Source organism: Streptomyces sp. NPDC048352, assembly GCF_040651895.1.
In the GTDB taxonomy this organism is placed as follows: Bacteria; Actinomycetota; Actinomycetes; order Streptomycetales; family Streptomycetaceae; genus Streptomyces.
In genome coordinates, this window is sequence record NZ_JBEZKZ010000012.1 from 1 (window position 1) to 53955 (window position 53955).

The 53955-nt window shown below is 73.8% G+C and carries 60 protein-coding genes (1 of these 60 only partly in view); 35 read left to right on the forward strand and 25 right to left on the reverse strand.

What is annotated here, in order from left to right; translation table 11 throughout:
• Positions 1-59: 59 nt before the first annotated feature.
• Positions 60-2165 (reverse strand): prolyl oligopeptidase family serine peptidase, encoded by a 2106-nt coding sequence (locus AB0D45_RS09140; RefSeq protein WP_362456322.1) that lies wholly within the window; start codon positions 2163-2165, stop codon positions 60-62.
• 142 nt (positions 2166-2307) lie between these two features.
• A complete protein-coding gene (locus AB0D45_RS09145) occupies positions 2308-4089 on the reverse strand; it encodes an N-acetylglutaminylglutamine amidotransferase (RefSeq protein WP_362456325.1) in 1782 nt (593 codons plus the stop codon).
• A gap of 338 nt (positions 4090-4427) precedes the next feature.
• Between AB0D45_RS09145 and AB0D45_RS09150 the strand changes: the two genes are divergently transcribed.
• The 6 genes from AB0D45_RS09150 (at position 4428) to AB0D45_RS09175 (ending at position 10470) form a co-directional block, all read left to right on the forward strand.
• On the forward strand, positions 4428-4823 hold the full coding sequence (locus AB0D45_RS09150; RefSeq protein ID WP_362456327.1) for a hypothetical protein: 396 nt from the start codon (positions 4428-4430) through the stop codon (positions 4821-4823).
• A 56-nt stretch (positions 4824-4879) separates the two neighbouring features.
• Complete coding sequence (locus AB0D45_RS09155; RefSeq protein WP_362456329.1) at positions 4880-6556, forward strand: FAD-dependent oxidoreductase; 1677 nt, start codon at positions 4880-4882, stop codon at positions 6554-6556.
• A 20-nt stretch (positions 6557-6576) separates the two neighbouring features.
• Positions 6577-8013, forward strand: coding sequence for an ATP-binding protein (locus AB0D45_RS09160; protein ID WP_362456568.1), 1437 nt, complete (start codon positions 6577-6579; stop codon positions 8011-8013).
• Positions 8010-8372 (forward strand): UBP-type zinc finger domain-containing protein, encoded by a 363-nt coding sequence (locus AB0D45_RS09165; RefSeq protein ID WP_361610220.1) that lies wholly within the window; start codon positions 8010-8012, stop codon positions 8370-8372. Before AB0D45_RS09160 ends, AB0D45_RS09165 begins: the two co-directional genes overlap by 4 nt.
• Positions 8373-8442: 70 nt before the next feature.
• On the forward strand, positions 8443-9987 hold the full coding sequence (locus AB0D45_RS09170) for an FAD-dependent oxidoreductase (protein WP_362456332.1): 1545 nt from the start codon (positions 8443-8445) through the stop codon (positions 9985-9987).
• Between the two features lie 114 nt (positions 9988-10101).
• Positions 10102-10470 carry an STAS domain-containing protein gene (locus AB0D45_RS09175; RefSeq protein ID WP_362456335.1) on the forward strand — a complete coding sequence of 123 codons (369 nt, stop codon included), beginning with the start codon at positions 10102-10104 and terminating at the stop codon, positions 10468-10470.
• A gap of 52 nt (positions 10471-10522) precedes the next feature.
• On the opposite strand, the gene AB0D45_RS09180 is transcribed toward AB0D45_RS09175, so the two are convergent.
• Both AB0D45_RS09180 and AB0D45_RS09185 read right to left on the reverse strand, forming a co-directional pair.
• Complete coding sequence (locus AB0D45_RS09180) at positions 10523-11539, reverse strand: glycosyltransferase family 9 protein (RefSeq protein WP_362456338.1); 1017 nt, start codon at positions 11537-11539, stop codon at positions 10523-10525.
• The gene (locus AB0D45_RS09185) at positions 11536-12288 is read right to left on the reverse strand and encodes an SDR family oxidoreductase (protein ID WP_362456341.1); all 753 of its coding nucleotides are present in this window, start codon (positions 12286-12288) and stop codon (positions 11536-11538) included. Before AB0D45_RS09185 ends, AB0D45_RS09180 begins: the two co-directional genes overlap by 4 nt.
• A 359-nt stretch (positions 12289-12647) precedes the next feature.
• On the opposite strand from AB0D45_RS09185, the gene AB0D45_RS09190 reads away from it, so the two are divergent.
• Positions 12648-14012: an MFS transporter gene (locus AB0D45_RS09190; RefSeq protein ID WP_362456344.1), complete on the forward strand. Its 1365-nt coding sequence runs from the start codon at positions 12648-12650 to the stop codon at positions 14010-14012.
• Between the two features lie 58 nt (positions 14013-14070).
• On the opposite strand, the gene rfaE2 is transcribed toward AB0D45_RS09190, so the two are convergent.
• The 9 genes from rfaE2 to AB0D45_RS09235 all read right to left on the reverse strand — a co-directional run bounded on the left by rfaE2 (position 14071) and on the right by AB0D45_RS09235 (position 24192).
• On the reverse strand, positions 14071-15468 hold the full coding sequence (gene rfaE2 / locus AB0D45_RS09195; protein WP_362456346.1) for a D-glycero-beta-D-manno-heptose 1-phosphate adenylyltransferase: 1398 nt from the start codon (positions 15466-15468) through the stop codon (positions 14071-14073).
• On the reverse strand, positions 15465-16148 hold the full coding sequence (locus tag AB0D45_RS09200) for an SIS domain-containing protein (protein WP_362456348.1): 684 nt from the start codon (positions 16146-16148) through the stop codon (positions 15465-15467). The genes rfaE2 and AB0D45_RS09200 overlap by 4 nt, the downstream gene beginning before the upstream one ends.
• Positions 16149-16449: 301 nt before the next feature.
• Positions 16450-17721, reverse strand: coding sequence for a glycosyltransferase (locus tag AB0D45_RS09205; RefSeq protein ID WP_362456351.1), 1272 nt, complete (start codon positions 17719-17721; stop codon positions 16450-16452).
• Positions 17718-18680: a glycosyltransferase gene (locus tag AB0D45_RS09210; RefSeq protein ID WP_362456354.1), complete on the reverse strand. Its 963-nt coding sequence runs from the start codon at positions 18678-18680 to the stop codon at positions 17718-17720. Before AB0D45_RS09210 ends, AB0D45_RS09205 begins: the two co-directional genes overlap by 4 nt.
• A 55-nt stretch (positions 18681-18735) precedes the next feature.
• On the reverse strand, positions 18736-19755 hold the full coding sequence (locus AB0D45_RS09215; protein ID WP_362456357.1) for a glycosyltransferase family 9 protein: 1020 nt from the start codon (positions 19753-19755) through the stop codon (positions 18736-18738).
• Positions 19752-20417 (reverse strand): HAD family hydrolase, encoded by a 666-nt coding sequence (locus tag AB0D45_RS09220; RefSeq protein WP_362456360.1) that lies wholly within the window; start codon positions 20415-20417, stop codon positions 19752-19754. The genes AB0D45_RS09215 and AB0D45_RS09220 overlap by 4 nt, the downstream gene beginning before the upstream one ends.
• Positions 20414-21496, reverse strand: coding sequence for a glycosyltransferase (locus AB0D45_RS09225; RefSeq protein WP_362456363.1), 1083 nt, complete (start codon positions 21494-21496; stop codon positions 20414-20416). The genes AB0D45_RS09220 and AB0D45_RS09225 overlap by 4 nt, the downstream gene beginning before the upstream one ends.
• The gene (locus tag AB0D45_RS09230) at positions 21493-23148 is read right to left on the reverse strand and encodes a carbamoyltransferase C-terminal domain-containing protein (protein WP_362456365.1); all 1656 of its coding nucleotides are present in this window, start codon (positions 23146-23148) and stop codon (positions 21493-21495) included. The genes AB0D45_RS09225 and AB0D45_RS09230 overlap by 4 nt, the downstream gene beginning before the upstream one ends.
• 81 nt (positions 23149-23229) lie before the next feature.
• On the reverse strand, positions 23230-24192 hold the full coding sequence (locus AB0D45_RS09235; protein ID WP_361611221.1) for an NAD-dependent epimerase/dehydratase family protein: 963 nt from the start codon (positions 24190-24192) through the stop codon (positions 23230-23232).
• A gap of 600 nt (positions 24193-24792) precedes the next feature.
• Here AB0D45_RS09235 and AB0D45_RS09240 point away from each other — a divergent pair.
• The 4 genes from AB0D45_RS09240 (at position 24793) to AB0D45_RS09255 (ending at position 27044) form a co-directional block, all read left to right on the forward strand.
• Positions 24793-24963: a CsbD family protein gene (locus AB0D45_RS09240; protein WP_361611219.1), complete on the forward strand. Its 171-nt coding sequence runs from the start codon at positions 24793-24795 to the stop codon at positions 24961-24963.
• A 220-nt stretch (positions 24964-25183) separates the two neighbouring features.
• Positions 25184-26428, forward strand: a complete 1245-nt coding sequence (locus AB0D45_RS09245) for a geranylgeranyl reductase family protein (RefSeq protein WP_361607947.1) — start codon at positions 25184-25186, stop codon at positions 26426-26428.
• 133 nt (positions 26429-26561) lie between these two features.
• The gene (locus AB0D45_RS09250; protein ID WP_361607935.1) at positions 26562-26732 is read left to right on the forward strand and encodes a hypothetical protein; all 171 of its coding nucleotides are present in this window, start codon (positions 26562-26564) and stop codon (positions 26730-26732) included.
• Between the two features lie 48 nt (positions 26733-26780).
• Positions 26781-27044 (forward strand): GlsB/YeaQ/YmgE family stress response membrane protein, encoded by a 264-nt coding sequence (locus AB0D45_RS09255; RefSeq protein ID WP_362456369.1) that lies wholly within the window; start codon positions 26781-26783, stop codon positions 27042-27044.
• Between the two features lie 92 nt (positions 27045-27136).
• Here the strand turns inward: AB0D45_RS09255 and AB0D45_RS09260 are convergent, their stop codons facing one another.
• Genes AB0D45_RS09260 through AB0D45_RS09295 form a run of 8 tightly spaced genes read right to left on the reverse strand, consistent with a single transcriptional unit; the run spans position 27137 to position 30975 of the window.
• Entirely contained in the window at positions 27137-27469 is a 333-nt protein-coding gene (locus AB0D45_RS09260; RefSeq protein WP_362456571.1) for a gas vesicle protein K, read from the reverse strand.
• Between the two features lie 59 nt (positions 27470-27528).
• Positions 27529-27741, reverse strand: coding sequence for a gas vesicle protein (locus AB0D45_RS09265; protein WP_362456372.1), 213 nt, complete (start codon positions 27739-27741; stop codon positions 27529-27531).
• 5 nt (positions 27742-27746) lie between these two features.
• Entirely contained in the window at positions 27747-28634 is an 888-nt protein-coding gene (locus AB0D45_RS09270; RefSeq protein ID WP_362456375.1) for a GvpL/GvpF family gas vesicle protein, read from the reverse strand.
• Complete coding sequence (locus tag AB0D45_RS09275; RefSeq protein ID WP_362456378.1) at positions 28631-29062, reverse strand: gas vesicle protein; 432 nt, start codon at positions 29060-29062, stop codon at positions 28631-28633. Before AB0D45_RS09275 ends, AB0D45_RS09270 begins: the two co-directional genes overlap by 4 nt.
• A 21-nt stretch (positions 29063-29083) precedes the next feature.
• Complete coding sequence (locus tag AB0D45_RS09280) at positions 29084-29332, reverse strand: gas vesicle protein GvpG (protein ID WP_361607920.1); 249 nt, start codon at positions 29330-29332, stop codon at positions 29084-29086.
• A 56-nt stretch (positions 29333-29388) separates the two neighbouring features.
• A complete protein-coding gene (locus AB0D45_RS09285; protein ID WP_361607917.1) occupies positions 29389-30099 on the reverse strand; it encodes a GvpL/GvpF family gas vesicle protein in 711 nt (236 codons plus the stop codon).
• A gap of 3 nt (positions 30100-30102) precedes the next feature.
• On the reverse strand, positions 30103-30564 hold the full coding sequence (gene gvpJ, locus AB0D45_RS09290; RefSeq protein WP_361607914.1) for a gas vesicle protein GvpJ: 462 nt from the start codon (positions 30562-30564) through the stop codon (positions 30103-30105).
• A gap of 30 nt (positions 30565-30594) precedes the next feature.
• Entirely contained in the window at positions 30595-30975 is a 381-nt protein-coding gene (locus AB0D45_RS09295; protein WP_361607911.1) for a gas vesicle protein, read from the reverse strand.
• A 235-nt stretch (positions 30976-31210) separates the two neighbouring features.
• Here AB0D45_RS09295 and AB0D45_RS09300 point away from each other — a divergent pair, with 235 nt between their 5' ends.
• The 3 genes from AB0D45_RS09300 (at position 31211) to AB0D45_RS09310 (ending at position 34946) form a co-directional block, all read left to right on the forward strand.
• Positions 31211-32218 (forward strand): histone protein, encoded by a 1008-nt coding sequence (locus AB0D45_RS09300; RefSeq protein ID WP_362456382.1) that lies wholly within the window; start codon positions 31211-31213, stop codon positions 32216-32218.
• Between the two features lie 3 nt (positions 32219-32221).
• Positions 32222-33307: an SRPBCC family protein gene (locus AB0D45_RS09305; protein WP_362456385.1), complete on the forward strand. Its 1086-nt coding sequence runs from the start codon at positions 32222-32224 to the stop codon at positions 33305-33307.
• A 205-nt stretch (positions 33308-33512) separates the two neighbouring features.
• Entirely contained in the window at positions 33513-34946 is a 1434-nt protein-coding gene (locus AB0D45_RS09310) for an amidohydrolase family protein (RefSeq protein ID WP_362456388.1), read from the forward strand.
• Positions 34947-35134: 188 nt separating this feature from the next.
• On the opposite strand, the gene AB0D45_RS09315 is transcribed toward AB0D45_RS09310, so the two are convergent.
• On the reverse strand, positions 35135-35860 hold the full coding sequence (locus AB0D45_RS09315) for an SDR family NAD(P)-dependent oxidoreductase (RefSeq protein WP_362456573.1): 726 nt from the start codon (positions 35858-35860) through the stop codon (positions 35135-35137).
• On the opposite strand from AB0D45_RS09315, the gene AB0D45_RS09320 reads away from it, so the two are divergent.
• The 12 genes from AB0D45_RS09320 to AB0D45_RS09375 all read left to right on the forward strand — a co-directional run bounded on the left by AB0D45_RS09320 (position 35820) and on the right by AB0D45_RS09375 (position 42328).
• Complete coding sequence (locus AB0D45_RS09320; protein ID WP_362456576.1) at positions 35820-36632, forward strand: LysR family transcriptional regulator; 813 nt, start codon at positions 35820-35822, stop codon at positions 36630-36632. The two genes, AB0D45_RS09315 and AB0D45_RS09320, sit on opposite strands and share 41 nt — an antisense overlap.
• Before the next feature lie 202 nt (positions 36633-36834).
• Entirely contained in the window at positions 36835-37143 is a 309-nt protein-coding gene (gene gvpO / locus AB0D45_RS09325; protein WP_361607899.1) for a gas vesicle protein GvpO, read from the forward strand.
• Between the two features lie 59 nt (positions 37144-37202).
• On the forward strand, positions 37203-37637 hold the full coding sequence (locus AB0D45_RS09330) for a gas vesicle structural protein GvpA (protein ID WP_361607896.1): 435 nt from the start codon (positions 37203-37205) through the stop codon (positions 37635-37637).
• On the forward strand, positions 37634-38353 hold the full coding sequence (locus AB0D45_RS09335) for a GvpL/GvpF family gas vesicle protein (RefSeq protein ID WP_361607893.1): 720 nt from the start codon (positions 37634-37636) through the stop codon (positions 38351-38353). Before AB0D45_RS09330 ends, AB0D45_RS09335 begins: the two co-directional genes overlap by 4 nt.
• 2 nt (positions 38354-38355) lie before the next feature.
• Positions 38356-38592 carry a gas vesicle protein GvpG gene (locus AB0D45_RS09340; protein ID WP_362456392.1) on the forward strand — a complete coding sequence of 79 codons (237 nt, stop codon included), beginning with the start codon at positions 38356-38358 and terminating at the stop codon, positions 38590-38592.
• Positions 38589-39251 carry a DNA primase gene (locus AB0D45_RS09345; RefSeq protein ID WP_362456395.1) on the forward strand — a complete coding sequence of 221 codons (663 nt, stop codon included), beginning with the start codon at positions 38589-38591 and terminating at the stop codon, positions 39249-39251. The genes AB0D45_RS09340 and AB0D45_RS09345 overlap by 4 nt, the downstream gene beginning before the upstream one ends.
• A complete protein-coding gene (locus tag AB0D45_RS09350; protein WP_362456398.1) occupies positions 39244-40320 on the forward strand; it encodes an SRPBCC family protein in 1077 nt (358 codons plus the stop codon). Before AB0D45_RS09345 ends, AB0D45_RS09350 begins: the two co-directional genes overlap by 8 nt.
• On the forward strand, positions 40317-40634 hold the full coding sequence (locus tag AB0D45_RS09355) for a gas vesicle protein (protein WP_361611693.1): 318 nt from the start codon (positions 40317-40319) through the stop codon (positions 40632-40634). The genes AB0D45_RS09350 and AB0D45_RS09355 overlap by 4 nt, the downstream gene beginning before the upstream one ends.
• Positions 40631-41452, forward strand: a complete 822-nt coding sequence (locus tag AB0D45_RS09360) for a GvpL/GvpF family gas vesicle protein (RefSeq protein ID WP_362456401.1) — start codon at positions 40631-40633, stop codon at positions 41450-41452. Before AB0D45_RS09355 ends, AB0D45_RS09360 begins: the two co-directional genes overlap by 4 nt.
• Positions 41449-41631 (forward strand): gas vesicle protein, encoded by a 183-nt coding sequence (locus AB0D45_RS09365; RefSeq protein ID WP_361611807.1) that lies wholly within the window; start codon positions 41449-41451, stop codon positions 41629-41631. Before AB0D45_RS09360 ends, AB0D45_RS09365 begins: the two co-directional genes overlap by 4 nt.
• Positions 41628-41900, forward strand: a complete 273-nt coding sequence (locus AB0D45_RS09370) for a gas vesicle protein K (RefSeq protein ID WP_362456404.1) — start codon at positions 41628-41630, stop codon at positions 41898-41900. Before AB0D45_RS09365 ends, AB0D45_RS09370 begins: the two co-directional genes overlap by 4 nt.
• Positions 41901-41941: 41 nt before the next feature.
• Positions 41942-42328 carry a hypothetical protein gene (locus AB0D45_RS09375; protein WP_361611802.1) on the forward strand — a complete coding sequence of 129 codons (387 nt, stop codon included), beginning with the start codon at positions 41942-41944 and terminating at the stop codon, positions 42326-42328.
• Positions 42329-42419: 91 nt separating this feature from the next.
• Here AB0D45_RS09375 and AB0D45_RS09380 read toward each other — a convergent pair whose 3' ends face one another.
• Positions 42420-43724, reverse strand: a complete 1305-nt coding sequence (locus tag AB0D45_RS09380) for an Nramp family divalent metal transporter (protein WP_362456408.1) — start codon at positions 43722-43724, stop codon at positions 42420-42422.
• 309 nt (positions 43725-44033) lie between these two features.
• On the opposite strand from AB0D45_RS09380, the gene AB0D45_RS09385 reads away from it, so the two are divergent.
• Complete coding sequence (locus AB0D45_RS09385; RefSeq protein WP_361611283.1) at positions 44034-44651, forward strand: LysE family transporter; 618 nt, start codon at positions 44034-44036, stop codon at positions 44649-44651.
• A gap of 122 nt (positions 44652-44773) precedes the next feature.
• The gene (locus AB0D45_RS09390) at positions 44774-45664 is read left to right on the forward strand and encodes a ParB/RepB/Spo0J family partition protein (RefSeq protein ID WP_362456411.1); all 891 of its coding nucleotides are present in this window, start codon (positions 44774-44776) and stop codon (positions 45662-45664) included.
• A gap of 75 nt (positions 45665-45739) precedes the next feature.
• Here the strand turns inward: AB0D45_RS09390 and AB0D45_RS09395 are convergent, their stop codons facing one another.
• Positions 45740-46489, reverse strand: a complete 750-nt coding sequence (locus AB0D45_RS09395; protein WP_362456414.1) for a type 1 glutamine amidotransferase — start codon at positions 46487-46489, stop codon at positions 45740-45742.
• Positions 46490-46591: 102 nt separating this feature from the next.
• Between AB0D45_RS09395 and fdxA the strand changes: the two genes are divergently transcribed.
• The 5 genes from fdxA to AB0D45_RS09420 all read left to right on the forward strand — a co-directional run bounded on the left by fdxA (position 46592) and on the right by AB0D45_RS09420 (position 51015).
• Positions 46592-46945 carry a ferredoxin gene (gene fdxA / locus AB0D45_RS09400; RefSeq protein WP_362456417.1) on the forward strand — a complete coding sequence of 118 codons (354 nt, stop codon included), beginning with the start codon at positions 46592-46594 and terminating at the stop codon, positions 46943-46945.
• Positions 46946-46960: 15 nt separating this feature from the next.
• Complete coding sequence (amrS, locus tag AB0D45_RS09405; RefSeq protein ID WP_362456420.1) at positions 46961-48394, forward strand: AmmeMemoRadiSam system radical SAM enzyme; 1434 nt, start codon at positions 46961-46963, stop codon at positions 48392-48394.
• Positions 48395-48412: 18 nt separating this feature from the next.
• Positions 48413-48793 carry a cupin domain-containing protein gene (locus tag AB0D45_RS09410; RefSeq protein ID WP_361609955.1) on the forward strand — a complete coding sequence of 127 codons (381 nt, stop codon included), beginning with the start codon at positions 48413-48415 and terminating at the stop codon, positions 48791-48793.
• Positions 48794-48898: 105 nt separating this feature from the next.
• Positions 48899-50065: an aminotransferase class V-fold PLP-dependent enzyme gene (locus AB0D45_RS09415; RefSeq protein WP_362456423.1), complete on the forward strand. Its 1167-nt coding sequence runs from the start codon at positions 48899-48901 to the stop codon at positions 50063-50065.
• Entirely contained in the window at positions 50062-51015 is a 954-nt protein-coding gene (locus AB0D45_RS09420; RefSeq protein WP_362456426.1) for a zinc-binding alcohol dehydrogenase family protein, read from the forward strand. The genes AB0D45_RS09415 and AB0D45_RS09420 overlap by 4 nt, the downstream gene beginning before the upstream one ends.
• 50 nt (positions 51016-51065) lie before the next feature.
• Here AB0D45_RS09420 and AB0D45_RS09425 read toward each other — a convergent pair whose 3' ends face one another.
• A complete protein-coding gene (locus tag AB0D45_RS09425; protein ID WP_361609952.1) occupies positions 51066-52013 on the reverse strand; it encodes a diiron oxygenase in 948 nt (315 codons plus the stop codon).
• 87 nt (positions 52014-52100) lie between these two features.
• Between AB0D45_RS09425 and AB0D45_RS09430 the strand changes: the two genes are divergently transcribed.
• Positions 52101-53624, forward strand: coding sequence for a ferritin-like domain-containing protein (locus AB0D45_RS09430; protein WP_362456429.1), 1524 nt, complete (start codon positions 52101-52103; stop codon positions 53622-53624).
• Positions 53581-53955 carry the 5' portion of a 2Fe-2S iron-sulfur cluster binding domain-containing protein gene (locus AB0D45_RS09435; protein ID WP_362456432.1) on the forward strand. Its footprint extends 3 nt past the window's final position, so 375 of the gene's 378 nt are visible here — the first part of the coding sequence; the start codon lies at positions 53581-53583; its stop codon lies beyond the right edge, outside the window. Before AB0D45_RS09430 ends, AB0D45_RS09435 begins: the two co-directional genes overlap by 44 nt.

Below are 53955 nucleotides of genomic sequence, written 5' to 3' on the forward strand. Positions count from 1 at the left end.
GTCCGGCCGCGCTGCGCGGCCGGACCCGGCGGGGCGTCGGGCACGTGCGCGGCCGGCCGTCAGGGCGCGGCGTTCCCGAGGTGGCGCTCCAGCCACTGCGCGGCGGCACGGCGGTAGGTGCGGCGGTTGTCCGCCCGCAGGAACTCGTGGCCCTCATTGCGCAGCACCAGCATCTCCGCGGGCAGGCCGCGCTCCCGGGCCGCGCGGACGAACTGCTCCGACTCCGTCGGCGGGACGTTGGTGTCGTGCTCGCCGTGGACCGCCAGGACGGGCGTGCGCAGCTCGTGGACGCGGCTCATGGGGGACAGGGCCCGCAGCAGCTCCCGGTCGTGTTCGGGATGGCCGTACTTGGCGGCCGCGGACTGCGCGATCCACGGTTCGGTGCCGGCGAAGAACGTGGCGAAGTCCGACATCCCGCACACGGCCACCCCGGTGCGGAACAGGTCCGGGTGCCATACCAGCGAGGCCATCGTGAGGTAGCCGCCGTACGAGCGGCCCATGACGCCCAGCCGCAGGGGGTCGGCGTACCCGAGGGAGACCACGTGGGCCGCGCAGTCGGCGACGTCCTCGATCGCCGCGAACCGGCCGGCGCCGAGGTCGGCGTCGACGAAGGACCGTCCCCAGCCGGACGAACCGCGGACGTCGGGGGCGAAGACGTCCAGGCCGCGGCCGAGGAGCTCGTGGTAGAGGGGGTTGAACACCGGGCGTTCCTGTTCCTCCGGTCCCCCGTGGAGGTGGATCACGCACGGGGCCGGCCGGCCCGGATCGCGGTCCGGGGTCCGGTAGTACCAGCCGCCCAGCATCAGCCCGTCGCGGGCGCGGCAGCGCACCGGGGCGGGGCGTACGGGCGGCCGCCCGGGCGGGGCCGCCTCGTCGTCCCGCGCGGTCCAGGGGGTGCGCAATGGGGCGCCGGCCAGTTCCCAGATGCCGGGCCGCCGCTGCGAGCCGGACAGGGCCGCGAACACCGTTCCGCCGCCCACCACGGCCATCCGGGTCACCACCTCGTGGGGCAGGTCGGGGCCGTGGGGCGGTGTGGAGTCGCCCCCGGCGTCGGTGGCGGGCAGGGCGAGGCTCTCCAGCTCGCTGGCGCCGTGGACGTTCCAGGCGAGCAGGCCCCACCGCCCGTGGTCGGGGAGGGCCAGCAGGTCGAGGGCGGTGCCCGGGCGTTCGGCGGCGACGGAGGTGCCCCGGGAGGTGCCGTCCTCGTCCAGCCGGACCGTGAGGAGGGCCGCGAACTCGCGTTCCGCGTCGCTGCGCAGCCACAGGCTGCGGGCGTCCGGGGAGAACCGCCCGATCCAGGGGTCCCCGTCGGCCACGCGCAGGGCGAAGGTGGTGCGTCCCGAGGCGGTGTCCAGTACGAGGGCCTCGCGGTGCCCGCGGGGGCCGCGGCGCACCAGTGCGAGCCTGCCGTCAGCGCTCGTGTCGCAGACCCGCAGGGAGGCGGCTCCGGTTTCGCTGAACAGCAGGACCGGGGCGTTCGTACCGTCCGGGTCGACGAGGTAGGCGGCCAGTCCGCCGCTCGGCGCCGTTCCCCGCCGGGGCGTCCGGGCCGTGCCGCCGCCGAGCAGGGTGGCGGCTCCCCCGCGCTCGGTCCACGCCGCCGCGGGAGCCGCCGCGGCGGCCGCGGACGTCGCCAGTTCCCCGGCCGCGTCCTGCGAGAGGTGGCCGGGGCCGGTGTGCTCGGCCGCCGCACCGGGCGACCAGGCGACCGTGACGGCGAGCGCGGAGCCGTCACGGGACCAGCAGCCGAGGTGCGCGGAGCCGCCCGCCTCCGCGCCGGCGAGCACGCGCCGGTCCGTCCCGTCGGGGCGCACCACGAGGACGCGGGTGTGCTCGCCGCCTCCGGGGGCCGAGGTGTACGCGATCCAGCGCCCGTCGGGGGACCACGACACCTCGGTCACCGGGTCCGGGTCGGCGTCGAGGACGTGCGCCTCGGCGCTGCGGGCGGGCCCGCACCACAGCTGGGGGACGCCGGCCCGGTCGCAGATGAACGCCACGTGCTCGCCCGTGGGGTCCGCGGCGGGGTACCAGCAGCCGTGGGCGGTGAGGAGGGTCGGCGGGTCGGCATGGTGGTCGTCCGGCACGTGGACGGGTGCGGGTGCCGGTACGGGGGTCTGTGGTGCGCCGGCCGGGTGGGCCGTGGCCATCGTGTGATCCAGGGGCATGGCCGCCTCTCTCCGCCTCTCTGCGCCTCTCGGCGCCCTTCTCGGCACTCTCGCGCGCGTTCCCGCTCCCGGCCCGCGGCCCGCGGCCCGCCGCCGGCTTCCCCGGCGGGAGCCGCGGACCGGCGGAGGCCGGGCGCGCGGGTCAGCGGACGCCGTGCAGCTGCAACCAGATCTCCAGCGAAGCCACCTGCCAGAGGGTGCTGGCTCCGCGCCTCGCGCGGTACCGGTCCGGTTCCGCCAGCATCGCGTCCACGTGCCGCTGGTCGAAGATCCCGCGCCGGCGGGCCTCCGGGGCCGTCAGGGCCTCCCGTACGCGGGCCAGCACCGGTTCGGCCATGTTGCGGACGCCGGGGACGGGGAAGTAGCCCTTGGGCCGGTCCACGACCTCGGCGGGCAGGATCTTGCGGCCGATGTCCTTGAGCACGGCCTTGCCGCCCTGTTCCAGTTTGAGCGCGGGCGGGCAGGCGGCGGCGAGTTCGACCAGCTCGTGGTCCAGGAACGGCACCCTCGCCTCCAGGCCCCAGTCCATCGTCATGTTGTCGACCCGCTTGACCGGGTCGTCGGCCATCAGGGCGTGGACGTCCATCCGCAGGGCCGCGTCCAGCGCGGTGTCGGCGCCGGGGGCGGCCATGTGGGCGCGGACGAACTCCGTGGAGGCGTCCCGGGCCGCCGCGGCGCCCGGATGCAGCATGGCGAGGAGCTCCTCGTGCGTCCGGTCGAAGTACGCGTCGGCGTACGCCGCGGCCGCGCCCTGCCGGGTGGCCGCGGCGATCGGTGGGTACCAGTGGTAGCCGGCGAACACCTCGTCCGCCCCCTGGCCGCAGAGCACCACCTTGACGTCCTTGGCGACCTGCTCGGACAGCAGGTGGAACGCCACCGTGTCATGGCTGACCATCGGCTCGTTCATGGCGCCGATCGCCCCGTCCAGTGCGGTCGCGAGCCGGTCGGACGGGATCATGAACTTCTGGTGGTCGGTCCCGAAGGTACGGGAGACGAGGTCGGAGTAGCGGAACTCGTCGCCCTCCTCGCCGTTGACCGACTCGAAGCCCATCGCGAAGGTCGGCACGTCCTCCCGCCCCTCCTCGGCCAGCATGGCCACGATGAGGCTGGAGTCCAGGCCGCCCGAGAGCAGCACGCCGACCGGGACGTCCGCGACCGTGCGCCGCCGCACCGCCGTGCGCAGCGCCTCGTGGACCGCCTCCCGCCACAGCGCCGGGTCCTCGCCGATGTCGGAGTGGCGGGTGTAGGACGGCTGCCAGTAGCAGTGGTCCCGGTGGCTGCCGTCCGGCTCCACGACCCGGAGGGTGGCCGGCGGGATCTTGCGCACTCCGGCCAGTACGGTCCTGGGCGCCGGGACGGTGCCGTGCCAGGTCATGTACTGGTGGAGCGCGACCGGGTCCAGGGACGTGTCGACCCCGCCGCCCGCCAGCAGGGCCGGCAGGGTGGAGGCGAAGCGCAGGCGCTCGCCGTCCTCGGTGACGTAGAGGGGCTTGATGCCCAGGCGGTCGCGGCCCAGGACGACGCGGCCCGTGCGGTGCTCGACGACGGCGAAGGCGAACATGCCGACGAGGCTGTCGACGCACTCGAGGCCCCATTCGGCGTAGGCCCGTACCAGCACCTCGGTGTCGGACTCCGAGAAGAAGCGGTGTCCGAGGCCTTCGAGCCGGCCGCGCACCTCGCGGTGGTTGTAGATGCACCCGTTGAACACGGCCGTGAGGCCCAGCCGGGTGTCGGTCATGGGCTGCGCGCCCCGCTCCGACAGGTCGATGATCTTCAGCCTGCGGTGGCCGAGGGCGACCGCACCCTGCGACCAGGCCCCTCTGCCGTCCGGACCTCGCGGCTCCATCACGTCGGTCATGCGTTCCACGGCCGCGAGGTCGGGCCGGCCGCCGTCGAAGCGCACCTCTCCGCTCAGACCGCACATGGGGCACCCCCCGTTCCGACGCCCCGCAGGGGCGTTCCTCGTAGGACCGCCCTCACTGCCGAGGGCCCTGTCACATCCACCATGGTTCTTCGCTCCCGTGCCCCGCGACCTGGGCCGTTCGGTCCGGCCGCCGGGCGATCGACTCCTGGGGCGCCTGCCCGCGCGTCGGCTCCTTAAGCCCGGGGCCCTCCTTCACGCTCCGGTACGGAGGCTCCCCCGCGCGGACGCCGGTGACGGCGCCGGGACGCAAAGGTGCCTACGCTGGAAGAGGTTCTCCACGGAGGAGAAGCGGGGGCCTGCATGCATGTACGCGACCCGAAGGGCGGGCGAGCAGAGCCATGGCCAAGCAACCGGAACCCTCATCCCATCCGCGGCACGGGGAAGGCCCCAGCCCGCACCCGGGCCGCAAGCAGCACGGCTGGTCGCCGGACGTCGACGAGACCCGGCAGCAGGACAACCCGAGCGCCCACCGTTCCTTCCACCCGGACGAGTACGCCCCCGAGAAGGGGCCGGGCCGCGCGAAGTCCAAGGAGGAAGCGGGCAACCCGCACGGCAAGCCCGTGGAGAGCACCACCCGGCGCGGTGAGGACCAGGGCAAGTCCGGCGACGGCAAGGACGGCATGCACGACACCGGCCCCAAGGGCCGTTCCAGGCGCCCCAGCGGCACCCGGGACGCGTCGGCCGTGACCGGCGTGGACCCGCAGGAGCCCCACGGCGGCGGCAAGGCGCGCTGACCGGCGCGGGCGGCGGACGCCCCGCCGCCCGCCCGGAGCATCCGGGGCGCAGACCCATGGCCCAGGCCGTCGAGACAGCCCGGACCGTCATCCTGACCGTGGACGACGACCCGGGCGTCTCCCGTGCCATCGCCCGTGACCTGCGGCGCCGCTACGGCGGCGGGTACCGGATCGTACGCGCCGAGTCCGGCGAGTCGGCGCTGGAGGCGTTGCACGAGCTGAAACTGCGGGGCGACCCGGTGGCGGTGATCCTCGCCGACTACCGCATGCCGCAGATGAACGGCATCGAGTTCCTCGAACGGGCCCTGCACGTCTACCCGGGCGCGCGGCGGGTGCTGCTGACCGCGTACGCCGACACGAACGCCGCGATCGACGCGATCAACGTGGTCGACCTCGACCACTACCTGCTCAAGCCCTGGGACCCGCCCGAGGAGAAGCTCTACCCGGTCCTGGACGACCTCCTCACGGCGTGGCGCTCCAGCGACCACCGGCCGGTCCCCGCCACCAAGGTGGTCGGCCACCGCTGGTCGGCGCGCTCCTCGCACGTACGGGAGTTCCTGGCCCGCAACCAGGTGCCGTACCGCTGGTACTCCTCCGACGAGCCCGAAGGGCGGCGGCTGCTGGAGGCGGCGGGCGCCGACGGCCGGCGGCTGCCCCTGGTGGTCACGGCGGAGGGCGCCGCGCTCCTCGAACCGGAGCCGGCCGAACTGGCCGCCCGGGTGGGGCTCGCGACGACCCCGGCCGCCGACTTCTACGACCTCGTCGTCATCGGCGGCGGCCCGGCCGGGCTCGGAGCGGCGGTGTACGGGGCCTCCGAGGGGCTGCGCACCGTCCTGGTCGAGCGGTCGGCGACCGGCGGGCAGGCCGGCCAGAGCTCCCGCATCGAGAACTACCTCGGCTTCCCGGACGGCGTCTCCGGCGCGCAGCTCACGGAGCGCGCGCGCCGCCAGGCGGCCCGGTTCGGCGCCGAGATCCTGACGGCCCGCGAGGTGACGGGGCTGGAGGTCAGCGGCCCGGCCCGGGTGGTCCGCTTCTCCGACGGCTCGGCGGTCGCCGCGCACAGCGTCATCCTGGCGACCGGCGTCTCGTACCGGCAGCTGGGGGCGCCGGGCTGCGACGACCTGACCGGCTGCGGGGTGTACTACGGCTCGTCGCTCACCGAGGCCTCCTCCTGCCTGGGGCAGGACGTGTACGTCGTGGGCGGGGCCAACTCGGCCGGGCAGGCGGCGATGTACCTGGCGCGGGGAGCGAGGTCGGTGACCCTGCTGGTACGCGGCCGGTCGCTGACGGCGTCCATGTCGTACTACCTCGTCCAGCAGATCGAGGAGGCGCCGAACATCACGGTGCGGACCCGGACCGTGGTCGGGGCGGCGCACGGTGACGGGCACCTGGAGCAGGTGACGCTGCGGGACGTGGACAGCGGTGCGAGCGAACGCGTCGACTGCCAGTGGATGTTCGTCTTCATCGGCGCGGCCCCGCTGACCGACTGGCTGGACGGCACGGTCCTGCGCGACGAGCACGGCTTCATCCTGGCCGGGCCGGACCTGACGCCGGACGGGCGCCCGCCGGCCGAGTGGGAGCTGGACCGGCCGCCGTACCACCTGGAGACCAACGTTCCCGGCGTGTTCGTGGCGGGCGACGCCCGCGCCCAGTCCGCGAAGCGCGTCGCGTCCGCCGTCGGAGAGGGAGCCATGGCCGTCATGCTCGTCCACCGGTACCTGGAGCAGTCGTGAGCGGGCGGCCCGGGCAGGTGATGCCCTGCGGCCCGCAGGAGGTCGCCTCGCTGTTCCTGTTCGAGAAGCTCTCCCCGGAGCAGCTCGGGCGGCTGTGCGCCGAGGGGCGGGTGGAGCGGTTCGAAGCCGGGCCCGTGTACACCGAGGGCGACCCCGCCACCTGCTTCTACGTGATGATCGAGGGCACCGTCGTGCTGTCCCGCCGGGTCGGCGGCGCCGACGTCGAGGTCAGCCGCACCTCCCAGCGCGGCGTGTACGCGGGCGCCATGCAGGCGTACCTGGGCGAGCGCGTACCGCAGACGTACACCCACTCGATGCGGGTGACGGAGCCGACGCGGTTCTTCGTCCTGCCCGCCCGCTCGTTCGCGGACGTCATGCGGGAGTGGTTCCCGATGGCGGCCCACCTGCTGGAGGGCCTCTTCTTCGGCGCGCAGAACACCCAGCGGGCGATCGGGCAGCGCGAACGGCTGCTGGCGCTCGGCTCGTTGTCCGCCGGTCTCACCCACGAGCTGAACAACCCGGCCGCGGCGGCCGTCCGGGCCACCGCGACACTGCGGGAACGGGTCGGCAAGATGCGCCACAAGCTGGCCCACATCTCCCAGGGCCAGTACGCGCGCGAGGCGATCGCCGACCTCATCGAGATCCAGGAGCGCACCGTCGAACGGGTCGCGAAGGCACCGGCGCTGAGCCCGCTGGAGGCCTCCGACCGGGAGGACGAGCTGGCCGACTGGCTGGAGGACCACGGCTTCCCCGAGGGCTGGCGGATCGCACCGGTCTTCGTACAGGCCGGTCTGGACACGCAATGGCTGGAGCAGGTCGCGGCGGCGGTGGCGCAGGACCTGCTGCCGGCGGCGATCGGCTGGCTCGCCTACACGGTCGAGACCGAGCTCCTGATGGACGAGATCGACGAGTCCACCACCCGCATCTCCCACCTCGTGGACGCGGCGAAGCAGTACGCGCAGCTCGACCGCGCCCCGCACCGGACCGTCGACGTCCACGAACTCCTCGACAGCACCCTGCTGATGCTGTCCGGCAAGATCGGTCCCGGCGTGCGGGTGGTCAAGGAGTACGACCGCTCCGTGCCGGACGTGCCCGCCTATCCGGCGGAGCTCAACCAGGTGTGGACCAACCTCATCGACAACGCCGTGTCCGCCATCGCCGGCACCGGCGGCGAGGGCACGCTGACGGTCCGCACGGCGCGCGAGGGCGACCGGCTGCTGGTGGAGTTCCGCGACACCGGGCACGGGATCCCGCCGGACATCCGCGGCCGCATCTTCGACCCCTTCTTCACCACCAAACCGGTCGGCGAGGGCACCGGCCTCGGCCTGGACATCTCCTGGCGGATCGTGGTCGACAAGCACCACGGCAGCCTGGAGGTCCAGTCCATACCGGGCGACACCCGTTTCCAGGTGCTGCTGCCGCTGACCGCACCGGACACCGCAGAGGAGACCGCATGACCGGCATCGAAGGCACCGACGGCATCGACCCGGGCGCCGCCCCCACCGGCACCGGCTGCGCCGACTGCGACGCGGTGGGCGGCTGGTGGTTCCACCTGCGCCGCTGCGCCCGGTGCGGCCACATCGGCTGCTGCGACTCCTCGCCGGGCCGGCACGCCACCGCCCACTGGAAGTCCACCGGCCACCCCCTGGTGAGGAGCTTCGAGCCGGGCGAGGAGTGGTTCTGGGACTACGCCGCCAACGCCCTGTACGAGTCGGGCCCCGAGCTGGCGCCGCCCCTGGGCCACCCCGCGGACCAGCCCGCCCCGGGCCCGGCGGACCGCGTCCCGCAGGACTGGGCGGCGCGGCTGCACCGCTGACGGCGGGGGACCCGCGCACGCGCCCCGTCCCGGCCCGCATCGATGCCCGCACCACGGGCAGTCGCCGGATATGAACGCACTCGACACCCCGGACCGGTCCTACTGGATGCAGACGGCCGGCTTCCCCGACTTCGCGCCGCTGACGGCCCCCACCGAGGCGGACACGGTGGTGGTGGGCGGCGGCATCGCCGGCATCAGCACGGCCTGGGAACTCGCCCGGGCGGGGCGCGGCGTCGTCCTGCTGGAGGCGGACCGCCTCGCGAGCGGGGTGACGGGCCACACTACCGGCAAGCTCACCGCCCTGCACACCGCCGTCTACGACACGCTGCGCTCCCGGCACGGCGAGGACGCCGCCCGCCTGTACGCGGCGTCCCAGAGCGCCGCGCTGCGCCACGTCCTCACGGTGGCCGAGGGCCTCGGCGTCGACTGCGGGCTCGAACGCCGTCCGGCCCTCACCTACTGCGAGCGGCCCGACGGGGTCGAGGGCCTGCGCGCCGAGGCCGAGGCCGCCCGGGCGGCGGGGCTCGAGGCCTCCTTCGTCACCGAGACCGGGCTGCCGTACCCCGTGGCGGGTGCGGTCAGGGTCGAGAACCAGGCGCAGTTCCATCCCCTCGCCTACCTGCGGGCCCTGGTCGACGACCTGGTCGCGCACGGCGGCCGGGTGTACGAGGGCACCCGGGTCACGGACGTGGACGGCGGCGATCCGTGCCGGGTCACCACCGCGTCCGGGACCACCGTCACGGCCCGCCACGTGGTCGTGGCCACCCATCACCCGCTGTTCGACCACGGGGTGCTGGCCGCCCGGCTCACCCAGCACCGCGACCTGGTCGTCGCCGGTCCGCTGCCCGCCGACCGGGACCCCGACGGCATGTACATCACCGAGGAGGGCGGGAAGCGGTCCGTGCGCACCGCGCCCCTCGGGGACGGCCGCCGGCTCCTGATCGTCACGGGTGAGGCCTTCGCCCCCGGCACCGGCGAGGACACGGAAGCCGGCTACGAGCGCCTGCTCGGCTGGACCGAACGGCATTTCCCCGGCGTGACGGTCACCCACCGCTGGGCGGCCCAGGACAACAGCTCCACCGACACCCTCCCCCTCATCGGCGCCCTGCCCACCGCCGGCGGGAACGTCTACGCGGCCACGGGCTTCGCCGGGTGGGGCATGACGGGCGGCGTCCTGGCCGGGCAGCTCATCGCGTCCCTCGTCGCCGGCACCGGGGAGCGGTGGGAGGGCCTCTACGACCCGGGCCGGTTCGGCCCCGCGGTCCGCTCGGCGCCCGCGCTGCTGAAGGCGCAGTGGGAGACCGGGAAGCACTTCGTCAAGGACCGCCTGGACACGTGGGGCGAGGGCACCGGGGGCCCCGTGGACGAACTGCGGCCCGGCGGGGGGACCGTCGTCCGGGTCGGCGGCAAGCCCTGCGCCGTCCACCGCGACGACCGGGGCGGACTGCACGCCGTGTCCGCCGTCTGCACCCACATGGGCTGCCTCGTCGCCTTCAACAACGCCGAACGGACCTGGGAATGCCCCTGCCACGGCTCCCGCTTCGACGTCGACGGCGCGGTCCTCCAGGGCCCGGCGCTCGAACCGCTGGAGCGGCGGGACCCCGGCGACCTCTGACCGGCGGCCCGCCCCCGCCCGCGAGCCGAAGCGAACACCCGCGCGCATATGACGGCGGGGCGGGGGCAGTCGAGCGCTACACAACATCGGCTCTGGCGTAGAGAAGGAGTGCCCGTGCTGCCCGTGAAGGTGACCGACAGCGGTGTACTGATCGTCCGTCTGCAAGCCGACCTCGACATCGACGGCCGCGCCGCGGCCGCCTGGGCGATCGACGGTCTGCTGGCCGCGCACCGCTCCTGTCCCGTCGTGCTGGAGCTGTCGGACGGCGCCGTGAGCAGCGCGGCCGTGAGCACCGTGGTCCGGGCGTCCCGCATGTGCGCCGACGCGGACGTGCCGTTCGCCGTGGCCGCCCCCGGTGCGGAAGCACGCCGGGCCCTGGAAGCGGAAGTCGGCGCCGCGGGCTGCGCGCCGCGCGTCCACGCCGACGCCCTCCGGGCGGTGGCGGCCCTCTCGCCACTGCCGGAGGTCGCCGTGGCGGCCTAAGGGTTGTCGTCACAGTGCCGTCGGCCGCCCCGAGGCCAGGAGGGCTTCGACGTCAGAACCTGGAGCGCGCCGGTGGGGTGGCCGCGTCAAGCACCTGCTCCACCGCCTCCAGTACCTCCTGGGCGGTGATCCGCAGCAGCCGGGCGTCGGGCACGGTCCCGTGGGCGTCGCCGGGGCGCAGCGGGTCCTCGCCGGGCACCGGGTGCCACAGGACCCGGTGCCGGGCGTCGGGCGGCGGCCCCCACAGGCGCGGGGCGACCGGACCGAAGAGGACCACGGACGGCGTGCCGAGGGCCGTGGCCAGGTGGGCCAGGCCGGTGTCGCCGACCACGACGCAGCGCGCCGCGCCCACCAGGGCGCACAGCCGCGGGAACGGGACGTCGTCGGCACCGCCCAGCACCGCCCCGGGCGGCAGTCCGGCTTCGGCCGCCACCCGGCGGGCCGGCCGGCCCTCCCCCGCACCCGCCGTGACGACCACCCGGTGGCCCGCCCGGTTCAGGGCCCGCGCCACCGCGGCGAAGCGCTCCGGCGGCCAGCGGCGGGCGGCGGCGTCCGCTCCGGGGTGGAGGACGACCGCTCCGGGGGCGGGAGAGGGGCAGGGGGGACGCGGGATGCGGAGGTCGGCCGGGTCCGCGTCGATCCCGTACCAGTTCAGCAGCCGGCACCAGCGCTCGCGCTCGTGCTCGTCCGCGCGCCACTCGGGTGCCGCGGTGCCGGGCGGGTGCGGGTGCCCGTAGGCCAGGAGCCGGTCCGGCCGCAGGCGCTGGAGGAGCCCGCGGCTCGCCGGCCCGTTGCCGTGCAGGTCCACGGCCACCTCCGGCGGCGGCCCTGTCCAGGCCAGCCCGGCGGGTACGGCACGGCCGGGCGCGCCGGCCGGCAGCAGCCGGTCCACCAGGCCGGTCGCGGCGACGGCGGCGGCCAGGCGGGCGGGAGCCGCCAGCACGATCTCGTGGGCGGGCATGCTCCGGCGCAGCGCCCGCAAGCAGGGCACCGCCGTCAGCAGGTCGCCGAGGCCCAGGGCCCGCAGGACCAGCACCCGGGGGCGGGTGCCGGCGCCGCGGGCGCTCACGGCCAGGACGGTTCCCGGCGCGGTACGACGACCAGTTCCCCGACGGCACTGCCGGCCGGCACGGACAGGGCGTACAGCACGGTGTCGGCCACGATCTCCGGGCTCTGCAGCATCGAGGTGTCGGCGTCGGGGAACCGCTCCATGATGAAGGCGGTCTCCATGCCGCCGGCGATGATCCCCGTCACTCCGATGCCCTCGCAGTCGCGCTGGGCCTCCTTGAAGAGGGTGTGGGTGAACGCGCGCAGCCCGGACTTGCTCGCCGCGTAGGGTCCGGCCTCCGTCCAGGTCCGGTTGGCCGCGGTGGAGAGGATGTTGACGATGTGGCCGCCGCCCTGGGCGACCATGCGCCGGTACCCCTCCAGGCACAGGTACATCGGTCCGAGGAGGTTGGTGGTCACCACCCGCGAGACCTCCTCGGCGGTGAGGTGTTCGGCCGACTTCGAGACGTCCACGGCGGCGTTGTTGACCAGGACGTCCACCCGCTCGCCGGCCTCGTCGAGGTCCCGGAAGACGTCGGCGACGGCCCCCGGGTCGCAGACGTCCAGGCTGACGGCCCGGGCGCCGAAGCCCTGGGCCGTGAGGTCCTCGCAGAGCTCCTTGGCCAGGTCCTGGCGTACGTCCGCCACGACGACGAAGGCTCCGGCGGCGGCCAGCCGGCGCGCGATGGCGGCCCCCAGGCCGCGGGCCCCGCCGGTGACCAACGCTCGTTTGCCGCTCAGGTCCGTGTACGCCGCGCCGCTCATCCGCATGCCCTTCCGTCCTGGTCTCCGGGCCGCCCGCAGGCGTCCCGCCGGCCGTGCGGCCGTCCGTTCCACTGTCACCAGCGGGAGCCGCCCCGGCACGCCGGGTTAGCCCGCTGGGCGGCACGCGTGCCCGGCGGGCCCCGTGTGAGGAAGCCCACCGCCCCGCCGGATGCCGGGCGGCCCAAGGGCTGCGGGCCTCGACCGGTGCCGGCCGTGGGGCAGGTCACCGCGTCGGGCCCGGCAGGTCTGTCAGCATGGTCCAGAACCGATTCCCCCGTCCCCAGGGCGCCGCTGCGCGCCGACGGTGTGGAAGGCCCGTTCCCCGCCTGTCCTGCCGTCCCCTCGCGCTCCGGGGTAAGTCTTCTGTGTCTGCGTCCCTGTCCCCTTCCGCCCTGCCTGCCGCCGTCCCCGCCGCTGCTTCCCGGTCGCCGTGGCGGTCCCTCCGCCACCGCGGCATGCGCTGGTGGGCCGTCGCCAACTTCGTGTCCAACGCCGGTACGTGGATGCAGCTGACGGTGCAGAACCTGCTCGTGCTCCAGATCACCGGCTCGGCCGCCGCGACCGGTCTGTCCGTCTCCATCCAGGCGGCGCCCGGCCTGCTCTTCGGCCTGATGGGCGGCGCGGCCGTCGACCGCTGGCCCCGCAAGCTCACCGCCGCCGTGGGCCAGGCACTGCTGGGCGTGGTGGCCCTCGTCACCGCCGTGCTGGTCGCGCTGGGCCGGCTCGACCTGCCGGTGCTGCTGGTCCTGGCGGCCGTCACCGGTCTCATCGCCACCGTCGACGGGCCCGCCTGCGCCCTGCTCGGCAACGACCTCGTCCCCTCGGACGACGTGCCGTCCGCGATCGGGGTGGGCTCGCTCGTGCACAGCGCCGGGCGCCTGGTCGGTGCCGCGCTCGCCGGGGTGGCCGTCGGTCTGCTGGGCACGTCCGCGGCCTACGCGGCGAACGGCCTGTCCTTCCTCTTCGTCGCCTGCGTGATCCCCTTCCTCAGGTCGGCGCGCCCGGCGGCGGCGGTCGCCGCCCCGGACGCGCCCGTCCCCGCCGGGGGTGCCCGGTCCGGGCCGGCCGACGGGGCGGGCTCCAGCGCCCGGGAGGGCCTGGCCTTCTTCATGCGCCGCCCGCGGCTGGTGGCGCTGGCCGCGCTCAACGGGATCAGCGCGCTGTTCGGCCGCAACTACTCGCTCACCCTGGTCGTCCTGGTCACCGGGCCGCTCGCCGGGGACGCCGCGTCCTTCAGCAAGGTGTCCACGGTCCTCGCCGCCGGCGGGATCATCGGCGCCGTCCTCGGCGCGCGGCTGCACCGGCCGGGCGTACGCCTGGTGGGTGTCCTCACCGTCGCGGGGGCGCTGCTCCAGGTGCTGGCCGGCCTGTCCCCGTCGCTGGCGGTGCTCCTCGTCCTCGTCCTTCCCATGGCGGTCGCGGAGTCCGTCGGGGACACCGCCCAGTCCACGGTGCTGCAGACCGACCCGCCGGCCCACATGCGGGGCCGCGTCCTCGGGGCCTGGTCCAGCATCCGCACCGTGTGGGGCCTCGCGGCCCCGCCCCTGCTGGGGCTGCTGATGGAGCTGGCCGGCGTACGGGCCGCCCTGGTGGCGGGCGGGCTGGTCGTGACCGCGGCCGTCGTGTCGGGCTACCTCCTGCGCGGCCGCGCGGGGGCCGGCCGGGTGGAGCCCGTACGGGCGCCGGAAGCCCTCGCGCCCGTCCGGGCCGGGCTGGAGACGGCCGCCTGACCGGCTCCGGTACGGCCGGTGGCGCGCCCCGCACCCGTCGGGCGGAGCCGCCCGCTGCTCAGGGAGCCGTACGGGCGTTCGCGGCGGCGCGTGCCGCGCGGTCGGCGAGGCCGGTGGTGGAGCGGCCGTCCAGGTAGGGCAGGACGACGGTCTGACCGCCCCAGCCGCGCAGGACCCCGGCCTCGGGCAGGGCGTCGGCCGAGTAGTCGCCGCCCTTGACCCACACGTCGGGCCGCAGCGCGCGCAGCAGGGCCTCCGGCGTGTCCTCCTCGAAGGCCACGACGGCGTCGACGCTGCCGAGCGCCGCCAGCACCCGCATGCGGTCCTCCAGGGGGGTGAGCGGGCGGCCCGGCCCCTTCAGGCGGCGCAGCGAGGCGTCCGAGTTGACGCAGACGATCAGGCAGTCGCCGATCCGCCGCGCGCTGTCGAGCAGGCCGACGTGGCCGGCGTGCAGCAGGTCGAAGCAGCCTCCCGTGGCGACCACGGTGCCGCCGCCGGCCCGTACGCTCCCGGCCAGCGCGAACGCGTCGCCCGCGCCGGGCCGCGCCGGCCCGTCCTGGCCCCGGGACCGCCACAGGCCCGGGTCGGACGCGCCGCCCGCCGCGACGAACGCGGCGGCTCCGGCCACCGCCCGCTGGACCGCCTCCTCGGGCAGGGCGCCTTCCGCGAACGCGACGGCCGCGAGGGCGGCGAAGCAGTCCCCGGCGCCGCACGGGTCGCCCGTCGCGGGGTAGGGCACCGGTACGAGCATGGGTGCCGCGGAGCCCGGGCGGGTCAGCAGTGCTCCGCGGTCTCCCAGGGTCACGGCGACGCAGACGGCGTTCCAGCGCTGCGCCAGCTCGGCGCCGCGCCGGGCGTGCGCGCCCAGCGAGTGCCCCTCGCCGGGCGACAGCGCGGCCGCCTCGGCCGCGTTCGGGGTGACCAGCCGGGCTCCGGGGACGGGCGGTCCGCCGCGCGGGTGCGGGTCCCACACCAGCGGCACGCGCCGGGCGGCGCCGGCCAGCAGCGGCCGGACGGCGTCGGCGGTGCCCCTGCCGTAGTCGGCCACCAGGACGGCGTGTGCCCCGGCGAGCGCCTCGCGCACGGCCGGCGGGACGGGGCCGACCTCGCCGCCGCCCCGGTCCACCCGGACCAGCGGGCGGCCGCCGGCCAGGACCCGGGTCTTCACGGGCAGCGTGCCCTCCAGCGGGAGCTCGACGAGCCGTACCCGGCCGCGCAGCGCTTCGCGCACCCGGTCGCTGGCTCCGTCCTCGCCGAGCGCGGTGACCAGGACGACCTCGTGTCCCGTCCGGGCGGCCAGGGCCGCGGCCAGTCCGGCGCCGCCGGGGCGGGAGAGGTCGGCGGTGACGTCCACGACGGGTACCGGGGCGTCGGGCGCCAGCCGGTCCACGACGCCCTGGACGTCACGGTCGAGGAGGACGTCCCCGACGACGACCAGCGGGCCGGGAGTGCTCACGGCGTCCTCCTGAGGGCGGAGACGACGGGCCGGGGCGACTTCCCACCCGCGGTCCGGACGGCGGCGGGGGCCGTGCCGGCGGAGGCGGCGGGGGCCTTGCCGGCGAGTGCGGCGTCGAAGGACTCGCACAGCAGGTGCACGGCGACCAGATGGGCCTCCTGCACGGTCGCCGCCGAGTCGGCGTCGATGCACAGGGCCTGGTCGGCCGCCTCCGCGAGCGCGTTCGGGGACGGGCCGGTCAGCGCCCACACCTCCACCCCGGCCGCCCGGGCGGTCATCGCGGCGGAGAGCAGGTTCGCGCTGCGTCCGGAGGTGGACAGCAGCAGCAGGACGTCACCGTCGCGGCCGTGCGCCGCCACCTGGCGGGCGAAGACGTGCTCGAAGCCGTAGTCGTTGCCGATGGCCGTCACGCTGGAGGTCTCGGCGTGCAGGGCGATGGCCGAGTAGGCGGCGCGTTCCTCGCGGTAGCGCCCGACCAGTTCGGCGGTCAGGTGCTGTGCCTGGGCCGCGCTGCCGCCGTTGCCGGCGGCGAGCAGCCGGCCGCCGGCCGGCAGGACGGCGGCGAGCCGGTGGCCCCAGTGGGCGAGCTGGTCCAGGCCCTGGACGCGCAGGCGTTGCAGGGCGTTCTGGAGCGACTGGCAGTGCTGGTGCGCTGCCGCGTGTGCGGGGGTCTGGCTCATGGCGTCGGGCCGGCCGCTCGCGGGAGCGGTCCGTGCCCCACCTCCTTCGGGTCTCGGAGCCGCCCGGGACGGGCCGCCCGCGGGGCGGGACCGCACGGCCGGCGGGTTCGGTGGGGGCCGGGGAGCGCCGTCGCAGCCCCCACCGGCCGGGAGGGACGGCGACGGCACGGCGTACGGGGTGTCCGCGACGCGGCGCCGGCCGCCCGAAGAGCGGGGCCGGCAACGCGGCGAGGTGCGGTCCCGGACGCCGCGGGACGGGCGGGACGGTGCGGACACCCCCTGGGCGGGCCCGCTGCCGGGCTCACGTCGCCCCGGCCGCGGTGAGGTGCCGGGCGAGCGTCGCCCGGTAGGCCCGTTCGGTGGCGGCGGCGACGTGGTCCCAGCCGAACCGGCTCGTCACGCGCCGGCGGCCGGCCGCGCCGTACGCCTCGCGCAGGCCGGGGTCGGCCAGCAGCCCGGCCACGGCGTCCGCCAGCGCGGCGGGGTCGCCGGGCGGCACCAGGCGTCCGGTCTCGCCGTCGGCGACGGTGTCGAGCTGTCCCCCGACGGCGCTCGCCACGACGGGGCGGCCGCAGGCCATCGCCTCCAGCGGCACGATCCCGAAGGGCTCGTAGTCGGCGGGGCACAGGACGACGTCGGCGCTGCGCAGCACGGCCGGCACGTCGGCGCAGGGGACGGCGCCGAGGAAGCGCACCCGGTCGGCCACCCCGGCGGTGCGGGCGAGGTCGCGCAGCCGGCGCACCTCGGGGTCGTCGTCCAGCCGGCCGGGCTCGGGGCCGCCGGCGATCACGAGTTCCGCTTCGGGCAGCCGCGCGAGCGCGGCGACGGAGACGGCGGCGCCCTTGCGCGGCACCAGCCGGCCGATCTGGAGCAGGCGGTGGCGGTGACGGGTCCCACGTTCGGCGACGGGACCGTCCGGGCGGAACCTCTCGGTGTCCACCCCGCAGGGGACGACGTCGGCCTTGTCGGCGGGGACGCCCATGCGTTCGAGTTCGGCGACCTCGTCGCGGCAGGTGGCCACCACCCGGTCGCAGCCGATGCCGATCTCCCGTTCCAGGCCGATGCGCGACGGCGGGCTGGTGTCGGCGCCGCCCTGGTGCCGCTTCTTGACGGTGCCCAGCGCGTGGTAGGTGTGCAGCATCGGCAGCCGCAGCTCGCGCGCGGCCGTGAGGGAGGCCAGACCCGACATCCAGAAGTGCGAGTGGATCAGGTCGGGCTGCGGGCCGTCCAGCCAGTGACCGATGAGGTAGTAGGCGAACTCCCGCATGTGCGGGAGGAGTTCGTCCTTGGGCAGGTACCGGGCCGGGCCGGCCGGAACATGGTGCACCGTGACGCCGGGGCGCAGGGCGGTGCGGTCCGGCAGGTCGGGGGCGTCGCGGCGGGTGTAGACGGTCACGCGGTGGCCGCGGTCGGCGAGGGCCCCGGCCAGGCAGGCCACGTGCACGTTCTGCCCGCCCGCGTCGACCCCGCCCAGGGCCGCGAGCGGGCTCGCGTGCTCGGAGACCAGGGCGAGGGACAGCGGCCGCCGGGGGCGGCGCAGGGGGACGGCCGGCCGTGGAGGGGACGACGTCATGACCGCACCTCCGCCATCAGGCGCTCCCAGTCGTCCAGGAAGCGTTTGAGGCCGTGGCGTTCGAGGGCGGCCTGGCGGGCGCGGGCGCCGTCCTCGGCCGCGGCCTGCGGTTCCTCGAGGTAGTGGCGGGCCGCCCGGGCCAGTACCTCGGGCCGGGTGGACAGGACGCCGGTGCCGGGCGGGACCGCTTCCACGGCTTCGGTGGCGGCCAGGGCCACGACCGGCATGCCGAGGTGCATGGCCTCCAGCAGTGACAGGCCGAGCGAGGTCCAGCGCACGGGGTGCAGGTAGAGGCGGCGTTCCGCCATCGCCGCGTGCAGCCGCCGCTGGGGCAGCTCGTGGGAGCGGCACCGGTCGGGGGGCAGGCCCAGGTGCGCGGCGAGTCCTTCGGTGCGCATGCCGAAGACGTCCAGCGGGGCGGAGCGCGCCAGCTCCGGCAGCAGGTCCGTGCCGGTGTGGCGGCCGCGGCGGACGGGCTCGTTGACGACGACGGCGGCGCGGGGCAGCGCGCCCGTGTAGAGGTGGCCCGGGTCGACGATCCCGTGCTCGATGACCTCGGTGCGGGTGGCGCCGTTGTCCCAGAACAGCCGGTTGAAGTGCGTGACGTGCACCAGTGTCAGGTCGGTGCGGTCGGCGCACGGGTGGCGGGTGTCCGGTACGGCGCCGTCCGGGGCGTTGTGCTCCAGGTACACGGCGGGGACGTCCCGGCCGGGGCGGCGCCGCAGCCAGCGCTCGGCGAGTTCCGCCTCGTGGGGCCGTTGCAGTACGACGAGGTCCACGGGGGCGTCGGCCAGTTCGGCGGGGCTCACCTCGCGGACGGACTCCGGCCAGTCGAAGGTCCGGGCCCGGCCCAGTCCGTCGGGCCCCCGGTCCGGTGTGACGGGGACGAGATAGGTGTGGGGCCCCTGGACGAAGGCGGTGGTCCAGGAACCGTGGACGTGCCACAGCAGGATGTTCATGCGCTTGCTCCTCGGTCTTTCTCGCCCGGGTCCGCCGGGCGGGCCGGGCTGCCGTTCACGGGCGGGGGCCCAGGAGCCCGGCGACGGCCGCCAGCAGCTCGCCGTCGCCGACACCGTCCAGGCAGGGGTGCCCGTCCACCGGGCAGTCGCGGGCCCGGCTGGCGGCGCAGGCCGCCGCCTGGTCGCCGAGCAGGACGTGGGGCACCCGGTACGGGCGCCAGCGTTCGGCCGGCACGACGGGAGCGAAGGCGCAGACCACCGGGGTGCCGACGGCGCAGGCCAGGTGCATGGGGCCGGTGTTGCCGGTCACGACGACCCGGGCTCCGGCGAGCACGCCGGCGAGTTCGTGGAGGTCGCCGGTGACGCCGCCCAGGTCGAGGCCGTGCCGGCCGGCCACCTCGGCGGTCAGGTCCTTCTCCGCCGGGCTGCCGGTGACGACCACGCGGTGGCCCGCCCCGTGCAGGGCCGCGGCGGCGCGCGCGGCGCGGCCCGCGCTCCACCTGCGGGAGGCCACGGCGGCCCCCGGGTGGAGCACCACGTACGGTTCGGGGCCGGTCAGCCGCGTCGAGTCGGGCGGCGGGTGGATGCCGAGGGCGCCGTCGTCGCCGGGCGGCAGCCGGTAGCCGAAGGCGCGGACCAGGTCGAGTGCGGCCTCGGCCTCGTGACGGCCGGGCAGCCGGTGGTGCCTCAGGTCGAGCAGGGAGCCGGGGTAGTCCTCGCAGTCGGCGGCGACCCGCTCCACGCCCGCGAGGGCGAGCAGCAGGGCGGCCGGCAGCGGGCTCTGGTGGTAGGACACCAGGATCACGCCCCGGTCGAAGCGGCCCGCGGCCAGGGCGTCCACCAGCAGTCCGCACTCCTCGCGGGAGGTACGGCCCGGTTCGAGGCCGACCCAGGGGGCGTCGTAGACCAGGACCTGGTCCACGCCGGGCAGCAGCCGGGCCGCCGGGACGCCCTGGGGTCCGCAGAGCAGGGTGGTGTGCGAGGACCCGGCCGCCACCGCGCGCACGGCGGGCCCGGCCAGCAGGACGTCCCCGGCGCTGTCGAGGCGTACGACCAGGCTGCGCGGGGCGCTCATCGCGGGGTTCCGCAGGGGGGTACGGGCTCGGCGGCCGCCAGGATCAGGCGGACGGCGCCGAGGAGGTCGGGTGCCGTCTCCGGGGCGGCGGCGACCTCGCCGGGCCGGGTGACGGGGGTCGGGACGAGGATGCCCCGCGCTCCGGCCGCCGCGGCGGCCCGTACGTCCGCGCCGATGTCGCCGACGACGACGGTGCGTGCGGGGGCGGCGCCGAGCCGGGCGCAGGCGGCGAGGACCAGGCCGGGCGCCGGTTTGCGGCAGCGGCAGCCGTGGCCGGGGCCGTGCGGGCACACCGCCCACACCGCGAACGGCCCGAACAGCGCGTCGACGCGCCGGCGTACGGATTCCACCTGGTGCCGGGTCAGGAGGCCGCGGGCGACGCCCGACTGGTTGCTGACGACGCCGACCGGGACACCCCGCTCGCGCAGGGCCGCCACGGCGGCGCGGGCGGCCGGCATGGGGGTCACGCGGTCGGGGTCGCCGTTGTAGGGGACGTCGACGACGAGGGTTCCGTCGCGGTCGAAGAGGACCGCCTCCGGCAGCCCGCCGGCGCTTCCCGGCCGGCCGCGGGGGCGGGGGGCCGCGCGGGGGGCGTCCCACACCCAGGGGTCTTCGCGGGCGTCGGCCCCGGGGCGGCGCGGTCGGCCGGGCGGGGGCTTCACGTGCGCACCCGTTCGCGCGGCGTCCGGCGCGGGTCAGCGGCGTCCGCCCGGGGCGGGAGCGCGGGCCCGAGGGGGCGGGCCCTGCGGTGCACGACGTGCCCGCGCAGCCAGTGCCAGGTGGCGACGGGCGGGATGAGCACGCTGGTCAGCAGCATCGTCAGGGTCTCGGTGCGGTTCCTGGGGCCGGGCGCGATCCGGGCCGCGGCGAACTCGGCGGTGCCGGCCAGCCAGCCGGCCGCGCAGACGGCGGCCGCTCCGGTCCTGCCGGACAGGGCGCAGCCGGCGGCGGCGCCGGCCGCCGCGCTGACGGCGAGGTGGCCGCGCAGGCGCCCGCGGGGGGCGCCTGCCCGGTCCCACCAGCCGGGGCCGTGCAGGCGGTTCATCAGCACGTCGTCGGCGTTGCCGGCCTGCACGCGGACGGAGACCCAGCGGTCGGCGGGCCGTACCGGATGGGTCGTGCGGCGGGTGCCGGGGGCCAGGGTCCAGCCGCCGTCGAGGAGTCGCAGCGCCAGGTCCGCGTCCTCCCTGAAGGCCCGGGGGAAGCGTTCGTCGAAGCCGCCGGCCGCGTCGAACGCCTCGCGCCGGAAGGCCATGTCGGCGGTGATCCAGCGGGCGGTGGACAGGCCCGCGGTGTTGCGTTCCCAGTCCGTGGGCCGCCGCCCCGGGGGGAGCGGCACGTCGATGCGCGCGGTGACGGCCGCCGTGTCGCGGGACGCGGTGGCCAGGTCATGGGCCAGGTCGCGGCCCCAGGAGGGGCCGGGTACCACGTCGTCGTCCAGGAAGACGATCCACGGCACCGGTCCGGCCGCCGCGGCACCGGTGTTGCGGGCGGCGGCGGGGCCCCGGCCGGCGCCGGCCACGACGGTGGTCACCGGGCGCAGCGCGGGGGGTACGTCCAGGCCGGGGATCCGGGCGGGGGCGCCCCGGCGGTCGTGGACGAGGACGACCGCCGCCGGTCCGGTGCCGTCGGCGGTGGCGGCGGCGAGGGCCGCCAGGCAGGCGCGCAGGCTCGGCCTGCCGAGGGTGGGGACCACCACGGCGTACGGTGCGGCCTCCGGCTGCCGCGTCCGCGCGCTCACGCTCCCTCCCCGTCACGGAACAGCGGGCCCCGCCGTACGGCGTACGGGCCGATGGCGAGCAGGTCGACGGGTGACGAGCCGAAGCACTCCAGGGCGTCGCGGGGGTCGTCCACCATGGGCCTGCCGGCGGTGTTCAGGCTGGTGTTGACGACCACCGGCAGTCCCGTGCGCCGCTCGAACTCGGTGAGCATGCGCGCCACCAGCGGCTCGCGCTCCGGGTCGACGGTCTGGATGCGTGCCGTCCCGTCGACGTGGACGACGGCGGGGATCCGCTCCAGCCAGTCGGCGGCCACGTCGTGGACGAAGAGCATGTACGGGCTGGGCATCGGGCCGTCGAAGATCTCGGCCGCCCGCTCGGCGAGCACCATGGGGGCCACGGGCCGGAACTGTTCGCGGCCCTTGACGTCGTTGAGGCGTTCCAGGTTCCCCGCGTGGCCGGGGTGCGCCAGCAGGGAGCGGTGTCCCAGGGCGCGCGGCCCGTATTCGCTGCGCCCTTGGAACCAGGCGACGATGGCGTTGTCGGCGAGGGCCTCGGCGACGGTCGCGGCGATGTCCGGCGGCCGCTCGAAGGGCACGTTGGCCGTCTTGAGCCAGGCCCCGATCTCCGCGTCGGACCAGTCGCGGCCCAGGTCCGCGCCGTTCATGGGTTCCGGGTCGTCGCCCGCCCCGGCGGCGAGGAGCAGCGCCGAGCCGAGGGCCGTTCCGGCGTCGCCGGCGGCGGGCTGCACCCAGACCCGGGAGAAGGGTCCCTCGCGGGCGATGCGGGAGTTGGCGACGCAGTTGAGGGCCACTCCCCCGGCGAGGGTGAGGACGTCGTCGTGGGTGCGGCCGTGCAGCCATCGGGCGAGGTCGAGGAGCGTCTCCTCCAGTACGGCCTGGGCGCTGGCGGCGACGTCGGCGTGGGCGGCGGTCCATGGCTCGTCCGCGCCCCGGGGCGGGCAGAACTCGTGCCAGGGGACGCCGGTGGCGTGGAAGCCGCCGTCCCCGGTCGGGTACACGTACCGTCGCAGCTCGGGCAGCAGGCGCGGGGTGCCGTAGGAGGCGAGGGCCATCACCTTGAACTCGTCGGAGGACCTCAGGAAGCCGAGGTGGTCGGTGAGTTCCTCGTACACGAGCCCCAGGGAGTGCGGGAGGTCCTGGGCGTACAGCGGTTCCAGGCGGCTGCCGGTCCGGCGCGCCGCGAGGTGGGAGGCGCGCTCGCCGCGCCCGTCGAGGACCAGGACGGAGCTGGTGCCGGCGTCCTCGGCGGCGAACGCGCCCGAGGCGGCGTGGGCCATGTGGTGGGGCACGAACCGGACGAGGGCCGGGTCGAGTCCGGGAAGCGCCGTGGCCAGGAAGCCCGGCGCCTCGCGTGCGTACGTCTGGCGCAGGTGGTCCCAGGGGTCGTGCAGGCCCAGGGCGTCGGCGGGGCGCGCCAGGGCCGGGTCGTAGGAGTACGCGACGAGGTCCAGGTCCTGCGGGCGCAGCCCGGCACGGCGCAGGCACCAGGCCGCGGCCTGCTCGGGCAGCTCCCACGCGGAGAACGGGAGGGGCCGCTTGCCGTGCTTGCGGCGCGAGAACCGCTCTTCCTCGGCGGCGGCGACGGTGCGGCCGTCGATGACGAGGGCGGCGGCGGGGTCGTGGAACAGCGCGTTGATGCCGAGAATGCGCATGGCGGTGCGGGCCTTTCGGCTGGGGGATGCGTCGGCCGTCGGCGCCGGGGCGGGGGACGGCCGCGCGCCGGGCGTCGGGGGTCAGTGGTCGGGGTGGGCGCGGAACCAGGCGATGGTGCGGCGCAGCCCTTCCTCGGCCGTCACGAGCGGCTCCCACTGGAGCTTGTCCCGGGCGAGGGTGATGTCGGGGCAGCGCACGGCGGGGTCGTCCGTGGGGCGTTCCACGAAGCTGATCTCCGAGGCCGATCCGGTGAGTTCGATGATCCACCGGGCCAGTTCCAGCATGGTGAGCTCGGCGGGGTTGCCGAGGTTCACAGGCCCCGGCATGCCGTGCGCGGCAGCCGCGAGGATCCCGGAGACGGTGTCGTCGACGTAGCAGAGCGACCGCGTCTGCAGGCCGTCGCCGGTGACCGTCAGCGGTACGCCGGCCAGGGCCTGGCGGATGAAGGTGGGAACGGCGCGGCCGTCGTAGCCGCGCATGCGCGGGCCGTAGGTGTTGAACAGCCGCACCACGCAGGTGTCGGTGCCGAGGGCCGAGCCGTGGGCCGTGGTGAAGGCCTCGCCGAAACGTTTCGCCTCGTCGTAGACGCTCCTCGGGCCGACGGGGTTGACGTGGCCCCAGTACCGCTCGTTCTGCGGGTGCTCCTGCGGGTCCCCGTACACCTCGGAGGTGGAGGCGAGCAGGAACCGGGCTTCGCTGCGGTGCGCGAGCTCCAGCGCGTTGCGGGTGCCGAGGCTGCCCGCCTCCAGCGTGTGCAGCGGCATCCGGAGGTAGTCGGCGGGAGAGGCGGGGGAGGCGAGGTGGAGGACCAGGTCGGGGGTCCGCTCGACGGTGAAGGGCCGTGCGACGTTCGCCTCGTGGAGCGTGAAGCCGGGCCGGCCGGCCAGGTGGGCCACGTTCTCGGGCCGTCCCGTGCTGAAGTCGTCCACGCAGGTGACCGCGGTGCCCGCCTCGATCAGGGCGGAGCACAGGTGCGAGCCGACGAAGCCCGCACCCCCGGTGACGACCGCGTGCTCCCAGGTCCGTGACGCGAGAGAGCCCATCGTGACCTCCTCTGGAAGGCGGAGCGCGGGAGCAGGCGGCGAGGGGGCGGGGGGCCCGCGCCGTCGTTCCTGGGAACAACCCGCAAGGTGACCTCAGCCTGCCCGAGGGCCCGGCGCGGCGCGCGGGAGAGCGCGCGTTCGGGTGACGTCGCGCAGTCACCGCGCCACCGCCCCGGCCCGCCGCGCACCCGGGCCATGGGAGCGGCCATCGGGCCGCAGCGACCCGGACCCCGGTAATATCGGCAGTGCGTCCTCTCGCTTTGTTTCGCCGGCCAGGACGACTCCTTTGGCTGCTTCTCCGAGCCGCACGCGGAGGCAGGCGTGAAATTACCCCGGGGCACCGCAGGCACAAGTGGCGCGGGCGCGGCATGCCCGGCCGCCGGAGGCCGCGAGCCGTCAAGCGCCGGATTCTGGGACGGCTCGCCGCCTGGGGTGCCCGGCTGATGTGGTGGGGCGTGCGCCTCGCGGTCCGCCGCATGGTGCGCGCCGTGTTCTGACGGGTCCCGCGCGGCCGCCCGGCTGCTGCCGAAAGCCGGATGTCCAGGCATGGGCGGCCCCATACCGGGCAGTGGTCAGGTAGGAATTCGGAGGTGACCGGTAATGGCCACGAGCAAGAAGGCCAAGCACGTCGGACAGAACGTCAAGGGCAAGGTCAAGGAGACCACCGGCAAGGCCGTCGGCAACGAGAGCCTCACGCTCAAGGGCAAGGCCGACCAGAAGGCCGCCGATGCCAAGCAGACCGGACAGAAGGCCAAGGACACGCTGACCTGACCGGTCCGCCCCGGAGGCCGCCGTCCCACCGGACGGCGGCCTCCGGCATGTCCGGACCGTCCGGCGGACGCCACCTCCCGGGCTTCGGCCCCGCTGGACGGTCCGCGCACCGCCCGACCGGCATAGTGGTGGCGTGAGCACCCAACGTGACGACGCAGACGGCGATGTCCCCGACGGCAGCCCGGCGCCCGAGTGCGCCGGGGAGGAAGAGGCGCAGGTCATCGTGGTGGGGGCGGGGCCTGCCGGTTCCGCCGCCGCGGTGCACCTGGCTCGGGCGGGGGTCGACGTACTGCTGCTGGAGAAGGGCTCCTTCCCCCGGGAGAAGGTGTGCGGCGACGGCCTGACACCGCGCGGCGTGCAGCAGCTGGTGCGCATGGGCGTGGACATCGACGCACCGGGCTGGATGCGCAACCGCGGGATGCGGTGGGTGTGCGAGGGCAACCAGGTCGAGCTGGACTGGCCGCGCCTGGGCAGCCTTCCCGACTTCGGCCTCACCCGCAGCCGCTACGACTTCGACGAGCTGCTCGCCGCTCGCGCCCGTGCCGCCGGAGCGCGCGTGCGCACCGGGGTGAAGGTGACGGCGCCCCTGACCGGCCGGGCGGGATGCGTCACCGGCGTGGCCGCCGTCCACGGGCCGGGCAAGGAGCCGGTCCGCTACCGGGCGCCCCTGGTCGTCGCGGCCGACGGCGCGTCCGCGCGGACCGCGCTGGCCGTGGGGCTCGAACGGGACGCACGGCGGCCGGTCGCGGCCGCGGCGCGCCGCTACTACCGCAGCGAGGCCCGTACGCACGACCCGTACCTGGAGCTGTGGGCCGATCTGCGCTGTCCGGGCACGGGACAGGACCTGCCCGGTTACGGATGGGTGTTCCCGCTCGGCGACGGGCGCGTCAACGTCGGCCTCGGCGCCCTGCCGCAGGGGCGGCCCCGGCCCGTGGACCTGCGGGCGGCCATGGAGCACTGGCTGCCCCGGCTGCCCGCGGACTGGGGCGTGCGGGAGGAGAACGCCGACTCGCCGCTGCGCAGCGCCCCGCTGCCCGTGGGGCTGAACCGGCGGCCGCAGTACCGCCGGGGGCTGCTGCTCGTCGGGGACAGCGCCGGCATGGTCAGCCCCTGGAGCGGCGAGGGCATCGCCCAGGCCATGGAGGCCGCGGAGGTGGCCGCCGAGACCATCGCCCTGGCCCTGGCCCGGCCGTCCGGGCCGCGGCGGGAACAGGCGCTGCACCAGTACCCGGCGGAGCTGCGCCGCCGCTGGGGCCGCTATTACCGGCTGGGCAACCTTGCCGCCGATCTGGTGTTCGCCCGGCACGGCTACCGGCAGCTCCTCCATCCCCGGGTCATGGCCTCGCCTCCGCTGCTGCGCGCGCTGGCCCGGCTGCTCACCCAGGCGACCGCGGGGCCGGCCCACGACGGCGTCGACGCCCTCCTGCACCTCCTCCTGCGCCTGGTGCCGGCCCCCAAGCGATAGCCGCCCGGTGCGGCACCTTCGAAGGAAAGCCGCGCGGCCGACCCCGCCGAAGATCTTTTCCGTCCCGCGTTTATCGGACAACCTCCGGGTAATACGCCTGATCGGCTGGATCGGAGCGGGCGAAAGGGATGACATGAGTGCCAGTGAGAAGGCAAAGGCTCAGCTCGAACGCGTCGCCGGGATGGCCGTGAAGAAGACGGCCCACGCGATGGGCAAGGAGACCATGGCCGCCAAGGGCGCCGCCCTGGAAGCACGGGGAAAGGCCAGGCAGATGAAGGAGAAGGGCAAGGACACCTTCCGCTGACCGGGGCCGGACCGACTCTTGACTGACTAAGCGAGGCAAGAAGAAATCATGGGCATCATTGCTTGGATCCTGATCGGGCTGCTCGCGGGCATCATCGCCAAAATGCTGATGCCCGGAAAAGACCCGGGTGGCATCATCGTCACCATTCTGATCGGTATTGCGGGCGGGCTGCTCGGCGGCTGGCTCGGCAAGGTGATCTTCGGAGTCGACTCCATCGACGGGTTCTTCGAGATTTCCACATGGATCGCCGCCATCGTCGGCTCCCTCATCCTCCTGGCGGTCTACCGCCTGTTCAGCCGCGCGGCACGGTGACGGGAGCCCTGACCGGGCGCGGTGATTCGGGCATGGCAACGGCCCCTCCCAGGCGGGAGGGGCCGTTTCCGTGCCCGGAGGCGCGGTGCCGCTCAGGGCGGGAGGAGCGGGCCGAGGGGCCCGAGGTCGAGGTTGAGGTCTTCCAGGGCGTAACCGTGTTCGGCGCACAGCTCGGTCATGCGGTCGTGCAGGGCGAGGAGGGTGGCGCCGAGTTCCTCCTCCTGCTCGTCGGTCAGGTCCCCGGAGTCCACGCGGCGCAGGGCCTGGCGTTCGATGAGCTGGCGCAGCAGTTCCACGAGGGTGAGCACGAGCTTGAGGAGGTCCTCGCCGACCGTGTCGGGATCCGTACGGATGCGCCGGGCCGGCGCCCGGGGCTCCCCGGGGGTGCCGGGGGGTGCCTGGAGGAGCCGGAAGGCGTCGGCCATCGTGTCGCCGATGCCGGTGAGGTCCGGCGTGGCCGGCGGCCTGGCCGGGGGCTCGGCGTTCACGGCCCCTCCCCACCACGGGCGGAGCGGCCGGCCGGGTCGCCGACCGAGGTGATGAGGGCGCGCAGGGAGATGCGTACGAGGTCGATGTCCGCGATGGACAGGACCACGTCGCCCGTGATGACGACGCCGCCGGCCAGCAGCCGGTCGAGGAGGTCGACGAGGGCGACCTGCCGGCCCGGCAGGGGTTCGTCCCGTTCGCTGAGGGTCATGGCGCTCACGTGCCGCGGAGCCGGTCGGCCGGTCCGGCGGGCTCCGCCGGGCCGGGCGGCGGCACGGCGAAGGAATAGGGCGCCCACGGGCCGGTGACCTCGATGCGGACGCCCGGCAGGTCCTCGCCCGCCTCGCGCACGGCGGTGCGGAACGCGTCGGCCTGGCCGTCGGGGACGAGGAAGGCGTCGTTGAGGACGTTCTCGCCGCTGTCGTCACGGGCCAGGGACCCCGTCTGGGCGGGGTGCCGTACGACGTGGGTGGCGTACCGGGCCGCCGTGGCCGCGATGCGTTCCGCGGCCTGCCTGGCCTGGCCGTAGCGGTCCTCGTGGGCGTGGTGCTGCGCTCGGCGCGCCTGGAGGTAGGCCTTGCCCGGGCCGGCGGCCTGCGGGGCGGGCGGTTCCGTGCCGGCAGCGGGGGTGGCGGTGCCGGGGCGGACGTAGACCTTGACCCCGTACTCGGCGTGGCGGGCCAGGAGGGACAGCCGCTCGGCGAAGCTCCAGCGCTGCCCGCGCAGGGCGCCCAGGGCCCGGCCGTCGTCCTCGTAGAGGGTGGCCATCCGCAGGGGCAGGACGGTGGTGTGGTCCATCAGGGCCTGGATGACGTGGTGGTGGGCCCGCGCGGTGGCCTCGAGCCAGCCCAGGTCCTCGAAGTGCGCCTTGAGCGCTTCCTCTCTCCAGTGGGAGGCGGGGACCGGGCTGACGACGAAGGCGGCGGCCGCGGTGTCCTCGGCGTCCTCGGCGCCCTCTCCGCCGTCGCCGCCGGGACCGCCGGGGGCGGCAAGGAGGGCAACCGGGGCCCCGCCGACGCCGTGCAGGCCGGCCACGGCGCCGGCGAGCTCCGGGGTGACCGAGGCGACGGCGTAGACGTACGTGAGGACCGGCTCCGCGTTCATGGGGAGGGCTTTCTCCTGGGGGCGGCCCGCGGCCGGGTCCGCTCCTCCCCCGCCGCGCCCCGATCGGCGTCACCGGTGCGGGGGGCCTCCAGACGGTCGCGCCGCAGGGCCTCCAGTTCGGCCCGCAGGCGGCGGTTCTCCTCCGCAAGGGGGTCTCCGCTGTGGCGGGAGGAGAGCGAGGGGTCGTACTCCCACCAGTCGATGCCCATCTCCTTGGCCTTGTCCACCGAGGCGATGAGGATCCGCAGTTTGATGGTCAGCAGCTCGATGTCGAGCAGGTTGATGCGGATGTCGCCGGCGATGACGATGCCCTTGTCCAGGACGCGTTCGAGGATGTCGGCCAGGCTGCCCGAGGAGGCCGGCGGATAGGACATCGGCGTCGCCCTGGTCGGCAGGGGGCCCAGCCGGTTCGCAAGCGGGTCAGTCACGGTCCCCGGCCTCCTCGCTGGTCACGGCCGGCTCCGCCGGTATTCCATGATCTCGTCCAGGCGGTCGAGGAGTTCCTCCTCGGCGCGGTCGAAGCCGTCCTGGTCGATCTCGCCGCTCCTGAGCCGGCTGTCGAGTTCGCCCAGGGCGGCCCACACGGGCGCGGGGTCGTAGTACTCCTCGGCCGCCTTGTCCGCGACCCGCTGCGCCACCCAGATCGCGGCGCGTACGGGCGCCAGCGGCGCCGTCACGAGACCACTCAACAGGCCCATCGCTCCTCCTCATCGCCCAACCCGGCCGCCGCACGGGGCGGGCCGGCGGCCGGGCCCTACACGAAGCTGTACGGGGGCAGGGGCCCCGTGAAGCGGAAGTCGATGCCGTCGACCTGCCGGGCCAGGCTGGCCTCGGCCTCGACGAAGGTCTCCCGCTGGTCCTCGGCCACCAGGAGGGAGAGGTTCAGGATGTCGCCGTCGGCCGGGGCCCTGACGTTGTGGTCCCGGGCCAGCGGGATGAGGGCCTGGACCAGCCCCGCGGCCAGCGCCTCCTGCCGGTCGCGGACCTCGGCGGCCACGAGCTCCCCGAGCTGGAGCGGCAGGCGGGGGTCGGTGTCGCCCGCCCTGATCCGCTCGTTGAGCAGCCGGGCCTGGGCCGAGTCCTCCAGGATCTCCCGCAGGAGCGCCTCTTCGTCCTGGGACGCCTTGACGTTGTACTCCGCGCAGCCTTCGAGCCGCTCCAAGGCGTTCAGGTACTCCTCGGCCCGCTCCTGGAGCACCTCGACCACGGCGACGTCGTCGGGCGCGGTGTATCCGAACTGGAGGGGGAGGATCGTTCCGTCGGCCATGAGACGGTCCTGGACCTCCTGGTGGGCGGCCAGGTCCCGGCGCCGGGGCCTGATCTCCTCGTCCACGTCGCTGACCACGGCGCGCAGCTGCCCGCCGGTGATGGTGCGCAGGGGCGCGGGGTCGGTCCCGACGCCGGTCAGTCCGTCCAGGCGGCAGGGGTGGTCGGCGGGGACGAGCGAGTACACGTAGAGAGCCATCGCCTATTCCCTCTCGCGGCGTACGGGGCGGCGGGCGGGGGGCCGCCGGCGGCGGGGGGCTTCCTCTTCCTCGGGCTCCTCCTCCGGCTCCTCCTTGTCCGACCTGCCCGTCAGGGACTGCGTCACGGCGTCCACGGCCCCGCTGAGCGCGCCCTTGCTCTTGCCGTGGGCCCCGCTCTCGACCATGTTGCCGACGACGTCCGTCAGCTGCGCGGGGGCCTTGCGGCCGGCTTCCAGGTCGAGCCGGTTGCACGCTTCGGCGAAGCGCAGGTAGGTGTCGACGCTCGCCACGACGATCCGTGCGTCGATCTTCAGGATCTCGATCCCCACCAGGGAGACGCGCACGAACACGTCGATGACGAGGCCGCGGTCGAGGATCAGTTCCAGCACGTCGTAGAGGCTCGTGCCGCCGCCTCCGCCTGCGCCTCTGGCGAGGCTGCTTCCGCCCTGCGGCATCACAGTCATGGCCGCTTCCCTTCAGGGGCGGCCGGCCCGTCAGGCCGGCCTGTCGATCATGCCCCGGCTGTACCGCCGGGTCCGCTCGTAGGAGATCAGCTCGCCTTCCTCGTCGATCGTGACCTTGTAGCTGGCCAGGACGCTGGTGGTGTCGGGGATGCGCTCCAGCTCCAGGACCTCCACCTGCGCTTCCCAGCCCTCCTCGGTGGGACGGAGGGACGAGACCGACTCGGGGACGCGTCCCAGCAACTCGGAGAGCTGTTCCGACGCCAGGCGCATGGCCGCGGCCGCCCCGGTGACGCGGCGGCGTCCGCTCGCCGGGCTGGGCGGAGCCTTGCGGCGGGGCCTCGCGGTCCCGGCTTCCGGCTCACGGCCGTCGTCCGCCGTACGCCGTCGGCGCACCGGCTCTCCTGCGGCCATGGGCCACTCCCCTCGGGGACGGACTCCTGGACTGCCCGGTCACACACGGACCAAACGCTGCAATCCCTGCTGAACCCAGATTTTCATCGTATACGAGGCATATCTCGCGCCAGGCAGAGCAGCCCCCTAGTAACCGTGTGCGCGGCGCGTCCCGTCACGAAGCGTGCGTCACCGGCGGCCCCCGGACCGGCGAAGGCAGGGGCAACCGCGCGCACCTGGTGAAGGGAAAGAGCTCATGGAGGACACGACCAAGATCGCCCTGGCGGCCGCCGTCGCCGGAGGCTACGTACTGGGACGGGCGAAAAAGGGTCGTTTGGCCCTCAGCCTGGTGACGTACGCCGCCGGCCGCCGCCTCGGCCTCGACCCGCGAGAGCTCGCGATGCAGGGCATGAAGAAGCTCAGCGAGATGCCGCAGGTCGCCGAGATCGGCGAGCAGATCAGGGGCGAGGCACTGGACGCCGGCCGCAAGGCGATCGCGGCGACCGCGAACCGCAAGCTGTCTCAGCTCGCCGACTCGCTCCACGACCGTACGCTCGGCGTCGGCCGCGGCGACGAGGAGGCCGAGGAGGAGGAGTACGAGGAGCCGGAAGAGGGCTACGAGGAGGACGAGGGCGAGGAAGCCGAGGAAGAGGAACCGTACGAAGCGGCCGATGAGGAGGGGGACGAGGAGGAAGAGGAAGAGGAAGAGCAGGAGCCGGAGGAACTGGAGGAAGAGGCCGAGGAAGAGGAACCGGAAGAGGAACCGGAGGCGGAGGAAGAGGAACCCGAGGAGGAAGAGGCCGAGGAGGAGGAAGAGGCCCCGCCGGCCCCCCGCCGGCCCGCCCCCCACCGCCCGTCCCCAACCCGCGCGGCCAAGACGGCTCCGCGCGGCGCCCCGGCCCGCAAGGCCCCCGCGAAGAAGGCGACTCCGGCCCGGAAGGAGACCCCGGCCAAGAAGGCGGCACCCGCCAAGAAGGCCGCGCCGGCCAAGAAGACCTCGGCGCGCGAACCCGCGAAGCGGACACCGGCGAAGAAGGCGGCCGGCGGCAGGGCCGCCGGGACGGCTCCGTCCTCCGCCACCCGCCGGGCCCCGGCCAAGAAGACGGCGGCCCCGTCGGCGGCGAAGAAGACAGCGGCCAAGTCGGGGGCCAAGAAGACGGCGGCCAAGAAGAGCACGGCCGGCCGCGCCGGGTCCAAGCCCGCCGGGAAGAAGGCCGCCGCGACGAAGACAGCGGCCCGCCGCAAGCCGACCGCGCGGAGGTGAACCATGGCCACGACAGAACAGGGCGCCAAGGGCACGCAGTCGGGTTTCGACAGGCTGCTCGAGGAACTCGGGTCCTACCTCTCCGCCCAGGCCGAACAGCTGGCGGACAAGGCCGTGGACAAGGTCGGCGACCTCACCGGCAACCTCCAGGACGTGGCGGAGAACGGGGGCCCGCTGCTCGGCATCGGGGGGCGGCTGTTGCAGGGCGACTCCCCCGTGAAAGCCGTCCTCGGGCAGACCTTCGGTGACCTCAAGGACAAGGTGACCGAGGCCGGCTCCAACCTGCTCGGAGGCAAGAAAAAGGGCAAGGGCCGCAAGGGCGGCGCCAAGGCGATGAACATCGTCGAGTCCATCGACGTGGGCGTGCCGCTGCGGACCGCCTACGACCACTGGACGCAGTACGAGGACTTCAGCAGCTTCGCCAAGGGCGTGCGCGGCGTCTCACAGAGCGACGACGTCACCTCGGACTGGAAGGTCAAGGTCGGCCCCTCCACGCGCAGCTGGAAGGCCACCGTCCAGGAACAGGTCCCCGACGAGAGGATCGTCTGGACCTCCGAGGGGCCCAAGGGGACGACGCGGGGCTGCGTGAGCTTCCACGAGCTCGCCCCCTCGCTGACCCGGATCCTCCTCGTGGTCGAGTACTACCCCGCGGGGCTCTTCGAGAAGACGGGCAACATCTGGCGCGCGCAGGGCCGGCGCATGCGTCTGGACCTGAAGAACTTCGACCGGTTCGTCACCCTGGCCACCGCGGAACCCGACGGCTGGCGCGGTGAGATCCAGGACGGCGAAGTCGTCGTCACCCACGAAGAGGCGATGGAGCAGGAAGAGGCCGAAGGAGAGGAGTCGGAGGAGCCGGAGGAAGAAGACGCGGAAGCCGGCGGCGAGGAGGAGTACCAGGACGAGGACCTGGACCAGGACGAGGAGGAGTACGAGGACGAGGACTACCCCGAGGACGAGGAGCAGGAGGACGGCCGGGAAGAGGACGCCTACGAGGACGAGGACCAGGACCAGGACCAGGACGACTACGAGGACGAGGACGAGGAGCAGGAGGAGGAGCCCCGCCGCGCTCGCGCCGGACGCCGGCGCTGAGGGCTTCCCGGGCCGGCCGCCCCGGCCACCCGGCTCGTCATCCCGCACGACCGCACGACGTCAGCGGAAAAAGTTTTCCGCTGACGTCTATCGTCTGGTCGTTCGCTGGGAATGCTGCGTGTGACTTCCCGCCCCCGCTCGACGCTCCGTCCCAGCGTCCCGCCCGGGCGGGCCTTCCGTTCTGAGCCCCGGGAGGTAACACGCCATGCAGCCCGCCCCCACGTCGCCGTCGGCCCCCAGCCGCCGCGATCTCCTCGCCGGCCTCGGCCTGGCCGCCGCCACTCCGCTCCTGCTCGGTGCCACCCCCCGCCCCTCCCGCCCGCCCGTTCCGGGCGGCCCGACCGTGCTGCTCCGCGGAGCGTCCCTCGTCCTGACCATGGACCCCGCCGTCGGCAGCGGTCCCCTCGGCGCCGTCGAGAACGCCGACGTCCTGATGCGCAACGGTGCCATCGCCGCCGTCGGCCCGGCGCTGCAGACGCCGCCGGGCGCCCGGGTGCTGGACGCCGCGGGCAAACTGGTCATGCCGGGCTTCGTCGACACCCACAACCACCTCTGGCAGGCCGTGATCCGCGGCGGGTGCACCGACCGGGACTTATTCGGCTGGTTCCAGGCGTGTACCGACCCCCAGCGCGGCCGCCTGACGCCGGAGGCGCTCCACAGCTTCGTGCGGCTCGCCGCCCTCGACGCCGTCCAGTCGGGCGTGACCACGCTCGTGGACTGGGTGGACATCTTCTCGTACGACCTCATCGAGAGTTACGTACGGGCCCTGGCCGACACCGGGGTGCGGTTCACGTACGCGATGTTCCCGCCTGCGCCCGACGGGGTGCTGCCCGCGAAGGTGAAGAGGGAACTCGTCGACCCCGTACCGCTCGCCTCCTTCCAGGTCGCCACCCACGCGGCGCGGGCCGTCGAGCACCTCAACCGCGCCCACTGGGAGACGGCCCGGGAACTGGGGGTCATGCTCAACTCCCATGTCCTGGAACGCCCCGAGCAGCGCGCCGACGACCCCATCGGGGTCCTCACGGACATCGGCGCGCTGGGACCGCGGCTGCTGATCAACCACGCGATCCACCTCACGGACGCGGAGATCGCCGCCATCGCCGAGCACGACGTGCGCGCGGCCCACTGCCCGCTCAGCAACATGCGGCTGGCCTCCGGCATCATGCGGCTGTCCGAGCTGGGCCGACGGGGCGTCAAGGTCGGGCTGGGCCTGGACGGGGGCACCAACGACAGCTCCGACTTCCACGCGCTGATGAAGACGGCCATCGGCCTGCAACGCGCCCGCACGACCGAGGCCGGTGTCTTCCCGCAGGTGCCGGACGTCCTGCGGATGGCCACCCTGGGCGGGGCCGAAGTCCTCGGCATCGCCGACCGGGTGGGCTCCCTGACCCCCGGCAAACGGGCCGACCTGGTGGTCATCGATCCGGCCGCGCTGAACTTCGCACCGCGCTTCGACTGGGTCGGCCAGATCGTCTTCAACGGGCGGCCCGAGAACATCGACGCGGTGTTCGTCGACGGGCGGGCGCTGAAACTCGGCGGCCGGCTGGTCGACGTCGACACGGACCGCGTCGTACGGGAAGCCGAGGCGGCCGCGACCCGCCTGCGCGCGGCCGTCCGGACGACCGTCGTTCGGAGCTGAAGCCGAACAGGGCCGCATCACCGCGGGAGTGACCGGCTCGGCATCCCCGAACCGGGGCGGGATCGCGAACAACGGCCCTCCTCGCGGTTCCGCTCCCCGGCTCACGGGGGTGGGAGCCGGTGGCGGCACCGGAGCGTGGCGTGGGCGCGGCGGCATCAGCCTGTTTTCGGGTGCTGGCCGCCGTGCCCTCACCAGGGCACTGTGCCGGCGTCGTCGAAGAACTGTCCGGTGGGGCCGTCGTCGGGCAGGGTCGCGAGGGTGATGGCGATCGCCGCGCCCTGTTCGGGGGTGCGCACGCCGCGGAAGCCGTTGAGGTCGGTGGCGACGTAGCCGGGGCAGCCAGCGTTGATCAGGATGTTCGTGCCGCGCAGCTCCCGGACGTACTGGAGGGTGACGGCGTTCAGGAACGTCTTCGACGGCGCGTACGCCGCGGACACCGGACCCGTCGTCTGCTCGGCTGCGGGCCCCGACTGCCGGGTGAGGGAGCCGACACTGCTGGACATGTTGACGATCCGGGGTGCTGCGGAGCGGCGCAGCAGCGGCAGCATCGCGTTGGTGACGCGGATGACGCCGATCACGTTGGTGTCCACGACCGTGTGGAGGGTGGCGGGGGCGATGCGGGTGGGCTCCTGTGGCATGTCGCCTGTGATGGCGGCGTTGTTGACGAGCACGTCGAGGCGTCCGGCCTGTTGGTCGATCAGCCGTGCGGCGGCGGTCACGCTCGCGTCGTCGGTCACGTCCAGCGGTACGGCGAACGCGTCGATGCCGGCGGCGCGCAGCTTCTCCACCGCGGCGCTCCGCCGCTGGTCGTCGCGGGCGCCGACGCCGACGCTCCAGCCGAGGGCGCCCAGGCCCGCGGCGATCTCGTAACCGATTCCGCTGCACTTCGGGCGTGCCGCGCAGCGGCTCGGGATCGCGCAGCCGCCGTTGTCACGGGCGATCCAGCGGCTCGAACGCCGACTGGGGGCCGTGCTGTTGGACCGGACCAGTCGCACCGTCACGCTGACCGAGGCCGGCTCGGTGCTGTTGGTCGAGGGCCGGGCGGCCCTCGACGCGGTCGAGGCCGCCGAGCGCCGGACCCGCCGCGCCGCCCTTTCCGTGACCGGCCGCCCCGGCCTGGTCCTGGTCACGAAGGCCAGCGCGTCCAGGGAACTGCTGGCGGGACTGCTCGACGCGTACGCCGCCGAACCCGGCGCGGTCCCCGTCGACGTCATCCTGTGCGGTCCGGCCGAGCAGGAACGGTTCCTGCGCGAGGGCCGGGCCGACGTGGCGCTGCTGCACCGGCCGTTCGACTCGACGGCCGGGTTCCACACCGAAGAGCTCAGCACGGAGAGCCAGGTCGTGGTCCTGCCGGCCGGGCATCCGCTCACCGCCCGGGCCCATGTGCACTTGGCCGACATCACCGGGCTGCCGGGCCTGCCCCTTCCCCGCTGGCCCGACCCCGACGGCACCTACCCGCCCGGCCCGGGCCCGCAGGTCCGCGACCACGCGCAGTTGTTGCAGCTCGTCGCGCTCGGCCGTGCCTGCGCAGTCTCACCGGAGTCGTGCCGAGCCCAACTGCACGGTGACCTGGCCGCGGTGCCCGTGCTGGACGCGCCGGCAGTCACCACCGTGATCGCCTGGCCACCGCACAGCCGGTCCAGAGCCGTCGCCGACCTCGTCCGGACCGCGACACGTCTCCGGTAGCTCCCACCCGCCCGGCCGGGCTCCACTTCATCCGGACGGCCTGGCGGGCGCCGTTTCCCCGGCGGTGGTGCGCAGCACCGGCCGCCGGGGTTTCGTACGAACCAGGCGGAACAGAAGCGCTCCTGACGCCGGGACGGCCGACCGCGTGCCGGCCGTCCTGTTTGAGGCCGGAACGGACGGACATACGCGCCAGGAGGAAGTCATGGCCAACGCACCTGACGAAGAAGAGAAGAAGGCGGGCGGCAAGCAGCGCGTGAGGGCCTCCTCGGTGATCAGAGCCGCGATGGAGCAGCTCTCGGAGCTGCTGTCGCAGCCGGCCGAGGGGGTCAGCTCCTGCGAGCGCGGCGAGGACGGTGCGTGGCGCCTGTCCGTCGAGGTGCTCGAACTGGAGCGCGTCCCGGACACGATGAGCCTGCTGGCCTCCTACGAGGTCGAGGTCGACGCCGAAGGCGAGCTCATCGGCTACCGGCGCACCCGCCGATACGAGAGGGGTCGTGCGGACCGCCGCTGAGGTGGCGGTCCCCCCATGTCCCGGCCCCAGTCCCCGAAGACGAAAGGGATCCGGAAGTTATGACTGTCGTTCCTGCCCAGCCCGCACCGGCCGCCTCTGGCGGCGGTTCCAGCGGCCTGTACGACGTACTCGAACTGGTTCTGGACCGCGGCCTGGTGATCGACGCCTTCGTGCGCGTCTCCCTGGTCGGCATCGAGATCCTCAAGATCGACGTGCGCGTCGTCGTGGCGAGCGTGGACACCTACCTGCGGTTCGCCGAGGCGTGCAACCGGCTCGACCTGGAAGCCGGACCGCGCAAGAGCCCGGGCCTGCCCGACCTGGTGGGCGAGGTCACCGAGTCCGGGGCCCGCGGAAAGACCAAGGGCGCTCTGAGCGGCGCCGCGCAGACGATATCGGACGCCTTCAGCCAGGCCCGTGACGAGGCGTCCGAGGAGAAGACCGAGAGCCGGCCCCGCAGCCGGCGTACCACCGCCCGCCGGGAGGAGAAGGAATGAGTACGTACGTCTACGGCATCACCCGCGCCGGGCAGAACCTGCCCGGTTCCCTCGAAGGCATCGGGGAGCCGCCGCTGCCGGTGCGCACCGTGCGTGCCGGGAAGCTGGTGGCCCTGGTCAGCGACGCGCCCGCGGAACTGAAGGCCAAGCGGCGTGATCTGCTCGCCCATCAGCGGGTGGTGATCCAGGCGGGCGGGGGCGGCCCCGTCCTGCCCCTGCGGTTCGGCGGGGTCTCCCCCGACGACGACACGGTCACCTCCGTGCTCGAAGAGCGCCAGGAGCGCTACCTGGAGCGGCTGGCGGCGCTGGAGGGCAAGGACGAGTTCAACGTCAAGGCCTCGCACGAGGAGGAGGCGGTCCTCTTCGCCGTGGTCAGCGCGGATCCGGAGCTGCGCAGCCTGCACGAGGCCAACCGGGCGGCCGGCGGCGGCACCCACGAGCAGCGGCTGGCGTTCGGGGAGCGGGTGGCCCGGGCCGTCTCCGCCCAGGAGCAGGCGGACGCCGCGCTGGTCGAGCAGACGCTGCGGCCGTACGCGGCCGGCCTGAGGTACGGCCCCGAGGGCACGGGCTGGCTGGCGAACCTGTCCTTCCTGGTGGCGCGGGAGCAGCGGGAGGAGTTCCTGGAGGCGGTGCGCCGTCTCCACCTCCAGCACGAGCACCTCCAGGTGCAGGTGACGGGACCGCTGCCCTCCTACAGCTTCGCGGACGCGGAGTGACCGTGGGACTCCTCAAGGAGGTGCTGCTGCTGCCCGCCGCCCCGGTCCGGGGAACCGCCTGGGTCCTGCAGCAGGTGGTCGCCGAAGCCGAGCGGCAGTACTACGACCCGGCCGTGGTCCATCGGGAACTCGCCCGCCTGGTGGCCGCTTTCGAGGCCGGCGAGATGGACGAGTCCGAGTTCGACCGCCGGGAGGACGAGCTCCTGGCACGACTGGAAAGCAGGGCGCAACCGCGATGAACAACCGTATGTCGATCGGCCTGGCCGTGGGTGCGGGGTACCTGCTGGGGCGGACCAAGAAGGCGAAGCTCGCCTTCACCGTGGGAACCCTGGTCATGGGCAAGAAGCTGAAACCCGACGCGGAGGCCCTGGCCTCCTTCGTGGGCAGCCGGCTGAAGGACCACCCGCAGTTCAAGGAGATACGCGAGCAGCTCAGCGAGGACCTGCGGGGGGTCGGGTCGGCCGCGGTGGGCGCGCTGGTGGACCGGCGGCTGGAGGCGGTCGCCGACCGGCTGCACACCCGTACCCGGGACGTGCAGGACCGGCTGGACGGGCTGCTCCCGTCCGGTGGCAGCGGTGACGGCCCCGACGGGGCCGAGGAGAAGGCCGGGGCCCGGCCCGCGAAGGGCCGGGCCCCCCGGCGGCGGGCCCGCGCGGATGACGCGGCCGACGCGGCGGACGACGCGGGCCCGGAGGACGAGGACGCGGAAGGCGGTTCCCGCCCGGCGCGGCGGGCGCCCGCGAAGAAGGCCGCGTCCCGGTCGGCGTCCTCCGCCCGGCGCACGGGCGGCAAGGCGTCGTCGGGCACGTCCGGCGACGCGTCGGGCGGGAGCGGAACCGGCCGGCGCCGGCCGGCCAAGCGGACGGCCAGCCGCGGCGAGGGGAGCGACGATGGCTGACTCGACCCTCGCCAGGCTGAAGGACAGCCCCGCCGCCGACCGGGTCAGGCAGGAGCTGGAGGCGTACGTGCTGGCCCAGGCCGAACGCCTCCTGGTCGGTGCCGGCAGGAGCCTCGGCCGCTCCGCCGCGCACCTGAACGACATCGCCGACGGCACGAGCCCCGGGCTGAAGTCCCTCGCCCTGGACGGCGCCCGCAAGATCGCCCAGGGCAAGGGGCCCGTCCGTGCCGCCGTGGAAGTCGGTGCCCGACGCCTCAAGGACGGGGCCGGCCGGGCCGTGAGCCGTCGGCTAGGGCGCCGGAACGGCAAGGGCGGCGGTGGCAGGCCCACCGTCATCCTCGAATCGGTCGATGTCGGGGTCGACGTCCGGGACGCCTACAACCAGTGGACCCGCTACCGCGACTTCCCGGAGTTCGCGCGGGGGGTCACGAGCGCCTCCTCCACCGGTGACACCACCAGCGACTGGAACGCCCGGATCTTCTGGTCCAGCCGCTCGTGGACCGCGCACATCACCGAGCAGATCCCCGACGAGCGCATCGCGTGGAGCTCCGAGGGGGCCAAGGGCACGACGCGCGGGGTGGTCACCTTCCACGCCCTCGCGGACGGCCTGACCCGGGTACTGCTCGCCGTCGAGTACCACCCCCGGGGCCTGATGGAGAAGGCCGGCAACCTGTGGCGGGCCCAGGGCCGCCGGGTCCGTCTGGACCTGAAGAACTACGCCCAGTTCCTCACCCTCGAGGGAGAGCAGCCCGACGGCTGGCGGGGCCGGATCGAGGACGGCGAGGTCGTCGCCCGCGACGAGGACGCGGCCGCCGACGAGGCGTACGACGCCGCCGACGAGGCGGCGTACGAGGACGAGGCGTACGAGGACGAAGCACCGTACGAGGACGAGGCGTTCGAGGACGAAGCGGACGCGCAGGACGAGGAGGAGGACTACGCGGACGAGGTCGAGGACGAGGACTACGAGCCGGCCGAGGAGGAGGATCCCTACGACGAGGAGGACGACCCCGAAGGGGCCGGTCCCGAGGAGGCCCCGGCGGGCCGCCGCGAGGGGCGCCGCCGGTCATGACGATGCCCTCCGGCCTGCCGCGTCCCTACGACGACGGCTCCAGCGCCAACCTCGCCGACATCCTCGAACGGGTCCTCGACAAGGGCGTCGTCATCGCCGGCGACATCCGCATCAACCTGCTCGACATCGAGCTGCTCACCATCAAGCTGCGCCTGGTGGTGGCATCGGTGGACCGCGCCAAGGAGATGGGCATCGACTGGTGGGAGCAGGACCCGGCGCTCTCCTCCAAGGCCCGCCACCGCGAACTCGGCCGGGAGAACGAGGAGCTGCGGCGGCGCGTCGCGGAGCTCGAGGAACGTCAGGAGCGGGGATGAGCGAGCGGGACCTGTTCTACGTGTACACCGTCGTGGCCTCCGGGGCCCCCGCCCCGGACACCGAGGGCGTCCGGGGCCTGGCGGGCTCGGGCATCACGGTGGTGGACGACGGTGTGCTGGCCGCCGTCGCGGAGCCGGTCGATCCGGCGGAGTACGACGAGGCCGCCCTGCCGCGGCTGCTGGAGGACCTGGACCGGCTCACCCTCCTCGCCCGGACCCACCACCGGGTGGTGGCCGCGGTCGGGGGCTCCCGCACCACGGTGCCGCTGAGGCTGGCGACCGTGTGCCGGGGCGAGGAGGGCGTCCTCCGGCTGCTGGCCGAGGGGCGGGAGCGGCTCTCCGAGGCGTTGGACCGGGTGGCGGGTGCGGAGGAATGGGGGGTGAAGCTGTACGCGGCGGACTCCGCGCCGGCCGCGGCGGCGGGCCCCTCCCCCGCCCGCCCGGCGGCCGGTCCCGGCGGTGACGCCGGGGCGGCCTCGGGGCGGGACTACCTGCGCCGCCGCCTCGGCGACCGCCGCCGGCGCGAGGAGCGGGCCGGGCTGGCAGCCCGCACCGCCGAGGAGCTCCACCGCCGGCTGGCCGAGCGGGCTGCCGGAGCGGTCCTGCACGCCCCGCAGCAGGCGCAGTTGTCCGGGATCGCGGACGCCAACGTCCTGAACGCCGCCTACCTCGTCCCCCGCGAGGCGCGCCGGGCCTTCCTCGACGCCCTCCCGGGGCCGGACGGGCTGCCGCCCGGCCTGCGCAGCGAGGTCACCGGCCCGTGGGTCCCGTACTCCTTCGCCCAGGCCGCCGCGGACCCGCAGGAGCAGCGGCGATGACCGGTGAAGAGGTCGCCCTCGTGGACCTCCTGGACCGGCTGCTGGCCGGTGGGGTGGTGCTGGCCGGGGACATCACGCTGAGCATCGCCGACATCGACCTGGTCCGCATCGACCTGAAAGCCCTCATCAGCTCGGTCAACGACGCCGTGCCCTCCCCCTGGAAGCAGGTGAACGCGTGACCACCCCGCGACGCGTCGAGCTCGACCCCGATACCGTCGAACGGGACCTGGCCCGTCTGGTGCTGACCGTCGTCGAACTGCTGCGGCAGCTCATGGAGCGCCAGGCCCTGCGCCGTGTCGAGGTCGGGGACCTGACCGAGGACCAGGAAGAACGGCTCGGCCTGACCCTCATGCTCCTGGAGGACCGCATGGAGCTGCTGCGGACCCGTTTCGGCCTGGAGCCGCAGGACCTCAACATCGACCTCGGCCCCCTCGGCAAACTCCTGTAGGAAACGCGAATACCGGGCCCGGATCCGGCAACACGCGCTACATGACTGCATCAGAGAAGCCCGACAACGCCAAGACGAACGGCAGCGGTTCCCGGTCCTCCTCCAACGGGACGACCACGCGCGGGCGGGCCACCAGGGCCGCCCGGTCGGCGGCCGGTTCCGCGGCGGACGCCAGGGAATCGGTGACCGGCAGCCTCACGGCCCTGCCCGCACCTCTGGCCGAGAAGACGCAGGCGGCCGCGGCCGCCGTACGGGGCAGCCTCGGCAATCTCGGACGGGTGTGGACGGTGGTCAGGGCCCGCAAGGCCATCACCGCCCTCACGGCCGGAGGCACCGCGGCGGTCCTCAGTGGTACGTACGCGATCGGCCGCCGGGCGGGCCTGCGCCGGCGCGGCCCGCTCTCCCGCCTGACGGGCGGCCGCCTCTGAGACCGGTCACGGTCCCCGCATCGGAGGGGGCCCCGGGGACACGTCCCCGGGGCCCCCTCCGGCGTGTCTGCCGGGAGCAGCCGCACGCGCGTCAGGAGGTGAGCACGGTGACCGCGAGCACCACGTTGAGGCTGACGACGACCGCGGCCAGGCAGCCGGCGGCGACCGTGGTGGCGCGGGTGTTCACCAACGGCCCCATCACCTTCTTGTCGCGGGTGAACCCGACCAGGGGGATGAGGACGAAGGGGATGCCGAACGACAGCGTGAGCTGCGACCAGATCAGGGCTTGCGTGGGGTCGATCCCCAGGAGCAGGACGACGAGCGCCGGTGACACCGTGACCAGCCGGCGCAGCACGAGCGGTACGGAGCGCCGGAGGAACCCGGCCATGATGACCTGGCCGGCGTAGGTTCCGACGGCGGACGAAGCCAGGCCCGACGCGAGCAGTGCGGCGGCGAAGGCCACCGCGGCCCCGCCGCCGAGCAGGGCGCCGAGACCGGCGTGGATGCCCTCCAGGGTGTCGGCTCCGGCCGGCCCCCCGTGGAAGAGCCGGGCGGCGAGGACCAGCATCGCCATGTTGGCCACGCCGGCGAAGGCGAGTGCGACGACCACGTCGAGGCGTACCTGCCAGAGGAGCCGCCGCTGGTCCTCGTGGACCATCGGAAGGCTGCCGGTCGCCGTGCCGGCGGCGGTGTCGGTCCTGTGCCGGCGCGCCAGATCGGAATGCAGGTACACGACGTGCGGCATGACCGTGGCACCGACGATGCCGCCGGCGATCAGCAGCGCCTCGGAGCCGGGCATGGTCGGCAGCAGCCCGGAGGCGACGTCGCCGAGCGGGACGCCGGCCACCAGGAGGTTCCATCCGAAGCCCATGAGGATGCACGCGAGGCAGCCGGCGACGACCGCCTCGAACTTCCGCCTGCCGCGGGCATCCACGGCGAGGATGACGAAGGACAGGGCGGTGACCAGTACGCCGCCCACCGCGAGCGGCAGGTCGAACAGCAGCGACAGGGCGACGGCTCCGCCGATCACCTCGGCCAGGTCGGTGGCCATCGCGACCAGTTCGGCCTGGACCCACATGCCCCACACCACGGGGCGGGGGTAGCGCTCCCGGCAGGCCTGCGCGAGGTTGCGCCCGGTCGCCAGCCCCAGTTTCGCCGAGAGGAACTGGACGAGCATCCCCACCGTGTTGGCGGTGACGACGACCCAGAGCAGCCGGTAGCCGAAGTCGGATCCGGCCGCGAAGTTGGTGGCGAAGTTGCCCGGGTCGACGTAGGCGATGGCCGCGGCGAACGCCGGACCGATCATGACGAGTCCCTGGGCCCGCCTGCGGAGTCCACGGCGCGGCCCGAGCAGCTGCCCGCCGTCCGGCAACCCGTCGACCGTAGGGGAGTTCATCGCATGTTCTCCATTCTGAGCGGCTGGGCGTAGGTTGTGCTCGAAGGAGCCGAGCCGCCGAAGGAGACGACCTGCGGTGTAGTCACGAGTGAGGGCGCCGGGGCGGCGCGGCGCGGGGCCCGCTTCCCGCCGCCCGCCGGGAGCGGTGGCCCGGGGGGAGCTCGGGGCCGCCGGCCGGTGGGGTGAAACCGCCGAGAACCAGGTCACGAACACGCCTGACGGGGGCTTGACTCGTTCTCGAGTCAACAGTTGTATAACGCCAGCAATCCGGTTATGCCGAAACCGGTTGCAGGCATATCGGGGGAAGAAATGAACGACATACTGATTGCCGGCGTGCTCGCCGGCTATGGCATCGCCATGCCCGTGGGCGCAATTACCGTCATGATCGTCACACTTTCTGCACAGACATCCTTACGCACCGGTCTCGCCGGTGCAATGGGAACGGCTACTGCCGACGGCCTTTACGCACTCATCGCAGCGTCAACGGGGGCCGCCCTGGCCGGCCTCCTGCGACCCGTCGCCGAGCCCATGAAATGGGCCGCGGCCATCGTGCTGCTCGCCCTGGCGGTGAAGGGGCTGACGACCGCCGTCCGCAGCTCATTGGACCCGGACTCCGTGCGGCGCATCGAGGCGACCGGTCCGGTGAAGGTCTACCTGCAATTTCTGGGACTGACTATCCTCAACCCGTTGACCATCATCTACTTCTCCGCGCTGGTGCTGGCGCTACGCAATGACGACTGGCCCCGTATGGGCGGCCTCGTCTTCGTCGTTGCCGCATTCGTCGCGTCCGCCAGCTGGCAGGCGCTCCTCGCCGTCGGCGGAGCGCTCGTCGGTCGCGTACTGACGAGCAACAAGGGCCGGCTTGCCACGGCGGTGATCGGCAATGGGGTCATCATTTTCCTGGCTGGTCGACTCCTTCTGAGTTGACGCGCGTCCTTCCTGGCTCACCAGTCCAGTTCAGCCCTGGAGGTATGTCTGTGAAAGAAAGCGAGCACTGTCCGGACATCACACCGACCCCTTCCCAACCGGCGGACGGGCAACAGCCGCCGGTGATCGAGATCCCGATCGGCACCGTCCTCCCCGCCGACTCGCCGCGGAGCGCGGGCAGCAGCAGTACGCACGCCCAGCTCCTGGCGGAGACGGGCGCGGAGCTGCCCCCCATCCTCGTGCACCGGCAGACCATGCGGGTGATAGACGGGATGCACCGGCTCGAAGCGGCGAAGATCCGTGCCGACCGGACCATCCGGGCGCGGTTCTTCGACGGCGACACCGAGGAGGCGTTCGTCCTCGCGGTCGAGACCAACGTGCGGCACGGCCTTCCCCTCACCCTGGCCGACCGGAAGGCCGCCGCCCTGCGCATCGTGCAGGCCCATCCGCACTGGTCCGACCGGGCGGTGGCGGCGAAGGCAGGGCTGACGCACAAGACGGTCGGGGCCCTGCGTCGCCAGTCAACTGGGGAAATTCCCCAGTCGACCGCGCGCATCGGGCTGGACGGCAGAACCCGCCCCGTCCGCACCGCCCGTGCGGCCGGGTCCGGTGCCGACGGCCGCGACGGACCGCGCGGCGCCGAGGACTTACCCGAGGCCCGGGACGGGCAGAGCACCCCGCCGTGCCGCTTCCTCAACATCACCCAGCGGACGTCGGCTGCGGAGGGACGGGCGGCCGCACGCCAGTCCGTACCCGTGATGGACCGGAGCCTCGACTGGAAGGCCAGCCTCCAGCGGCTGCGCTCCGACCCGTCGCTGCGCTACACCGAGGCCGGCCGTACGCTGCTGCGCCTCCTGGAGGTCCACGTCGTGACCGCGGCGCACTGGCAGATCATCGCCGAACAAGTGCCGGCGCACTGCCTGGAGGTCCTCACGGACTTCGCCCTCAACTGCGCCGAGGACCTCCAGCGCCTGTCCATCCGCCTCGAGCAGCGCAGGAAGGAGAGCCTCTGACCCGCCCCCGCCCCCGCACCCGCACTGGCCGGCGTACGCGCCGGCCGGCCGGCGGCGGTCGCGGCTCCGCGCGCGTCAGACGCCGCCGCGGGCCGCCACGAGGTCCATCCACCCGCCCCACACCCGGCGGGCACACCGCTGCACGCGCAGCGCACCGACCGCCAGCCCCGCGGTGACCGCCTCGGGCGCGTCCGGGCCGCACCGTTCGGCCAGCTCCTCCCTGCACCGGGGTACGGCCAGCCACTCCCCCAGCAGCGCCTCGTCGACCTCCAGGTGGAACTGGATCCCGTAGGCGCTCTCCCCCACCCGCATCGCCTCGTTGGGGCACCCCGGGGAGCCGGCGAGCCGTACGGCACCGGGCGGCAGGCCGAAGTTCTCGCCGTGCCACTGGAAGACGGGAACGCTCCGGGGCAGTCCGCCGAAGAGCGGGTCCGTGAAGGAGCCGGGCGCCATGTCCACCGGGTGGAGGCCGTAGTGTGCGCGGGCCGGCTCGACCCGGGCCCCGAGGCTCGCGGCCAGCAGCTGGGCACCGAGGCACACACCGAAGAAGGGCACACCGGCGCCGACGGCCCGGCGAATGTATTCCTTCTCCGGCGCTATCCAGGGCACATCGTCGTTGACGCTCATGGGGCCGCCCATGGCGAGAATTCCGTCCACCGACCTCAGGGCCGGCGGCTGCTCCCCTTTGTCGACCCTGACGGGGACAACGGCTGCCCCGCTTTCGTCGAGCAGCCGGCCGAAGGTGCCCGGTCCCTCCCAGCCCGCATGCTGAAGCACTACGATGCGCAGAGGGCCATCGCTTTTCGTGCGCCCGCTCCCGTTCATGTCACTCCCCTGTCGTAGCGATATCGCCGAAGCGATCTGGTCGATTTCCGAGTTTCACTCTATCGTCCAGCTCTGCCCGCTCTCACGAATAGGGTATTCCGCATGACCTACGTGATCGCAGAACCCTGCGTCGACATCAAGGACAAAGCATGCCTGGACGTGTGCCCGGTTGACTGTATATACGAGGGAAATCGTTCCCTGTACATACAGCCGGACGAATGCATCGACTGCCACGCCTGCGAACCGGCCTGTCCGGTGGAGGCCATATTCCCCGCCGATGAACTGCCCGACGAGTGGGCGCACTACACCGAGGTCAACCGCGCCTTCTTCGTGGAGACCACCGACATCGGCAGCCCGGGCGGAGCTGCCGGCGTCCCCGCCCGGCAGGTGGACCACCCCGTCGTCTCCGCGCTGCCGACCGCGTCGAGGGACGCCGTCACCAACCAGTCCGAGTAGTCCAGGGAGAAGCAGATGGCAGACAAGAAGTGGCAGGAAATCGGTTACCCCGCGCGGCTTGAGGAGCGCCTCCCCGACGACGTCGTCCGATGTCACCTGAGCCCGCGGAACTGCAAGATCAGGCCCGGTCAGCACGGATTCTGCATGGTCCGGGCGAACCGCGACGGACGGCTGGTCAGCCTGAACTACGGGCGTTCGGTCCATGCCACCGAGGAGACCATCGAGACCGAGGCCGTATTCCATTACGAGCCCGGTGCCCGCATCCTCTCGATGGGCAACATCGGGTGCATGCTGAATTGCGACTACTGCCACAACTGGAAGACGTCGCAGGCCAAGTACGTCGAGGACAAGGACGTCTTCTACTACTCGCCGCAAGAGGTCATCGACATCGCGAAGCGCCACGACATCAAGGTGATCTCGTGGACGTACAACGACCCGGTGGTGTGGCACGAGTTCGTCGTGGAGACGGCGGCCCTCGCCAAGGAAGCGGGGATCGTCAACCTCTACAAGTCGGCCTTCTTCATCTCCCCCGAGGCCATCGAGGAACTGATCCCGGTCATCGACATCTTCTCCGTCTCCATCAAGTCGATCGACCCGAAGTACTACCGCAAGATCACCAAGGGCTGGCTGGAGCCCGTGCTCGACGGTACGGAGCAGGTCTACCGGGCCGGCAAGCACGTCGAGGTGTCGACGCTGATGGTGACCGACCTCAGCGACGACGAGAAGACCGCCTACGACGTGGGCAAGTTCGTACTCGACCGGCTCGGCCCCGAAGTGCCCACCCACTACGTGCGCTTCCACCCGGACTACAAGATGACCGATTCCATCCGCACTCCCGTCGAACGGCTCGAAGCCGCCCGCCGGGTGGGGCTGGACATGGGGCTGCGCCACGTCTACCTGGGCAACGTGTACGACACCGAGTCGACCAACACGCGCTGCCACAACTGCCAGGAGCTGCAGATCACCCGCTACGGGCTCAACGCCCGCCTCCTCGGAGTGAACGAGGAGGGAGCCTGCACGAACTGCGGCGCCGACGCCAACATCCGGCGCATCCCCGGGGGCTCCACCTTCCCCCCGACCGTGAACGAACTGCCTCCCGGCGGCGACTTCGACGTCGCCGACTTCGACTGGTACGGCGACGTGCGGGCGCTGCACGTCCAGGTGCGCAACGACAGCGCGGAGACCAAGCAGGTCTACTACCGGCGCAACCGTTCCAGCACCTCCGGCACCCCCTGGTCGGTGCTCCGGCTCCAGCCGCAGGAGAGCTACCGGTTCATCGCCGCCAAGTCCGAGCTCGACGAGCTCGGCGTGGCCGTCGCCGTGCCGCAGGGCTGCACCTCCTCCCTGCACCAGGTCTTCGACCGTGCGCACTTCCCCACCACGGAGGCGGACAACGGCTCGCTGAACGCGGACATCACCCCCCTGCCGCTGTTCGACTCGCGGCGCTGACAAGGAGACGGACCACACATGACCACGAGCAACGGCTCCTCCGAGAGCCCCGACATCGTCATCGTGAAGGGCGCCGACGTCACCGGACGGGAGGCGTTCGACAACCTCACCCGACGCGTCCTCGCCCACAACGACACGCTGATGCTGGTCGAGCACGTGATGGAGAAGGGTTCCGTCTTCCCGCTGCACAGCCACCCCCACGAGCAGCTCGCCTACCTCGTCTCGGGCCACATCCGCGTGCGCGCCGGTGACGAGGACTTCGAGGCCGTCGCCGGCGACAGCTTCGTGGTGAGGGGCGGGATCGAGCACCAGGTGCACGCCATCGAGAAGTCGGTGGCCCTGGACGTCTTCACCCCCTACCGCGCGGACTACGCGCAGTGGGAGGACGAGCACTCCTGATCCCGGGGCGGCCGAAAGCACCGGGCGGCAGCCGGCAGGCTGCCGCCCGGGCTGCTGTCCGGCCCCGTCCACCAGCAGTCACCGGCCCCCGAGGAAGGGGAAGTCTTGAGCACACAGGCCTCGACAGGCCAATCAGAGGGCCAGCCGGCCGCCAAGGAAGAGCCGCTGGCCATGGTGGTCGGCCCCACCCGGCCGGCACCGTCCGTCCTGGAGCGGATGTCCGCGCCCACCCCGCCCATCACCGACCCGGAGTTCATCGCCGAGTTCGGCCGCTGCCTGGCCAGGACGCGCCGGCTGGTCGGCTCGGCCGCGGCGGAGGTGGCGCTGGTTCCGGGGACCGGCACCAGCGGTATGGAAAGCCTGGCCGTCAGCCTGCTGCGGCCCGGCGTCCCCGTCCTCGTGGCCTCCACCGGCATGTGGGGGGACCGCTGGCGCGACATCTGCCTGCGCCACGGCATACCCGTCCACGCGCCGAGGTTCCCGGCGGGGCGGGCGCCCGATCCCGACCTGCTCGGGACGCTGCTGTCCCGGCGGCGCCACCAGGCCCTGCTCGTGGTCCACGTCGACTCCAGCAGCGGGGTCCGCGCGGACCTCCCGCAGATGGCCCGGCTGGCGCACGACCACGGCGCCCTGTGCCTGGTGGACGGGGTCTCGGCCGTCGGCGCGGAGGACATCGCCATGGACGCGTGGGATCTGGACGCGTACCTCGGCGGCCCGCCGAAGGGGCTCGCCGGGCCGCCCGGCCTGGCCATGCACGCGCTGGGCCCCCGTGCCGTCGACGCGATGCGCGACCGGGACTGGACGCCCCACGCGTACGCACTCGACCTGAAGCCCTGGATGCCGGTCATGGCCGCGCTGGAGCGCGGCGAGTTCGCGTACTGCCAGTCACCCGCCGGCAACCTGGTCCTCGGCCTGTCCGAAGCGCTCCGGCTGGCACTGGCCGAGGGGCGCGGGGCGCGGGTCGCCCGGCACGCGGCGCTGCGCGACGCCTTGCACACGGGTCTGGCCGAACTGGACGTGGGGCTGCTGGTCCCGGAGCCGCGGGAACGGGCCAACGGCCTGACCGTCGGGGTGGTGCCCCGAGGCCTGACGAGCGACGAGTTCCTCGGGGCGGTCGCCGAGCAGGGGGTCGTCCTGCCCGCCGGGACCTACCGGGCCACCGGCTTCCGGACGTTCCGCGTCGGGCACCTGGGAACGGTGGAGGACGCGGACATCACCCGGGCGATCGGCGCGGTACGGACCGCGCTGCGGACCTTGCGGAGGCACTCGTGACGACTCGCACCCTCGCGGCCCGTCTCACCCACACCGGCCGCCCACCGGAGGTGGCCGAGGTCGAGCTGCGCGAACCCGGCGCGGGCGAGGTGGTGGTCGATCTGCACTTCGCCGCCCTGAACCCCCTGGACACGTACGTCATCCAGGGCTCGGTCGCGGGCGAGGCCCCCCGGCCGCGCGTCCTGGGCGTGGAAGGCGCGGGCATGTGCGAAGGCCGCCCGGTGGTGGTGCACGGCGGCGGACTGGGGATCGTACGGGACGGTACCTGGGCCGAACGGGTCGTCGCACCCCGCGAGGCGCTGGTGCCGGTTCCGGACGGGGTGGCACTGACCGCCGCCGCCTCGGCGGCGGTCGTCGGCACCACCGCGATCCGGGTGACCGGGGACCTGGGCCGGGTCGACCGGGACGACCGGGTGCTGGTGCTCGGCGCCGGCGGCGGCGTGGGCCTGGCGGTGATCAGCCTGTGCCGCGCCGCGGGCGCCCGGGTATGGGGGCAGACCGCGGGAGCCGGAAAGGCGAAGGCCATCGCCGCGGCCGGCGCCGAACCGGTTCTGGCCGCGACGGCGGGCGACCTGGCCGAAGCCGTGGCCGGGGCGGCGGCCCCGACCGTGGTGTTCGACGCCCTCGGCGGCGCGTTCACGGCCGCCGCGCTGGAACTGCTCGCCGAGCGCGGCCGTCTGATCAGCTACGGCACGAGCGCCGGCCCGCAGAGCACGGTCCCCATGCGGGTGCTGTACCGCAGGAACCTGAGCGTGATCGGGTACGGGGGCGTGGGTGAGCCCCCGGAGCGGATCCGGTCCGGCACGGAACTGGCCCTGCGGGCGGCACTCGACGGTTCGCTGGTCGTTCCGGTGCACGAGGTCCTGCCCCTGACCCAGGTCGGAGCGGCCCTGCGGACATTGACCAACCGGGACGCCGCGGGCAAAGTTCTGCTCGACGTCAGGTCCTGATGGCTGATCGAGCCGGCCGCTGCCCGCGCCCGGCCGGCTCGATCCGCGCTTCACCCCAGTAGCCCACACTGGAAGAAGGAGTCGGCCACCTTGCTCGACTCGAAGACCCCATTGCGTTCGAACAGACGCAGCGTGGAGGCCGCCGCAGCGCGCATCTCCGCCCGCAGACGCCCGTCCGGATACGTCTCCTCGACCACTCCCGTGACCGCCTCGAAGTCCAGCCCGGTGAACCTGAGCATGTCGTGCGCCGCGTCCACGTCGGGGCGCAGGAACGCGAGCGTGAACTCCGGCAGCAGCGCCCCGACCAGATCGCGTTCCCTGTCCGTCAGCTGAGGCCACGCGTACTCGAAGAACTTGACGAAGTAGGCGTGGTGCCGGCCCTCGTCCTCGGCGTGGTCGGCGATCGTCTCCCGCACCACCGTGCACACCCGCTGGTCCTTGGGTATCCCCGACAGGATGCTGGAGATCAACGTCTCCGAGACCACGGTGAAGAAGAGATCGGCCAGGGGCCGGTACTGCGGTTCGAGTCCGTCCTTCAGAGCCTCCAGCCGGGTGAGGAAGTAGGGCTGCTGCCTGGCGGCGCACGGGCGTTCGCGGGTGGCGGCGATCAGCTGCTCCTGCAGGTCGTCGGAGAACTGCGCGTGCCAGGCCTCGTCCGTACAGATCCTGTAGGAGTCCCGGACCATCTCGTCCGGCAGATCGAATCCGCTGCGCCGGCGGCTGATGAGCTGGGTGACCGGCGATACGACGAGCTGTTCGAGATCCGCGGTGAAATCGAGATAGATGTAGAGGCGCTGCAGCAGCAAGCTCTTGATGACCTCCTCCTCCCGCTCCCTGACCATGGGGTGGTAGAGAGCCGGAACCAGTTCCGGCGGGAAGAACACCTTTCCCGCCTCCAGTTCCTCCAATACGCGGCGCGGCTTGGCACGGACGCTCGACCTGTTCTCCCAGCTGGAAAAGCAGGACCGGTACTGGCGCGAGTCTGCTGCAAAAGGCACAGTGATCCTCCGGTGAAAGGCGGTGGCCGAATACGGCCACCGCCAAAGAATCGACCGAATACACCGCCGAAATCAAGGGGCAGCGAAATGACCGAAGCGACCAACGAGTGGTTCGTCGACGCGGATGTCGTCAGCAAGCTGAGCACCGCTTACACGGGGGCCCTTACCGACATCCTCGACGGCCTCGGCTACGTCAAGCAGAGCCTTTCGGGGAACTTCCTCTTCCCCGACCCCACGATGCGCATGGTCGGGCCGGTGTATCCGGTGGAGTGCACGCCCAATCCGCTCGCCGTCTCCCACGGCAAGAGCGCCCGGGGACTCTTCGAAATGCTGGCCTCCGTGCCGTCCGGCCACATCACGGTCGTGCAAATGAACGGAATTGACGCCTCCATATTCGGCGACCTCTCCATCACCGCGCTCCAGGCCCAGGGAGCGGCCGGCGCGCTCATCGACGGCGGCGCCCGCGACGTGCACACCGTGCGGCAGATGGGCTTCCCCGTGATCTCCCGGTTCGTCCGGCCGCAGGGCTTCATCCAGCGCGGTGACTGGGTGAGCTGGGGCAAGGAGCCGGTGCACATCGAGGGGGTCCGGATCGCTCCCGGGGACTACCTGGTCGCCGACGGCTCGGGCGTGGTGATCGTGCCGCGGGAGGTCGCCGCGAAGGTCGCCGACGAGGCCGTCGACGTGGCCGCCAAGGAGGAGTACCTGCGCGACGCCGTCCGTTCGGGCATGAGCCCCGTGGAGGCGTTCGAGCGGTACCTGGTGAACGGCGAGACGCGCGCCGCCGGCGGCGCGCAGGCGTCCGGCGGCGCCGGCTGCTGCGGCGAGCGCAAGGCCGTCCAGCAGCTGGAGCGCGGCGCCCGGACGACCACGACCGTCGCACCGCCCGGGGCTTCCCGCCCGTCCGCCGGCAACGCCCCGTCCGCCCCCACCGCGGCGGCAGCCGCGTCCCGTCCCTACCGGGGCCGGGTCGCGGAGGGCGACCTGACCCGCCGGGCGGGCGTCGAGCAGCTGGAGGAGCGGGGCGTCGACGTCGTCGCGCTGCGGGAGAAGCTGATCGACGCCGCCGCGGCCGAGTTCACGACGTACTACTACTACACCGTGCTGCGGCACTTCCTCGCGGGCAAGGAGGACTACAAGGCGATCGCCGAGGACGCCCGCCTGGAGGACCGCTCGCACTTCGAGCTGATCACCCCGAGGATCTTCGAGCTGGGCGGCACCATTCCGTTCGACATCAGGGACTTCGCCGACCGGGCCGGCTGCCCGGACGCCTACCTGCCCAACACGAACAACGGCCGGCTCACCTGGGGGGCCGACGGCGCGGACGCGGTCAGCCCCGCCGACTCGGTGGAGATCCTGACCGTGCTCCTGGAGGCCGAGCGCTGCGCCGTGCGCTCCTGGTGGGAGATCTGCGACATGACCTTCGGCAAGGACCCCAGGACCTACGAGCTCGCGATGCGCATCCTCAACGAGGAGATCGAGCACGAGGCCTGGTTCATCGAACTGCTCAGCATGGAGCGGGACGGCGTCGCCCGCCCGTCCGGACACTTCAAGCGGGGTGAGATCGGTGACGCCCCCTGGAGCCGGAACAAGCCCTTCGGACACCCGTAACCCGGAGGGTTTCACGATCCGCATCGAGTTCGAGGGGGCCGTCCACACGATATTCGCCCACCGGAACGAAACACTCCTCGACGCGGCCGCCAGGAACGGGATATTCCTCCCCCGGACCTGCTGCCAGGGCTGGTGCACCACCTGCGCCGCGCGAGTGGTGCAGGGCACGGCGGACCATTCGGAAGCCAAGCGCTTCTACGCGGCCGACGCGGCGGCCGGATTCTCCCTGCTCTGTTCTGCCCGCCCCCTGTCGGACATGAGCGTGGTGGCGGGCCGGCATGCCGATTTCCGTGAGCACCGGATTCGGAACGGACTTCCGGTCCCCCGAGGA

Excerpts from the sequence above, each read along its gene's own strand:
- fdxA (WP_362456417.1), top strand. The coding sequence starts at position 46,592 with ATGACCTACGTGATCGCAGAACCCTGCGTCGACATCAAGGACAAAGCA.
- AB0D45_RS09355 (WP_361611693.1), top strand. The coding sequence starts at position 40,317 with ATGACGATGCCCTCCGGCCTGCCGCGTCCCTACGACGACGGCTCCAGC.
- AB0D45_RS09305 (WP_362456385.1), top strand. The coding sequence starts at position 32,222 with ATGGCCACGACAGAACAGGGCGCCAAGGGCACGCAGTCGGGTTTCGAC.
- AB0D45_RS09380 (WP_362456408.1), bottom strand. The coding sequence starts at position 43,724 with ATGAACTCCCCTACGGTCGACGGGTTGCCGGACGGCGGGCAGCTGCTC.
- AB0D45_RS09410 (WP_361609955.1), top strand. The coding sequence starts at position 48,413 with ATGACCACGAGCAACGGCTCCTCCGAGAGCCCCGACATCGTCATCGTG.
- AB0D45_RS09280 (WP_361607920.1), bottom strand. The coding sequence starts at position 29,332 with ATGGGCCTGTTGAGTGGTCTCGTGACGGCGCCGCTGGCGCCCGTACGC.
- AB0D45_RS09205 (WP_362456351.1), bottom strand. The coding sequence starts at position 17,721 with ATGACGTCGTCCCCTCCACGGCCGGCCGTCCCCCTGCGCCGCCCCCGG.
- AB0D45_RS09360 (WP_362456401.1), top strand. The coding sequence starts at position 40,631 with ATGAGCGAGCGGGACCTGTTCTACGTGTACACCGTCGTGGCCTCCGGG.
- AB0D45_RS09200 (WP_362456348.1), bottom strand. The coding sequence starts at position 16,148 with ATGAGCCAGACCCCCGCACACGCGGCAGCGCACCAGCACTGCCAGTCG.
- AB0D45_RS09140 (WP_362456322.1), bottom strand. The coding sequence starts at position 2,165 with ATGCCCCTGGATCACACGATGGCCACGGCCCACCCGGCCGGCGCACCA.
- AB0D45_RS09235 (WP_361611221.1), bottom strand. The coding sequence starts at position 24,192 with ATGGGCTCTCTCGCGTCACGGACCTGGGAGCACGCGGTCGTCACCGGG.
- AB0D45_RS09295 (WP_361607911.1), bottom strand. The coding sequence starts at position 30,975 with ATGGCCGCAGGAGAGCCGGTGCGCCGACGGCGTACGGCGGACGACGGC.
- AB0D45_RS09240 (WP_361611219.1), top strand. The coding sequence starts at position 24,793 with ATGGCCACGAGCAAGAAGGCCAAGCACGTCGGACAGAACGTCAAGGGC.
- gvpO (WP_361607899.1), top strand. The coding sequence starts at position 36,835 with ATGGCCAACGCACCTGACGAAGAAGAGAAGAAGGCGGGCGGCAAGCAG.
- AB0D45_RS09265 (WP_362456372.1), bottom strand. The coding sequence starts at position 27,741 with ATGACCCTCAGCGAACGGGACGAACCCCTGCCGGGCCGGCAGGTCGCC.
- AB0D45_RS09285 (WP_361607917.1), bottom strand. The coding sequence starts at position 30,099 with ATGGCTCTCTACGTGTACTCGCTCGTCCCCGCCGACCACCCCTGCCGC.
- AB0D45_RS09155 (WP_362456329.1), top strand. The coding sequence starts at position 4,880 with ATGGCCCAGGCCGTCGAGACAGCCCGGACCGTCATCCTGACCGTGGAC.
- AB0D45_RS09255 (WP_362456369.1), top strand. The coding sequence starts at position 26,781 with ATGGGCATCATTGCTTGGATCCTGATCGGGCTGCTCGCGGGCATCATC.
- AB0D45_RS09145 (WP_362456325.1), bottom strand. The coding sequence starts at position 4,089 with ATGTGCGGTCTGAGCGGAGAGGTGCGCTTCGACGGCGGCCGGCCCGAC.
- AB0D45_RS09185 (WP_362456341.1), bottom strand. The coding sequence starts at position 12,288 with ATGCGGATGAGCGGCGCGGCGTACACGGACCTGAGCGGCAAACGAGCG.
- AB0D45_RS09215 (WP_362456357.1), bottom strand. The coding sequence starts at position 19,755 with ATGAGCGCCCCGCGCAGCCTGGTCGTACGCCTCGACAGCGCCGGGGAC.
- AB0D45_RS09375 (WP_361611802.1), top strand. The coding sequence starts at position 41,942 with ATGACTGCATCAGAGAAGCCCGACAACGCCAAGACGAACGGCAGCGGT.
- AB0D45_RS09170 (WP_362456332.1), top strand. The coding sequence starts at position 8,443 with ATGAACGCACTCGACACCCCGGACCGGTCCTACTGGATGCAGACGGCC.
- AB0D45_RS09430 (WP_362456429.1), top strand. The coding sequence starts at position 52,101 with ATGACCGAAGCGACCAACGAGTGGTTCGTCGACGCGGATGTCGTCAGC.
- AB0D45_RS09210 (WP_362456354.1), bottom strand. The coding sequence starts at position 18,680 with ATGAACATCCTGCTGTGGCACGTCCACGGTTCCTGGACCACCGCCTTC.
- amrS (WP_362456420.1), top strand. The coding sequence starts at position 46,961 with ATGGCAGACAAGAAGTGGCAGGAAATCGGTTACCCCGCGCGGCTTGAG.
- AB0D45_RS09300 (WP_362456382.1), top strand. The coding sequence starts at position 31,211 with ATGGAGGACACGACCAAGATCGCCCTGGCGGCCGCCGTCGCCGGAGGC.
- AB0D45_RS09150 (WP_362456327.1), top strand. The coding sequence starts at position 4,428 with ATGGCCAAGCAACCGGAACCCTCATCCCATCCGCGGCACGGGGAAGGC.
- AB0D45_RS09385 (WP_361611283.1), top strand. The coding sequence starts at position 44,034 with ATGAACGACATACTGATTGCCGGCGTGCTCGCCGGCTATGGCATCGCC.
- AB0D45_RS09165 (WP_361610220.1), top strand. The coding sequence starts at position 8,010 with ATGACCGGCATCGAAGGCACCGACGGCATCGACCCGGGCGCCGCCCCC.
- AB0D45_RS09230 (WP_362456365.1), bottom strand. The coding sequence starts at position 23,148 with ATGCGCATTCTCGGCATCAACGCGCTGTTCCACGACCCCGCCGCCGCC.
- gvpJ (WP_361607914.1), bottom strand. The coding sequence starts at position 30,564 with ATGACTGTGATGCCGCAGGGCGGAAGCAGCCTCGCCAGAGGCGCAGGC.
- AB0D45_RS09335 (WP_361607893.1), top strand. The coding sequence starts at position 37,634 with ATGAGTACGTACGTCTACGGCATCACCCGCGCCGGGCAGAACCTGCCC.
- AB0D45_RS09270 (WP_362456375.1), bottom strand. The coding sequence starts at position 28,634 with ATGAACGCGGAGCCGGTCCTCACGTACGTCTACGCCGTCGCCTCGGTC.
- AB0D45_RS09160 (WP_362456568.1), top strand. The coding sequence starts at position 6,577 with ATGCCCTGCGGCCCGCAGGAGGTCGCCTCGCTGTTCCTGTTCGAGAAG.
- AB0D45_RS09365 (WP_361611807.1), top strand. The coding sequence starts at position 41,449 with ATGACCGGTGAAGAGGTCGCCCTCGTGGACCTCCTGGACCGGCTGCTG.
- AB0D45_RS09260 (WP_362456571.1), bottom strand. The coding sequence starts at position 27,469 with ATGGCCGACGCCTTCCGGCTCCTCCAGGCACCCCCCGGCACCCCCGGG.
- AB0D45_RS09350 (WP_362456398.1), top strand. The coding sequence starts at position 39,244 with ATGGCTGACTCGACCCTCGCCAGGCTGAAGGACAGCCCCGCCGCCGAC.
- AB0D45_RS09395 (WP_362456414.1), bottom strand. The coding sequence starts at position 46,489 with ATGAACGGGAGCGGGCGCACGAAAAGCGATGGCCCTCTGCGCATCGTA.
- AB0D45_RS09310 (WP_362456388.1), top strand. The coding sequence starts at position 33,513 with ATGCAGCCCGCCCCCACGTCGCCGTCGGCCCCCAGCCGCCGCGATCTC.
- AB0D45_RS09345 (WP_362456395.1), top strand. The coding sequence starts at position 38,589 with ATGAACAACCGTATGTCGATCGGCCTGGCCGTGGGTGCGGGGTACCTG.
- AB0D45_RS09250 (WP_361607935.1), top strand. The coding sequence starts at position 26,562 with ATGAGTGCCAGTGAGAAGGCAAAGGCTCAGCTCGAACGCGTCGCCGGG.
- AB0D45_RS09330 (WP_361607896.1), top strand. The coding sequence starts at position 37,203 with ATGACTGTCGTTCCTGCCCAGCCCGCACCGGCCGCCTCTGGCGGCGGT.